The organism is Castellaniella caeni NBRC 101664 (assembly GCF_001592225.1).
Taxonomy (GTDB): domain Bacteria; phylum Pseudomonadota; class Gammaproteobacteria; order Burkholderiales; family Burkholderiaceae_B; genus Castellaniella; species Castellaniella caeni.
The window spans coordinates 1-56660 of sequence record NZ_BCWN01000019.1 but is presented as its reverse complement, the minus strand read 5'-3'; the positions used below and the strand labels follow the sequence as shown (position 1 = coordinate 56660).

The following is a 56660-nucleotide window of genomic DNA, read 5'->3' as shown; positions in this document are numbered from 1 at the left end:
TTACACCCATCCCACCCCCATCCAGGCGCAGGCCATCCCGCGTGTGATGGAAGGCGGCGACCTGCTGGCGGCGGCGCAGACCGGCACCGGCAAGACGGCGGGCTTCACCCTGCCGATTCTGCACTACCTGCTGCAACACCCGGCGACGGCGCGCCGCGCGGGGCGTCCGCGCGTGCTGGTGCTCACCCCCACGCGCGAGCTCACGGCGCAGGTGGAAGAATCCGTGCGCCTGTACAGCCAGCACACCAACATCCGCTCGATGGTGATGTTCGGCGGCGTCAACATCAACCCGCAGATCTCCGCGCTGAAAAAGCCGCTGGACATTCTCGTGGCCACGCCGGGTCGCCTGCTCGATCACGCGCAGCAAAAGACGCTCGATCTCTCGGGTGTCGAAATCCTGGTGTTGGACGAAGCCGACCGCATGCTGGACATGGGTTTCATCCACGACATCCGCCGCGTGCTCAAGCTCTTGCCCGCCAAGCGCCAGAACCTGCTGTTCTCGGCCACCTTCTCGGATGAAATCCGCAGCCTTGCCCAGGGCATCCTCAACCACCCGGGCGAAGTCTCCGTGGCGCGGCGCAACACCACCTCCGAGCTGGTGAGCCAAAGCGTGGTCATGACCGAACAGTCGCACAAGCGCGACCTGCTCAGTCACATCATCCGCGAAAGCGGCTGGCACCAGGTGCTGGTCTTCACGCGCACCAAGCATGGCGCCAACCGCCTGGCCGAAAAACTCGTGAAGGACGGCCTCACCGCCGCCGCCATCCACGGCAACAAGAGCCAGGCGGCGCGCACCAAGGCCCTGTCCGGCTTCAAGGACGGCAAGGTCGCCGTGCTGGTGGCCACCGACATCGCCGCGCGCGGCTTGGACATCGACCAGCTGCCGCAGGTGGTCAACTTCGAACTGCCCAACGTGCCCGAAGACTACGTGCACCGCATCGGCCGTACGGGCCGCGCGGGCAGCACCGGTTCGGCGCTCTCGCTGGTGGATCAGTCCGAGATCAAGCTGCTGCGCGCCATCGAGCGCCTGACCAAGCAGACCATCGAACCCATCCAGGTTGAAGGCTGGAACCCCGGCGCCATGGTGACGGCGGATTCCGCCCCCGATGCGCGTGAGAAGCGCGCCCTGGCCCGTCTGCAGGGCGACGTGCGCGGCGCCCCGCGCTCGGGCGAGCGGCGCGACGGCGCGGGTCGGCGCGAAGGTGGCCGGGATGGTCGCCGTCCGGCATCCACCGGCCCGCGCCACAGCACGGATGGCCGCCGTGCCGCTGCGGCAGACCCGCGCCGTGGCACCGACGCCCGGCGTGGCGAGGGTGCCCAGGCCCGCCAGGCGTCCGACGCGCGCCGCACCGAGAACCGCGCGCAGGTCGGCCGCGCGAACACGGGCCGTCCGGCAGGGGCCGCCGCGCCGCGCCGCGATGCCCGCCCGCAAGGCGGCCGCCCGGCGGCGCTGCTCAACCACAAGGCGGATTAAACTGCATCTTGTGCTTCGTGCCGCCCATCCCCGTGCCCCGGGGCGCGGGGGTGCGAAGGCGCCTGCGGCACGGACGCCGCCAATCCCCCAGCGGGGGGCGGATCGGACGGGCAGGCTATTGACACTCTTGCGGAGCCCTTCATGGCATTTTCCACCTGGCTGGCATTCTTTGCCGCGGCTTGGGCCATCTCGTTTGCGCCCGGCCCAGGCGCCCTCTGTTCCATGGCCTCAGGCCTGAAATACGGCTATCGCCAGGGGTTCTGGACGATTTTCGGCCTGCAGGCCGGCATCATCTGCCAGCTCATCATCGTCGCCGTGGGCGTGGGCGCCTTGCTGGCCACGTCCGAGATCGCCTTCGCCGTCGTCAAATGGACGGGGGCGGCCTACCTGGTCTACCTGGGCGTGCGCCAGTTTCGCACCGACGCCGCGCCAGTGGCGGTGGCGGCCAAGCCACGCGAACAGGCGCACCCCATCCGCGAGCAGCTGCTGCACGGCTACCTGGTCAACATCACCAACCCCAAGGGCACCATGTTCCTGCTGGCCGTAGTGCCGCAGTTCCTGGACGTCGGGCGCCCTCTGGCGCTGCAGTACACGCTCATCGGCGCCACGCTGTGCTTCACCGACCTGGTGGCCATGAGTTGCTATACTTCGCTCGCCTCGCGCATTCTGGGCCTGTTGCGCAGCCCGGGCCACATCCGCTGGCTCAACCGCTGTTTTGGTTCCGTATTCATTCTGGCCGGCACCGCGCTGGCCGCCTTCAGCCGCACCAGCGACTGAACCCACCGCATCATTACTCATGAGCCTCACTGACGAAGTCGCCCGTCGGCGCACGTTTGCCATCATTTCCCACCCCGACGCGGGCAAGACCACGCTGACCGAAAAGCTGCTGCTGTTCGCCGGCGCCATCCAGATCGCGGGCAGCGTCAAAGCGCGCAAGGCCAGCCGCCATGCCGCGTCCGACTGGATGGAGATCGAAAAGCAGCGCGGCATCTCGGTGGCCTCGTCGGTCATGCAGATGGAATACCGCGACTGCGTCATCAATCTGCTCGACACCCCGGGCCACCAGGATTTTTCCGAAGACACCTACCGCGTGCTGACCGCCGTGGACGCCGCCCTGATGGTGATCGACGCCGCCAACGGCGTCGAGCCGCAGACCATCCGCCTGCTGCAGGTGTGCCGCGCGCGCAATACGCCCATCATCACCTTCATCAACAAGCTCGACCGCGAGGTGCAAGAGCCGCTCGACCTGCTCTCCGAGATCGAAGACCACTTGGGCATGGATGCCGTCCCGTTCTCGTGGCCGGTGGGCATGGGGCGTCACTTTGGCGGCGTGTTCGACATCCGCCACGACCACATGCGCGTCTTCCGGCCGGGGGCCGAGCGCGACCGGCACGACGAGGAAACCATCGAGGGGCTGGAAAACCCCGTGCTGCGGCAGCGCTTTGGCGATGCCTACGACAAGGCGCACGAGGAAATCGAACTCATTTCGGGTGCTTCGCCCGAGTTCGATCACGCCGCCTTCCTGGCCGGGCGCCAGACGCCCGTGTTCTTCGGTTCGGCCATCAATAATTTCGGCGTGCGCGAAGTGCTGGACGCTCTGGTCGAGCTGGCGCCGCCGCCCGGCCCGCGGGCGGCCATCGAGCGCACGGTGCTGCCCGACGAGACCAAGTTCACCGGGGTGGTGTTCAAGGTGCAGGCCAATATGGACCCGGCCCACCGCGATCGCGTGGCCTTCGTGCGCGTCAGTTCGGGCCATTTTCAGCGCGGCATGCGCCTGAAAGTGGCGCGCAACAATAAGGAAATCCGCCCCAACAACGTGGTCTCGTTTCTCTCGCAGCGCCGCGAAATCGTCGAAGAAGCCTATGCGGGCGACATCATCGGCATCCCCAATCATGGCATTTTGCAACTGGGCGACGTGCTCACCGAAGGCGAGGCGCTCACCTTCACGGGCCTGCCGTTCTTCGCCCCCGAACTCTTCCAGGCTGTCGAGGTGAAGGATCCCCTGCGCACCAAGCAGTTGCGCACGGGGCTGACGCAGCTGGGCGAAGAAGGGGCCATCCAGGTGTTCCGTCCCGAAGCGGCGGGCGGCGCGCTGCTGCTCGGGGCCGTGGGCCAGCTACAGTTCGAGGTGGTTGCCCACCGGCTGAAGACGGAATATGGCGTGGATGCGCGCCTCATGCCCTCGCGCTACAGCCTGGCGCGCTGGATCACCAGCACCGACCCCAAGGCCCTGAAGAAGTTCATGGATTCAAACGCCGCCAACATTGCCCACGATGTGGTCGATGCCGTGGCATTCCTGGCCAGTTCGCCAGCCCAGCTGCGCGTGGCCGAAGAACGCTATCCAGACGTGCAGTTCCATACCATGCGCGAACACGCGGGGCGGGTGTTTGGTTCGGGCGTGTGATGCGGCGACCCGCCGCGCGCCCCCTCTGTCAGCCTCTGTCACATCCGCGCGGTGCTTGCCGCGGGATGCGCAGGCCGCATTCGATACAATGGCACGATTGACAGCACTGACTGACGAGGGAAGTCGCCCATGTCCTGGCGTCTGATTATTGCCATTTTGCTACTTGCCGCCGGGGCTTCGGCCTGGGGCGGCCTGCAGCTGGGCGACTGGCTCATCGTCCATAGCCCGGCCCAGATCGAATCCCGCGAACCCACCGAAGTACCCGTCAGCAAGACGCCCGTGCTCGATGCCAATGGCCAGCCCTTCATCGCGGCGGCGCCCCAGCCGCTGTCCGACGGGCGCCAGGGCGTGCCCAGCCTGCCGCCGCCCGTCGATTGGCAGCTGCAGACCACGCCGCTCATCGACGAACACCGCCCCATTGCGCTGGCCACCACCACCATCAGCATGGACGAAGCCATTGCCTTGGCGCAGCAAAATCAGGGGGGTGATGGCAGCGGCCTGCAGGGCATTGCCAACGTGGGGTCGCTGGTGGCGCCACAAACCGTGCAGCCCGTGGATGTGCCGCCCCCGCCGCCCGCGCCGGGCAACGAGCCCGACCTCAATAGCGGCAATTGGCAGGCGGCTTTTCAGGCTGAGCTGAAAACCTGTGAATCGTTGGGGTTCTTCTCGCGACCGTCGTGCGCCTGGGCCGCGCGCAACAAATATTGCGAGGCCCACGACGCCTGGGGCCGCGTGCAAGACTGTCCGGCCAAGAAATCCAGCTATTGATCGATCCGTTCGTGTCCAGGGCGATCGATCCGGAGCCGAAGACGCGTATCGATCGTCCCGGGCGCGGGATCAGACCTGCGACTGCAGATAGTTTTGCAGGCCGACGTGCTCGATCACGCCCAGCTGGGTTTCCAGCCAGTCGATGTGTTCTTCGGTGTCGTTCAGGATGGTGAGAAAGATGTCGCGCGAGGCGAAGTCTTGCACCGACTCACAGTACTGCATGGCCTCTTTCACGGTGGCCTGCGCGGCGGTTTCCAGCTTCAGGTCGCATGACAGGATCTCGGGCACCGATTCGCCGATGAGCAGCTTGTGCAGGTCTTGCAGGTTGGGCAGGCCATCCAGCATGAAAATGCGCTGAATCAGCATGTCGGCGTGTTTCATCTCGCCGATGGATTCATCGTATTCGTGCTGCCCCATTTTCTCGAAGCCCCAGTGGCGCATCATGCGCGCGTGCAGAAAATACTGGTTGATGGCGGACAGCTCGTTCTTGAGCTGCTGATTGAGGTATTTGATGACGGTCTTGTCGCCCTTCATGGCCTGTGCTCCTGTAGACAGCCCGCATCCGGCGCCCCGCCCGGCTTGCCCGGACACCCGGGCAGGACAGGCAAGACGGCACGAAGCAGGCCTGAAGCGTTCAGGCTACCACGATGGCAGGAGATTTGCGTGATTCGTTTGGGCGATCCGGGATCAGGCGACGCGGCGCACTTCGACGCTGGAGAGCAGCGTGGCTTCGACCGTGCGCTGGGGCTGCGCGGCGTTGGTCGCAGCGACCTCGGCAGCGTAGCGCCCCCCGGGCAGGTACTCGGTGGCGGTCTCGGCACATTGGCCGCAGCAGGTGGCGACGCCTAGCTGAGCCTGCAGGTCGCTCAAGTCGCCAGCCCCCTGGGCAATGGCTTCTTGTACCTGGCGCTCGCTGATCGCATTGCAGACACAAATATACATGCGAATCATTATCATCCATCGTTCTGCCGGTGGCAAGCGCTTTTGGCGCTCTGTTGCAATTTGATCCGCCGGGGGCTGCCCGCTTTTGCCATCGGCTCTTTGTAAAATGGCGGTCTGCGCCTCGCGACAGGGGCTGCCCATGCTTGATTCGACGAGGTCTGGACGATGTTTCGACGTTATTTCAATTTTGCCGCCTTGGCGGCGCTGGTGCTGCTGCTGTCGGGCTGCGGCTACAACGACATCCAGCGCCAGGACGAGCAGGTGAAAGCGGCCTGGTCGCAGGTGCTCAACCAGTACGAGCGGCGCGCCGATCTGGTGCCCAAGCTCGTGTCTTCGGTCAATGCCTACATGGTCAACGAGCGCACCGTGCTGCAGCAGGTGACCGACGCCCGCGCCAAGGTGGGGCAGGTGCGCATCAGCGCCGACGACCTGTCCGATCCGGCGCTGGTGGCGCGCTTTGAACAGGCTCAGGGGGCGCTCAGTTCCAGCCTGTCGCGTTTGCTGGCGGTGTCGGAAAACTACCCGCAGCTCAAGAGCGACGGGCTGTTCCGCGACCTCATGACGCAGCTCGAAGGCACTGAAAACCGCATCACCGTGGCGCGCGAGCGCTACGTGACCGCGGTACAAGCCTACAACCTGACGATCCGCCAGTTTCCCACGCTGCTCACCGCCCGCGTCTTCGGCTATCAGCCCAAGGCGCAGTACGGCCTGGACAAGGCCGATGACGTGATGCGCGACCCCGAGGTCAAGTTCGATCTGCCCCAGGGGCAGGGCAGCTGATGCGCGGTCGGCTGCGTGAGACAGCAGGCGCATCAGGGCTGCGCCTGCGCGTTGGCGTCATCCTGTTGGCGGTTCTCGTGCTGCTGTGTCTGGCAGGGCCCGGGCCTGCCCGGGCGGTCGAACGCCCAGTAGCCACGTTGGCCGCGCCACCCGCCCGCGCTGCGCAGGCGGATGTCCAGGTGCCTGTGCCGACCTGGACGGCGCCCGTCATGGATCTCAGCGGCACGCTCGATGCCGCGCAGATACGCACCCTGGCCAACCAGGTGCGGCTGTTGCAGCACGACCGGGGCGCGCAGCTGTTCGTGCTGCTGGTGCCTACCACCGGGCCGGATACCATCGAGCAGTACGCCCGGCGGGTGTTCGATCAGTGGGGCGTGGGGCGCAAGGGCGTCGATGACGGCGTGCTGCTGCTGGTGGCCAAGCAAGATCGCCGGGTGCGCATCGAAGTCGGCTACGGGCTGGAAGGCGCCGTCACCGACATTGCCGCAGGCCGCATCATTCGCGAGCAGATCACACCGCGCTTTGCCCAGGGCGATTTCTTTGGCGGCGTGCAGGCGGGCGTGTCTGCCCTGGCGCTGCTGGTGCGCGGCGAAGACCTGCCGCCCCCGCCCAAAGCGGCGGACGACGAGGACGTCGAGCCCTACGTGATGCTGCTGCCGCTCGGGCTCATGGCGCTGGTGGCGCCCTGGTGGATCGGCATCGGGCTCATGGGCGGCTTTGCCTTTCTGGTGACCAACAGCCTGTTGTGGGCCTTGCTGGGCGCGTTGGGCGGCGTGCTGCTGGTCGTGGGTGGCCGTGTCACCGGCATCACGCAGCGCCTGCGCCGCAGTGGCCTGTCCAGCCGAAGAGGTCGCTCGGGCGGCGGTTCCGGCCCCTGGGGAGGTGGCTTTGGCGGTGGTTCAGGCGGAGGCGGCGCAGGCGGTGGTTCCGGGGGCGGCAGCGGCGGGGGCGGCGGCAGTGGCGGGGGTGGCGGCGCCTCGGGCGGCTGGTAGTACACCTCTTGCGCGTCCGATGGACGCTCCGGATGTCTGCCCGATGCGACCTCCACGGCTGGCAACACAGCGCAGACTGTGCGTGAAACCGAATTTGAGGGTGCATATTCGCCGAGTGAGCAAGCCTTCACCAGCCCCGGCCCCGGGTTACCCATCTACCCAATCGTCGAAGCCCCCAAGCCGCCAGGCAGTGAATTGGCGGGACGCGGGAGCATCACAGCGCCAGGAACAGCGCTTGCGCCATTTGCGCGATCAACTGTTCGCGGCGCGGGTCGGTGGCGGGTTCTTCGCCGATGGCCGACCAGGAAGGGTGTGTGCGGGCCTCGTCCAGAACGGCCTGTACGGCGGCAGGCAGGCGGTGCGGGGGCTCTGCCGCGCCATCCGCTGCCGGGCCGCTGGATGCCGGGCCGCTGGAGGCCGGGCCGCTTGCCGTCATGTCGGAACCGGCCGCGCCGCCGGGCTGGCGGGCCAGCCCCTGATCGTGCTCCGCCCCATCGGTGCCCGGGCCGGGCGCCTGCTTGTCGGCGGCAAGCGCGGCATCCGGCCCCGCAGCCGCGCCTGTGCCCGCGGCGCCCGGCGCCGCGGATGCCTGCGCCGTGTCGACCACCTGGGCCATCAGGTCGTCTTCGATGGGCCGCATTGCCGCGTGACCGCGGCATTCCAGGGCGCGCACCAGGGCCAGCTGGCGCAGGCCCAGCAGGTGCAGCACGGCGTCGTCCACCGTCATCTCCATATTGCCCGCCAGGCGCCCCATGAGGCGCTTGCCCCACTGGTTGGCGCCTTGCCAGACCCCGCCGATGGCGGCCCCCAGCAAGGTGGCGGCCCCCAGGCTCAGGCCGCCGGTGAGCATGTCCAGCGTGGCCCCGGCCATGGCGCCCGTGGCCAGGCCCTTGCCCACCTGGATGCCGAAGCTGCGCAGGGCCTGGGGACTGAAGAGATCCATGCCCCAGCGTTCGCCCTCCAGCGGCAGCGGGTGGTGCGGAAACGTGGCCTTGCTGAAGCGGTAGCGCTTGAGCAGGGCATACACGCAGTCCTGTTCGCGCTCGCGCGTGCGCCGACGCAGGCCCAGCGTGATGGCGGCCATGTCGGCGGGTTCAGGCGAGCAGGGCAGGCGCAGGGCGGCGGCGTCCATCAGCAGCTCGGCGATCAGCCGGGTGGCGTCTTGCAGGCGCTTCAGGCGCTGCTGACCGAGGTCGGTGCGCAGCGTCATGAGGGCGGCGGCGTGCTGGTCGAGCATCAACGCCAGGCGGTCGAGCAGCTGGCTTTCGCCGTCCAGCGCCGGGGCCACGGTGTCGAAGTCCACCGTCGCGTGCAGGCCCAGGCGGGCCAGCGCCTCGCGCCAGGCGCCGATGTCGGCGTCGCGGCTGCGCGTGAAATTGAGCACCGGCAAAATGGGACGGCCACAGGCGGCCAGCAGCGTCAGTTCGTCGCGGTGCTTGGGCAGCACGGGGTCGCGCGCGTCGATCACGTACAGCGCGGCGTCCACCGCGAGCACCGTGGCGAGCACCCGGCACTCCTGCTCGAAGCGGCCCATGGCCTCGGGGCTCTTGAGCAGCCGGTCGATGCGTTCAGGGCCATCGGGGCGTTCGTTGGGGGCGATCAGCTGATCCAGGTAGTCCAGCACCCCCATGGCGTCTTCCAGGCCGGGCGTGTCGCGCAGGACGAGCATCGGCTTGCCGCTTTCCGAGAGCAGCTGCGCGCTTTCCACGTGCCGCGTGGTGCCCGGCTGGTTGGCGACTTCGCCAAACGACTCGTCGCGCAGCAGCGTGCGCAGCAAGGACGTCTTGCCGGTGTTGGTATGGCCCACGACCGCGAGATCGATGGGGCTGAGAGCATCACTCATGAGGCGAGGTTCCGAGATGGGCAAGCCAGTCTTGCACGCTGGAGACTTGCGCCAGCGCTTGTTGGCCGAGGGCATGCCGCCAGAGGGCCTGGTGTTCGGGCGAGCCGCCCAGGCACAGGACACGCAGCTGCGGACAGGCATGTCGCAATTCGTCGAGCCAGTGGGCGGTGCCCCGATCCGGGGTGAGGCGGGCATCGCACACCAGCAGCAGGTGGTGCGCGTCGAGCGTCTGGCGGATGCGCGCGCGGTCGACGCGGCTGTCGCAGCGCCCCAGATCGATGACCTCGGGCGGCAGGCCGGGCGGCGGCCAGGCCAGGTCGGGCCCCAGCTCGCAGGCCAGTACGGCGGCGTGCGCGCCGCGCGCCGGGGCCGCGTGGGCCGGGGCAAGGCCTGCCCGCGCGGTGGGCGCGGGGCGGTCGATGCCCAGGTGCTGGTGGGTGGGCAGCAGGCGTTCGCGCAGTTCGAGCCAGCCGGGCAGCGCCGGGTCGATGCGCAGCTGCCGCAGGCGCGCGTGCAGCCAGGCCAGGCACACCGCCAGGCTGATGAGCCGGGGCAGCAGCCCCCAGGCCACGACGCAGCCGATCAGCCAGAGTGACCAGTCGGCCTGGATGGCGGCGGAGGCGGGCAGCAGCCCCGTGCTGCCGGCGATGTCGATGCCCGCCGGGGTGGGAAACCCCAGCCACTGCGGCACGCTGCCCAGCAGGCGGCTGAGGGCCACGAAGGCATCCGGGCTGAGCAGCGTGGTTTCCCAGTGGAAGGTGTAGCGGCGCGTGCTCAGCAGCACGAGCAGCGTGGGCAGAGCCGTCAGATAGGCGATGCTCCAGGCGCCGTGGCTGAGCAGTCCCAGCGCGGGTTTCCAGGCCCGGGCGCGGTTGAGCAGCGAGACGAAGGCCTGGGCCGCCAGGGCGCTGTCGGGGCCGTGCGCAAGCTTGCGGGTGAGCCACAGCCAAAGCCGCGAGAGCGTGGTGCTGGGGTGCAGGCCGGGCAGGCAGCCCGCCAGCCAGATGAGGAAGGTGAGGGCGTGCAGCCCCAGCAGGCCGATGATGGCGGCCGCCAGGTTGACCGAGCCCTGGGCGTGGTCGAGGGCCGCCGAGGCCGCCCCGATGCCCGCCAGGCCCGCTGCCAGCCACAGGCCGATCAGGGCCCAGCGGGCGCTGGCGGCCCATTGCCGCAGGCGCTGCTGCAAGGTGCCGTGGGCCGCCAGCCAGGCAGCCCGCGCGAGGATGCGGTCTTGCAGCCCGGCGGGCACGCGCAGCGCGGCCTGGCAGGCGGCCTGGTCTTCCAGTGGCCCCCAGTGCGCTTCGCGCAGGCGCACGGCCTCGGCCCGCCAGTGCTGGAACAGCGGGCTGGCAGGCGCGTCGGGCAGGGAAGAAGAGGCGTTCCGCATGAGCGCATCGAGGCTGAAAACAGGATGATACCGAGTTTCCCCGATCCGCAATGCCCGGAAGTGGCCGCCGGAGAGGGTATACAGATTTGATCGGCATGGCCAGCAACCCCGTGCTGCAGGCCATGGCCCGCCAGGACGTCACGGTCATCACCGACGCGGGCAAGCCCTCAATGGAGATGATTGTGAAAAAAGGCGAGCAGATCGAGCACTTCAAATCGAACGGGCAGACCGGCCAGGGCGAAGGCACCAAGGCCGGCGTGGCCTATCGCATGAAGGACGGCAGCGTGGTCTACGTGCCCGAGTCAGGGGGCGGCGCACGGCCGCAATAGTGTCACGTCGCCGTCCGTGGGCATCACCGCGCGCAGCGGCTGGCAGCGCCCCCGCACGCACCAGTCATAGTCGGCGGTGTAGGGCGAGCGGGTGAGCCGCAGCTCGGGCAGTGGCCCGGTGTGCGGCTGGTATTCGTACCAGCCGTCGGCGTGGTGCACGGCATCGGGGGGCGGGTCCATGCCCGCGCCCGATCCCAGGATGCGCGCCTTTCCCGGGATGAGCACGGGGTGCCCCTGGGCATCGCGCGCCACCCGGTAGTCTTCTTCCCAGCGGATTTTCTCGATGGAATGCGTCCAGGCCAGGGTGAAGGTCTGTACCGGCACGAAGCGCGGCGGCACCTGAAGCGCCGCCGCCAGGGTAAAACAGACGCCCAGCATCAGACCCCCTGCGCCTGTGGCGGCAGCCGTCGGCTGCGCGCCAGGTGCCAGATCAGGAACAGCGCCGTGGCGGCAAAGCCCAGTTCGTCGCTCATGGGCACCGCGGCCACCAGCAGCGCCGCGGCCAGCACCACGTACACACGCTCGAAGAGGTTCATGCGCGTCTTCAGGAAGCCTGTGATGCCCGCACCCCACAGCGTGATGGCCAGCAGCGCCTTGAAGACCACGTAGACGACGTCCCAGGTGGTGCCGCCTTGCAGCATCAGCGCTGGGGAATACACCGCCATATAGGGGACGACGAAGCCCGCCGCCGCCACCCGCAGGGCCTGGATGCTGATCTTGAGCCCGTTTTCACGCGCGATCGGGGCCGCCGCGAAGGCCGCCAGCGCCACCGGCGGGGTGAGATCGGCCATGATGCCGAAATAGAACACGAACATGTGCGAGACGATGAGCGGCACGCCCAATTTGAGCAAAATGGGCGCCGCCAGCGAGCTGGTGATGATGTAGTTGGGGATGGTGGGGATGCCCATGCCCAGCACCAGGCAGGTAATCATGGTGAGAAACAGCGCCAGGAACAGACTGTTTTCACCGACGGCGATGACTTGGCCGCCAAACTCGGCGGCAACCCCCGTGAGGTTGATGATGCCGATGATGACGCCCACCAGCGCGCAGGCTGCCGCCACCGACAACGCGTTGCGCGCACCCTCGGCCAGTGAGTTGAGCGCCAGGCGCAGCGCGTCGCGCCCGTGCTGGCGAAACAGCAGCGCCACGGCCAGCAGGGCGATGAGGACGAAGAAATCAGTAACGCCGAACTGCACGAAACCCGCGCAGGCCACGCCCAGCAGCAGCCAGAACACGTAGCGCAGCACGGGCGGGCGCGCGCCCTGGATCGCAGCGGCGCCAAAGATGAGGATGACCGTCAGCCCCAGGCCGATGGTGCCTGAGAACAGTGGCGTATAGCCCGAGAACAGCAGCACCACCAGGCCGATGAGCGGCAGCAGCAGATACCAGCGCTTGCGCACGGCGGCCCAGGGGTCGGGGCAGTCTTTCTTGGCCAGGCCGTGCAGGCCGCGCCGCCCGGCTTCGAGGTGCACCGTGAGAAAGGCCGTGGCGAAATACAGCAGGGCCGGGATGATGGCCGCCTTGACCACCTCGACGTAGGCGATGTTGAGGGTTTCGGCCATGATGAAGGCCACCGCCCCCATGACCGGCGGCATGATCTGCCCGCCCATGCTGGACGTGGCCTCGACCCCGCCCGCGAAGGCCGACGAATAGCCGAAGCGCTTCATGAGCGGGATGGTGAACTGGCCCGTGGTGACCACGTTGGCCACGCCCGAGCCATTGATGGTGCCCATGAGCCCGGAGCTGACCACCGACACCTTGGCCGGGCCGCCGCGCGTGTGGCCCACCATGCCCATGGAAAAATCGCTGAACAGCTGGATCATGCCGGCCTGTTCGAGAAAGGCGCCGAACAGGATGAAGAGGTAGATGTAAGAGGATGACACGTAGGTCGGCGTGCCGTAGATGCCTTCCACCCCGAAGCCCAGCGTGCTGACGATCTGGTCGAGCCCGTAGCCCCGATGCATGAAGGGGCCGGGAATGTACTGACCGAACAGGCCATAGGCCAGAAACAGCCCGCAGATGATGGGCAGGGCCCAGCCCATCATGCGCCGGGTGGCCTCGAAGACCAGCGCGACGGTGAGAATGCCCACCACCATGTCTTCAGACGTCATCTGCCCGGCGCGCGCGGTAAGGTCGGCTTCGTAGACCCAGTGATACAGGCTCAGGACAAAGCCCAGGACGCCCAGCAGCCAGCCGAGCTTCACCCCCAGGCTGCCGCGCGGCCCCGAATACAGGGTGAAGACCATCAACAGCACGAACCCCACGTGGACGGCGCGGATCACCTGGCTGGAGATCGGGCTGTAGGCGGCCGTCCAGATCTGGAAGGCGGAAAAGACCACCGCGATCCAGAAAACGGCGCGGGGCATGGGCTGGTCGGCAATATCGTGGGCTGAACTCATGTTTTGGGTTCCGGAGCATTGAAAAGGCGGCCCTTGCATCGCATGCCGTGTGGGCGTGTCGATGTCGGAGCCGCCGGGCGGGAGGGTGTCCCGGGCGCGGATCTTATTTGATCAGGCCGACTTCTTTGTAGTAGCGCTCGGCGCCCGGATGCACCGGCAGCGGCATGCCCTTGATGGCATTGGCCAGCTCGATGGTCTTGGCGGCGTTGTGCGCGGATTTCAGGGTGTCGAGCTGTTCGTAGAAGGTCTTGGTCATTTGGTAGACCAGGTCGTCGGGCACGGACTCGGCGGTGATGAGGAAGTTGGGCACAGCCACGGTGGGCGTGTCTTCGGTCACCCCTTCATAGGTGTTGGCCGGGATGAACGACGCCTGATAGGCCGGGTTGTTGATCTTGGCGATCACGTCTTCGGGGATGGGCACGACCACGATCTTCACCGAGGTGGCCAGGTCGCGGATGGAGGACACGCCCAGGCCGGCGGATTGCAGCGTGACGTCGAGCTGGCGGTTTTTCATCAGCTCGACCGATTCGCCGAAGGGCAGGTATTCCACCTTCTTGAAGTCGGCGTACGTCAGGCCGGCGGCCTTGAGCACGGCGCGGGCGTTGAGTTCGGTGCCCGAGCGCGCGGCGCCCACCGAGATGCGCTTGCCCTTGAGGTCGGCCAGGGTCTTGATGCCCGAGTCGGCGTTGGCGACGATCTGGATGTAGTTGTTGTAGGTGGCCGTCATGCCGCGCAGCTTGGTCAGCGGCGCCTTGAAGCCGGCTTCGGCGTTGCCCGTGTAGGCGTCCGACACCGTGTCGGCCAGCGCAAAGGCCAGTTCGCCCCGGCCCGCCTGCAGCAGGTTCATGTTTTCGGCGGATGCCTTGGTGACCTGGGCGGTGGATTTGGCATCGGGGATATTCTTGTTATAAATCTGCGACAGCGCGACCCCCATGGGGTAGTACACGCCGCTCTGGCCACCCGTCAGGATGTTGATGAATTTGGTCTCGGCGTGCGCCGGACCCGCCGCGATGGCGGCGGCTGCCATGGTGAAGGTCACCAGCCATTTTGTAATATTCATGATGTGTTCGCCTCTTCTGATACAACAATCAACCCTGAATGGTATCAGGCCAGGCACATGCCAAAACTTGGGAATCACCCTAGGCTTAATGTGGAAAATAATGAATAGCAGCATGAAATTGCCACAAATCTCCCGAATATGAGTCAGACACAGAGATACACATGAGATTTCGTTTGTTGAACGTGTTTCGCGCATGAGGCGGCCAGACCTCCTGGAGCCCGCAGTCATGCTGGCGACCGTCGTGCAATGGCTGGTGCTCGCCTCGCTGGTGGGGTTGGTGGTGGGGGTCGGGGTCAGCGTCTTCCTGCACGCCTTGTTTGCTTCCATCGACCAGGCCCTGGCCGTGCCGCGCTGGGCCTATTGGCTGATGCTGCCCGCCGCGGGCCTGGCCAACGGCTTGCTGATGGTCTATGGCTATCAGAAGCTGGGTACGTCGGGGCTCAAAGATTCCATCTTCGCGGCGGTGCACGAACAAAAGGGTCGCATGCCCTGGCGCACGCTGGCCATCAAGCCCGTGGCCGCCATCATCACCCTGGCCTGCGGCGGCTCGGCGGGCAAGGAAGGGCCCTGTTCGCACCTGGGGGCTTCTTTGGCGGCGGTCATCGGCAACGTCTTCCGGCTCAATGCCGAACTGCGCCAGCGCATCGTCGCCTGCGGGGTGAGCGCGGGCTTTGCCAGCGTCTTTGGCACGCCCATTGCCGGGGCCATCTACGGCGTGGAAATGCTCATCATTGGCCGCATCCGCCACGATTTCCTGTTTCCCGCGCTGATTGCCGGCATGACCTCGTTTCAGGTCAGCAAGGCGCTGGGCATCCCGTACGAGTATTACCGGATTCCGGCGCTGCCCGAGTTCTCCGAATCCATTTTCCTGCGCACGGTGCTCATCGGCATGCTGTGCGGCGTGGTGGCGCGCATTTTCGTCGATCTCATCTATGCCCTGCGCGGCGCCTGCCAGCGCCTGCAGGTGCGCTTCGGCCTCTGGAAGCCGCTCATGCCCATGCTGGGCGGGGTGGTGCTCGCCGCGCTCGTCACCGTCATCCCCACCGACTACCTGGGCCTGAGCCTGCCGCTCATGGATCGTGCGCTGCAGGGCGAAGCCATGCCCTATCTGGGGTTCTTGTGGAAATCGCTGCTGGTGGCCGTCACGCTGGGTTCGGGCTTTTATGGTGGTATCGTCACGCCGCAGTTCGTCATCGGCGCGGTGGCGGGCAACGCCTTTGCCCACCTGTTTGGCATCAGCCCCATGCTGGGTGCCGCCGTGGGCCTGGTGTCGGTGGTGGCGGCAGCCTCCAATACGCCGCTGGCGGCCATCCTGATGGGGGTCGAGCTTTTCGGTGGCGTGGTGGGCACGGTCTACGTCTCGGGCGCGGCGATTGCCGCCTATCTCATCATCGGCCACCGCAGCGTCTACCCCGATCAGCGCCTGGGCCATGCCAAGTCGTCCTGGCTGCGGGCGCGCACGGAAATCCCCGTGGGCCAGGAAAAAACCCATCTCTCTTATGGCCTGCTGAAAAGCTGGCGGCAGATGCGCGCCCAAGGCTGGCGCGCCTGGCTGCACGGCTGGGGCAAGGCTTTGCGACAAGGAAACCCTCATGACAAACAGCCCTGAAATCCTGCTGGCGGGCATCGGCATCGTGGCCATGGCGGCGCAGTGGCTGGCCTGGCGCCTGCGGGTGCCGGCCATTCTGTTCCTGCTGCTGGCGGGTATTGCCGTCGGCCCCGTGGCGGGTTGGCTCGACCCCGATGGCCTCTTTGGCCACCTGCTGTTTCCCATCGTGTCCCTGTCGGTGGCGGTCATCTTGTTCGAGGGCAGCCTGACGCTCGAATTCCACCAGACGCGCGGGCTCGAACGGGTGGTGCGTCGGCTGGTGTCGGGCGGTCTGCTCATCACCTGGGGGGTGTCGGCTACGGCGGTGCACTTCCTGCTCGATTTCCCCTGGGATCTGGCCGTGCTCTTTGGCGCCATCACCGCCGTCACCGGCCCCACCGTGATCGCTCCCTTGCTGAAGACCGTCAAGCCGGTGGCACCCGTGGCCCATGCCCTGCGCTGGGAGGGCATCCTCATCGACCCGATCGGGGCCATTCTGGCGGTGCTGTCCTACGACCTGATGGTGGCCTTGCGCACCTCGCACGCCTGGGGCCATGCTCTGTGGTCGCTCGGGGCCACCGCCATCACTGGCCTCGTGTTCGGCCTGGTTGCGGGCTGGCTGCTGGGCATGGCCCTGCGCAAGGGCTGGATTCCGGATTCCTTGCTCAACCTGTCCACGCTCGCCACGGTCTTTGCCGCCTTTGCCTTGTCCAATACCGTGCAGTCCGAATCCGGCCTGTTGGCCGTCACGATCATGGGCATCTGGCTGGCCAACCGGCCCGGCATCCCGGTGCACGACATTCTCGAATTCAAGGAAACCCTCAGCCAGATCCTGCTTTCGTCGCTGTTCATCCTGTTGGCGGCCCGGGTGGCGCCCGCTCAGCTGTTCGACCTGGGGTGGCCGGCCCTGGCGGTGCTGGTGCTGATGCTGTGGGTGGGGCGCCCACTCAAGGTGCTGTTTTCCACCTGGGGATCCAAACTCAACTGGCGCGAGCGCGCCTTGCTCACCTGGATTGCGCCGCGCGGTATCGTGGCCGCCGCCGTGTCGGCCCTGTTTGCGCTGCGGCTCGAATCCTTGCAGGTGCCGCAGGCCGAAAAGCTGCTGCCGCTCACCTTCCTGGTCATCATCGGCACGGTGATCTGGCAAAGCATCACGGCGCGCCCGATGGCCAAGCTGCTGAAGGCTGCCGAGCCCGACCGGGTGGGTTTCCTGATTTCAGGCGCCAACCCCGTGGCGCGCGCCATCGGCCAGGCATTGTATGAGCAGGGCGTGCCGGTGCGCCTGTGCGACAGCGACTGGTACAGCCTGTCGAAGGCCCGCATGTTGGGCCTGCCCACCTACCACGGCAGCCCGATTTCCGAACACGCCCAGCACAATCTGGACACCAGCGGGCTGGGGCGCCTGCTGGCGCTGGGCACGCGCGATCACGTCAATCAACTGATCATGGTGCGCGGGCGCGACGAGTTCGGCAAGAACAAGGTGTTCAGCCTGCCGCGCTCGCGCGATGGCGACGCGGCGGAAAAGCACGCGGTCGACCCCGAATATCGCGGGCGCACGCTGTTTGCCGTGGGGCTGGGCTATTGGGCCCTGTCTTCCCTGCTGATGGCGGGGGCGCAGGTGAAGACCACCAAGCTGTCGGAAACCTTCACCTTTGCCCAGTACCAGCAGGCGCAGCCAGGGCATGCGGTGTATCCGCTGTTTGCCATCAACCCCAAAGGGTATGCCATGCCGTTCACGCTGGATCAGGATCTGCAGCCCCAGCCGGGCTGGACGGTGATCGGCCTGCACGTGGAATCCGCGCAGGCGCAGCCCGCCGAACCGCTGGCTGCCTGAGGCCCGCCCGCCGTTCAGCGGCGTTCTTCGCCCCGATGTGCGGGGCGATGGGCGCCGGATCGATCTTCGCGTGCCGGGGCCTCGGCGCGTTGCCTGAATGGCTGTTCGGCCGGACGCGTCTCGGGCTGTCGGGCGCTTTGCTGCCGGAACTGCGGCTGGGGCGCGGCTTGCCGGGGCTCCGGGCGGGATTCTTGCCGCGGTGCCTGTGGCCGCGCTTCGGGTTGCCGATTGAACGTCGGCGGTCGCATTTCGGACGGTCGATTGGCCGTCGGCTGACGTGTCTCGGGTTGCTGAGCGGCCATCGGCTGCCTGTGTTCGGACGGCGCGCGTTCTGTGGGCGCGCGCTGTGCTGCCTGGGCCCCGGCGCGATGCATGTCCGGCTGCCGCGCGCTGCCGCCTGGCCCGCGTGCTTCGGCGGGCCGCGTGGCGGGGGTGTTGTCGCGTCGTCCCGCCTGCATGGGCGGCAGGTTCTGGTGCCGCTGTTCGGCGTAGCGGCGCTGCTCGGCGCTGGGCATGGCCGTCAGGCCGCCGCGCCCGCCGTTGTAGCTGACCCGGTCGTGCGACACGTGGTTGATCACGGTCTTATCGACGTACACATTGTGGATGTTGGTGACGTTGACGTTGTTGACGGCCCGGTTGTAGTAGAAATTGCGGTCGCGCCAGTAGCCGCCCACGTAGCCCACGCCAAAGTAGCCAAAACCGTAATTGACGCCGCCGTAGAAGCCCACTTGCGGCCCCCAGTATCCAGCGTGCCACAGATAGGCGCCATCCGACCAGCCCCACCAGCCCGGCGTCCAGAGCAGCCCGACGGCGGGCGGCATCAGCCAGACGCCGTCCACCCAGTCATAGCCGCCGCCATTCCAGGCCCAGTAGCCCGGCGTCCAGATGTAGCCGGGCGCCGGCGCCACGGGCTGCACGACCACCGGCAAGGCCGGCGGCGCGAGCGTGATGCCGATCCCGATGCTCACCGCCGCCTGCGCGGCGGCAGGCAACAGCAAGGCGGGCGCGCCCGCCAAAGCGCAGACCAGCGCCAGGGGCGCCAAGCGCGGGAATTGCCGTGTGGTGTCGCGCGGTGCCACGTCGTGCATGGCCAAATCAACTGTCTTGCCGTTCATGAGCTTCCCCGCTTGATGCGGATGCAGCTATGACCAGCCTGGCGTGCTTTGGTTCCATCCAACGATGCGTCTGGTTACTTGTTCCGGCATCGGGCGCCGACCATGCAAAACGCCAGCCCCGCAAGGCTGGCGCAAGTGCTTGAAAGCTGGTGCCGGTTAACGGAATCGAACTGTTGACCTTCTCATTACAAGTGAGCTGCTCTACCAACTGAGCTAAACCGGCGCAAGATCGCCATTCTACTCGAAATGGCGCTGATCAACGGGTCACTTGACGATCTTCAGGTGGGATGGTTTGGGGGGTTCCGGCGTGTCGTCCGTCGTGGATGCCACCGAGGCGGGTGGGGCGCCGGTCTCGGCATCGTCGCCGCCCGGGTAGGGCTGCGAGGCCACCACTTCGAAGCCCATGCCGGCCCCGGTTTCGCGTGCGTAGACCGCCGAGACCGCCGCCACGGGCACGAACAGGTGTTCGACCACGCCGTTGAAGCGCGACTCGAACTCGATGTATTCGTTGCCCAGCGTCAGCCGGTTGGTGGCCAGGTGGCTGATGTTCAGCGTGATCTGGCCGTCGTGCACGTGCGCCGCCGGCACCACCGTGTTGCTGTCCACGGTGACCACCAGATACGGTGTATAGCCGTTGTCCGTGCACCACTCGTGCAGCGCGCGGATCAGATACGGTTTGGTCGAGGTTTCCTGCATGATCAGCGGCGCATGACCTTTTCGGACGGCGTCAGCGCCTCGATGTAGGCCGGGCGCGAAAAGAGGCGTTCGGCGTATTTCTGGATGGGGGCCGCGCTCTTGGGCAGCTCGATGCCGTAGTGTTCGAGGCGCCACAGCAGCGGGGCGATGGCCACGTCGAGCATGGAGAAGTCTTCGCCCAACATGAACTTGTTCTTTACCAGCAGCGGGGCCAGCTGCGCGAGGCGGTCGCGGATGCTGGTGCGTGCCGCGTCGCGCTGCTTTTCGTCGCTGATGCCGCGATTTTCGAGCGTCGAGACGTGCACGAACAGTTCTTTCTCGAAGTTGTACAGAAACAGGCGCGTGCGGGCCCGCATGATGGGGTCGGCCGGCATCAGCTGGGGGTGCGGGAAGCGCTCGTCGATGTACTCGTTGATGATGTTCGACTCGTACAGGATGAGGTCGCGCTCGACCAGGATGGGCACCTGGCCGTAGGGATTCATGACCGCGATGTCTTCCGGTTTGTTGTACAGATCGATATCGCGGATTTCGAAATCCATGCCTTTTTCGAACAGCACAAAGCGGCAGCGTTGCGAAAAGGGGCAGGTCGTCCCGGAGTAGAGCACCATCATGTCGTGGATTCCAATACAGAAAAAGCAGGGGATGCGCCCCGAAGGGCGCACGAATTACCGGACGTGCTTCCAGTAGGCCTTGTTCATGCGGGTGGCCACGAACAGGAACAGGAACAGGAACAGCATGACCCAGACGCCGATCTGCTTGCGCAGAAGCTGCCCGGGTTCGGCCATCCAGCCCAGGAAGTTGCTGAGGTCGGCCACGTTGCTTTCGAATTCGCTGTAGGTTTTCTGGTCAGCGGAGTCAAAGCGCCCGGTGTGGGTGGCATCGCCGTGGTAGTCGGCCAGCTTCTCGCTCTTGGCGGAAGGAAAGCCTGCTTCATCGTACACCGTGGTGGTGCGTTCCCAGTGCTCGTTGCCCTGGGCGTCGGCCACCTGATGCACGTCGATGCTGGTGTAGGTGCGCGGGCCTTCGAGTTCCCAGAGCACGTTGGGCATCGCCACGCTGGGGAACACGGTGTTGTCCCAGCCGGTTTTCTTGGTGGTGTTGCGATAGAAGCCGCGCAGGTAGGTGTAGATGTAGTCCACGCCCGAGGGGCCGAAGTTGGCGCTCTTGGCGCGGGCGATCACCGAGAGGTCGGGGGGCGCCGCGCCAAACCATTTTTTCGCGTCTTCGGGCGTCATGGAGATCGTCATCAGATCGCCCACCTTGTCGCGCGAGAACAGCAGGTTCTTCTTGATCTCGTTTTCCGTCAGGCCGAGATCCATGAGCTTGTTGTAGCGCATGGAGTTGGCGCTGTGGCAGTTGAGACAGTAGTTGACGAACAGCTTGGCCCCGTTTTGCAAGGCCGCGAGGTCGGTGATGCGGTCGGGCGCGCGGTCGATGTGCGCGCCGCCTTCGGCGAAGGCCAGTGTGCAGGTCAGAGACAGGGCCAGTGCACCGAGCAGTTTCTTGATCATGGTCGTTTCCGTAACTTATCAGTGATTAGGCCATCAGTGGGCGCGGAAGGTGACGCGATCCGGCACCGGCTTGAACGTGCCCAGGCGGCTCCAGACGGGCATCAGCAAGAAGAACGCCAGGTAGATGGTTGTAAAGATTTGGCCCATCAAAGTGGAGGAAGGGGTCACGGGTTGCGTACCCAACCAGCCCAGGATCAGGAAATCGACGATGAAGATGGCGTACAGCACCTTGTGCCACGACGGACGGTAGCGGATGGACTTGACCGGCGAACGGTCGAGCCAGGGCAGGAAGGCCAGGATGACCACGGCGCCGCCCATGGAGACCACGCCCCAGAACTTGGCGTCGAGCGTCTTCATGAGGATGGCGACCACGATGAGGATGGCTGGCACGGCCAGGCGCCAGAGGCCCGAGAGCTTGCCCTTGGCAAACAGCGCCAGCGCAGCCACGACGGCACCGGCGGAGAGCACCCAGGTGAAGTCGCTGGTGGTGGCGCGCAGCATCGTGTAGAACGGCGTGAAATACCACACCGGCGCGATGTGCGGCGGCGTCTTCAGGGGGTCGGCCGGAATGAAGTTGTTGTATTCCAGGAAATAGCCGCCCATTTCGGGGCCAAAGAAGATGATGGCGGCAAAGACGATGAGAAAGCCTGCCACGCCCACCACGTCGTGCACCGAGTAGTAGGGGTGGAAGGGGATGCCATCGACCGGGCGGCCATATTTGTCTTTGGGGCCTTGCTTGATTTCGACGCCATCGGGGTTGTTGGAACCCACTTCGTGCAGCGCGATGATGTGCGCCACCACCAGGCCGATGAGCACCAGGGGGATGGCGATCACGTGGAAGGAGAAGAAGCGGTTGAGCGTGGCGTCGGACACCACGTAGTCGCCGCGGATCCACAGGGACAGGTCAGGGCCGATGAAGGGGATGGCCGAGAACAGGTTGACGATCACCTGGGCGCCCCAGTACGACATCTGGCCCCAGGGCAGCAGGTAGCCGAAGAAGGCTTCGGCCATGAGCGACAGGAAGATGCCCACGCCGAAGATCCAGACCAGTTCGCGCGGTTTGCGGTACGAACCGTAGAACAGGCCGCGCAGCATGTGCAGGTAGACCACGACGAAGAACATCGAGGCGCCCGTGGAGTGCATGTAGCGGATGAACCAGCCGCCGGGCACTTCGCGCATGATGTATTCGACCGACTCGAACGCGAAGCGCGCGTCGGGCTTGTAGTTCATGACGAGGAAGATGCCGGTGACCACCTGGATGACCAGCACCAGCAGGGCCAGCGACCCAAAGAAATACCAGAAGTTGAAGTTTTTCGGAGCATAGTATTCAGACATATGCTCTTTGAACATTTTGGTGAGCGGGAAGCGGCGGTCTACCCAGCCCAGCAACCCGGTCGTCTCGACGATTTTTTCGGCCATGATGGCTCCTTCAGTATCGGGGAATGATGAACGATGGGCTCATCAGGCCTTGTTGGGGTATTCATCCACCCCGATCATGACGTGCGTGCCGTCGGGAGAGAACGCGTAAGGCGGAACCTCGAGGTTGTCGGGCGCCGGCTTGTTCTTGAAGACACGGCCGGCCAGGTCGAAGGTGGAGCCATGGCAGGGGCACAGCCAGCCGCCCGGCCAGTCGTTGGGCAGGCCCGGCTGGGCGCCCGTCTGGAAGTGGGCCGTGGGCGAGCAGCCCAAGTGCGTGCAGATGCCGATGCAGATGAAGATTTCGGGCTTGCGCGAGCGCCATTCGTTTTCGGCGAAGGGCGGCGTGAAACCGGGACGCTTGGATTCGGGGTCGGCGAGTTCGTCGTCGTGTTTGGGCAGGTCTTCGAGTTCGACTTTGCTGCGGTGCACGATCCAGATGGGCTTGCCGCGCCATTCGACCACCATCATCTGGCCCACGGGCAGGCCGGAGATGTCGGCCTCGACGGGCGCGCCAGCGGCCTTGGCCTTTTCGGAAGGGGCAAACGACCCGACCAGGGGAACGGCGGTAGCGACGCCGGCCACACCACCCAGGGTACAGGCCGAGGCCACCCAGAAGCGACGGGAAGGATCGGGGGGCAGGTTGGGGTCGACTGCGCCCTGCTCATCGGACTGTGTCGGGTTTTGACTCATGGGTTATCCCTGGTAGCCGCCCTGGCGGGCGAAAGCGTTTATCAAATCAGCTTGTGCAAGGGGGTGCTCTTACCACATGGGCGAAATTCGCGCACCCCACGAGGGTCTTCAACCGCGTATTATAGCGTTACGACCAGTGGGGTAAATGTGCAGAGGAGGGTTCATATGGCCAGCGCACGGGGTTTCATCAAAGAATTTCAAGAATTCGCCGTCAAGGGCAACATGATGGATCTGGCCATCGGCGTCATCATCGGTGGCGCCTTTGGCAAGATCATCGATTCCATCGTCAACGACCTGGTCATGCCGATCATCAACTTCATCGTCGGCGGCAAGGTCAACTTCGACAACCTCTTCTGGGTACTGCGCCTGCCCGCCGACTACGCCGGGCCCATGACGGCGGCCGACCTCACCAAGGCCGGGGCCGTGGTGTTCTCGTGGGGGCATTTCCTCACCGTGTTCGTCAACTTCTTCCTGCTGGCCCTGGTGGTGTTCGTCATGGTCAAGATGGTCAACAATGCCCGGCGCCGCTTTGAAACCCCCGTCGCCGAAGAAGCGCCGCCCACGCCCGAAGACGTGCTGCTGCTGCGCGAAATCCGCGATTCCCTGAAGAAAAACTAAGCTGCGCGGCTGGGCTGGGGCTCATACCGGGTTGTCGATATCTACAAACGTGCAGGGCACGCCAAATTGCGCCTCGATGGCCGCGCCCAGCGCCTGCACGCCGTAGCGTTCGGTGGCGTGGTGCCCCGCGCTGAGGTAGGCGCAGCCGGTTTCGCGCGCCAGGTGCACCGTGGGTTCTGAAATCTCGCCGCTCACATAGCAGTCGGCCCCGGCGGCCAGGGCCGCATCCATCATGCCCTGGGCCGCGCCCGTACACCAGGCCAGATGGCGTACTGGCTGGTCGAGTTCGCCGATCACCAGGGGCTTGCGGTTCAGGCGCTGGGCCAGGTCGGTGGCCAGCTCGCCCACCGTGCAGTCCCAGGCGGGCGTGCCCAGCCAGATCAGGTTGTCAGGCCCGCAGCGGTGCGGCGTGCCGTCAGCCTGGATGTCGGGCGTCCAGTCCATCACGCGCGCCAGCTGCGCGTTATTGCCCCATTCGGGGTGCGCGTCCAGCGGCAGATGGTAGGCAAACAGGTTGATCTCGTGTTCGAGCACGGCGGCCAGCCGCCGGTGCTTGGGGCCGCGGATGCAGGGGTTTTCGTTCTTCCAGAACCAGCCGTGGTGTACCAGGATGGCGTCGGCCTTGCGCGCGATGGCGGCCTCGATCAGGGCCTGCGAAGCCGTCACTCCGGTGATGATGTGGCGGATTGCGTCGCGGCCCTGCACCTGCAGGCCATTGGGGCAATAGTCTCTGAAGCGTTCGGGCTGCAAGGTGATGTTGAGCCAGTGTTCGAGTTCGGCGCGGGATATCTGTGCGGGCATAATGAGGAAATCTGGATTTTGGGAAACGTGCTGATGCAACGATTGTGGCTGATTTTCGCCCAGACCGTCACGGTCTGCCTGGGCGTGCTGTTTCTGGTGTCCACCTTGCGCCCGCAGTGGCTGCCGGGCGGCACCGCCTGGATGACGGGCGCGGGGCAGGTGGCGGACGGCGGTCAGCCGGCGGGGGCACCAGCCCAGGGGCCGGGTGCCGCGGCAGGCGGGGGTGGCGCGCCTGCCCAGGGCGGGGCTGCTGGCGCGCCCGCAACCGGGCTGCCCGGTGCGGCGTCCGCACGCGGCCTCGGGGTGCTCAGCTACGCCCCGGCGGTGCAGCGCGCCGCCCCCTCGGTGGTCAACGTCTACACCCGCAAGCACATCGACGTGCCGCTGGTGCCCATGCCCCCCGATCCCCACCTGCAGCAGCTGCTGCGCAGCGTGCCGGGCTTCACCCAGCGGCAGAACTCCACCAGCCTGGGCTCGGGCGTCATCGTGCGCGCCGACGGCTACATCCTCACCAACAATCACGTCATCGAATCGGCGGACGCCATCGAAGTCAGCCTGCAGGATGGCCGCCAGGCCAGCGCGCGGCTGGTGGGCGCCGATCCCGAAAGCGATCTGGCGGTGCTCAAGATCGAGCTCGACAAGCTGCCCACCATCGTCTTCGACCCCGACCGCAGCGTGCGCGTGGGCGACGTCGTGCTGGCCATCGGCAACCCGTTTGGCGTGGGGCAGACCACTACCCAGGGGATCGTCTCCGCCCTGGGGCGCAACCGCCTGGGCATCAATACCTACGAAGACTTCATCCAGACCGACGCGGCCATCAATCCGGGCAATTCGGGCGGGGCGCTCATCGACACCGAGGGGCGCCTGGTGGGCATCAACACCGCCATCTATTCGGAAAGCGGCGGCTCGCTGGGCATCGGCTTTGCCATCCCCTCGGGGCCCGCGCACCAGATTCTCGACCAGATCATCGAACATGGCCGCGTGCAGCGTGGCTGGCTGGGGCTCGAACCGCAAGACATCACGCCCGACCTGGCCCAGGCCTTCCATCTGCGGCATGCCCAGGGCGCCATCGTGGCGCGCGTGTTGCCGCGCGGCCCGGCGGCCCGCGCCGGTGTGCAGGTGGGCGACATCATCACCGCGCTGGACGGCCAGCCGGTGCGCGATTCATTCGATCTGCTCAATCGCCTGGCGCCGATGAAGTCAGGCGATACCGCGCGCCTGCAGGTGCTGCGTGGCGGCAAGACGGTTTCCATGGACGTTACCGTGGGCGTGCGCCCGGCAGCGCAGTCGGCCCGCCGGTGATGGGCGCCGACAAGCGCCGGGGCGGGCCGAGTGCAGGCTGTTCACAGGGCCTTCCGGCGTGAGGGCAGCCCGTGCGTCAGTGCCCCGGGTGGCGCAGCAGCTTGGCCGCCGCGATGGCGAAGTACGTCAGGATGCCGTCGCCGCCCGCGCGCTTGAAGGCCAGCAGGGATTCCATCATCACCTTGTCGTGATCCAGCCAGCCGTTGGCGGCGGCCGCCTTGATCATGGCGTATTCGCCGCTGACCTGATAGGCATAGGTGGGCATGCCGAAAGCGTCTTTCACCTCGCGCAGCACGTCCAGATAGGGCAGGCCGGGCTTGACCATCACCATGTCGGCGCCCTCGCGGATGTCGGCGGCCACTTCACGCAGGGCTTCGAGACGGTTGGCGGGGTCCATCTGGTAGGTGGCCTTGTTGGATGTGCCCAGATTGGCCGCCGAGCCCACCGCGTCGCGGAAAGGCCCGTAGAAGGCGCTGGCATACTTGGCTGAATACGCCATGATGCGCGTGTGGATGCGTCCGCGCCCGTCCAGCGCCTGGCGCACCGCGCCGATGCGCCCGTCCATCATGTCGCTGGGGGCGACGATGTCCACGCCTGCTTCGGCGTGGGTGAGCGCCTGGCGCACCAGCATGGCCACGGTGGCTTCGTTGATGAGCTGCCCGTCGGCGTCGAGGATGCCGTCCTGGCCGTGGCTGGTGTAGGGGTCGAGCGCCACGTCGGTGAGCACGCCCAGCTGCGGGAAATGCTGCTTGAGCAGCGCCACGGTGCGCGGGATGAGGCCGTCGGGGTTGGCGGCCTCGATGCCGTCCGGCGTTTTCAGGGCCGGGTCGATGTGCGGAAACAGCGCCAGCACCGGGATGCCCAGCTGCACGCATTCTTCCGCCGTGCGCAGCAGCGTGTCGGGCGAGTGACGCACCACGTCGGGCATGGACGGCACGGGGTCGTGCACCCCCTTGCCTTCTTGCACGAACACCGGGTAGATGAGGTCGTCGGCGGACAGCCGGTTTTCGCGCACCAGGCGGCGCGAGAAGTCGTCGCGCCGGTTGCGGCGCAGGCGGGCCGTGGGGAAATCGACGGGGGGGAGGAACTGAGTCATGGTGATCTCCTGTGTGTCAAGGGTGCGCCGTCGTCAGGGCACCACCTGCGGTGAAATCCAGTTTTCGATGTGCGCGGCGGCGTCTTCCAGGCCGATGCGGTGCGTGGCCGAAAACGGCAGCGCCGCCAGGGTGCCGATCTCGGCCAGGTCTTTGCGCACCTGGGCCACGGCGCGCACGCGCTGGCCATAGGGCAGCTTGTCGGCCTTGGTGAGCAGCGCCAGGGTGGGCAGGCCGCGCAGGCCGATCCAGTGGGCCAGGCGCCGGTCGAGGTCGGTGACGCCGCGACGGATGTCGATGAGCAGCACCACCCCCGCCAGGCTGCTGCGTTCGTGCAGATAGCCGCCCAGCACGTCGGCCCATTCCTCGCGCGATTTCTGGTCGACCGCCGCGTAGCCGTAGCCGGGCAGATCGACCAGAAACCCCAGCCAGGCATCGGGCGTCATGGGGTCGGGGATGCCAAACAGGTTGATGAGGCGTGTGCGCCCCGGCGTTTTGCTGGAAAACGCCAGGCGCCGCTGATTGGTGAGCACGTTGATGGCCGATGATTTGCCCGAATTGGAGCGCCCCACGAAGCAGACTTCCGCCGTGGTGGGGGCGGGCAGCTGGTCGAGGCGGGCGGCCGAGACCGTGAAGCGAGCGCGATGTAGGAGAGACACGTCAGATGAATGAAAAGGATGGGGGATGGGCCACGGCGGTGGCGTGCATGTAACCAGGGGGCCAGGCCTTGCCCGGGCTGGCGGGCGGCGGCTGGATGAAGACAGCGTGCAGGCGTGGAAGCCCCGATGGCCTATTGTATAATCCCTGCTTGTCTTTGTTACGCCATACACCCTGAACTCGTCCAGGTTGTGCGGCCCATGATCGATCGCGCCCCTGGCGCCCGTACCCGTACTTAGTACCGACCCACAAGAGGACCTCATGAAGCGTGCGCTTTCCAGTATGTTCATGGTCGGCAGCCTGATGCTTGCCGGCGCCCTGCCTGGTCTGGCTCACGCTCAAGACGCCGCCACGGCGCCCGACGCCAAGGCTGGCGAACAGTTGTTCGTCAAGGGCGACATGTCGCGTGGCGTGCTCGCCTGTGTCACCTGTCACGGCGCGGGCGGCAACAGCACCATTCCGGCCAACCCCAACCTGGCCGCCATGCCGCACGAATACATCGCCAAGCAGCTGCGCGATTTCGTCCCGCAGGGCGACAAGCGCGCCGTGCGCACCGGCCCCGATGGCGCACCGTCCATCATGGCCACCATCGCGCCTGCGCTTACGCCCCAAGACGTGCAAAACGTGGCGCTTTACCTGTCGCAGCAAAAGCTCGACTGGAAAACCGCCGGGACGGCCCAGCACGAAAAAACGCTCGAACGCGGCCAGCACATCTGGCGCGCGGGCATCGCCGACCGTCGCGTGCCGGCCTGTGCCGCCTGCCACTCGGCCAATGGCGCCGGCCTGCCGGGCGAATTCCCGCGCCTGGCCGGGCAGCACCCCGAATACATTCTCGAACAACTCAAGCTGTTCGCCTCGGGCGACCGTGCCAACGACATCATGCACGACATCGCCGACCGCATGACGCTGCCCGACCTCCAGGCCGTGGCGGATTACGCGGCGGGCCTGCGCTAAGTCAGGCGCGGCGCGCCGGGGGGCGCCCGCGGCGGGCGGTGCGGTTCACAGTTCGCGCCGCCGGGCATCCGGCAATTCCTGGTTGTTTCTGGGGTCTTGGGAGGGGCGGCAGAGACAGCTGGTGTAAGGTTGAACTTTAAAATTTTTACCAAGGGGAGACGCGCGTATGCGCCTCCCCTTTTTCTTGAATCGGGTCGCCGTGGCATTCTCTTCCAGTTCCCGCATACGAGGCACAGACATCATCGAGCTGCTGGGCTCGATGCGCTTTGCCATCAGCCTGCTGATGTTCATCTGCGTGGCCAGCCTCATCGGCACGGTCTTGCCGCAGAATCAGGCAGCCAACAGCTACATCGATCAGTTCGGGCCGTTCTGGTTCAGCGTCTTCGATCAGTTCTCCATCTGGCACATCTACAACAGCCCGTGGTTTCTGCTGATCATGGCGTTTCTGGTGGTGTCCACCACGCTGTGCGTGATGCGCAACGCGCCCAAGATGATCCGCGACATGCGCACCTTCCGCGAATATGTGCGCGGCTCCAGCCTGCGGGCCTTTCACCACAAGGTCGAGGTGGACAGCACGCTGTCGGTGGCGCAGGCGCAGCAACAGGTGGGGGCGCTGCTGCGCACCCAGGGCTACCGCTACCGCGTGCGCCAGGATGGCGAGGCCGTCATGGTGGCCGCCAAGAAAGGGGCGGCCAACCGCCTGGGCTACATCTTTGCGCACGTCGCCATCGTCGTCATCTGCCTGGGCGGGCTGCTCGACAGCGAACTGCCCGTGCGCCTGCAGACCTGGCTCTTCGACAAGCAGCCCATCATGGGCAACATGCTGATTTCCGACGTGCCCGAGTCCGGGCGCCTGTCGGCGCGCAACCCCAGCTTCCGTGCCAATATGCTGGTGCCCGACGGCAAGCAAAGCAGCATGGGCATCGTCACGGCGGGCCAGGGCGTGCTCTTGCAGCCCCTGCCGTTTGCCATCCGCCTGAAAAAATTCTACGTGTCGTATTACGACACCGGCATGCCCAGCGACTTCCGCAGCGACGTCACCGTCACCGACCTGGCGACCGGCAAGTCGTTCGACCGCACCATCCAGGTCAACGAACCCCTGCACTACAAGGGGGTCACGGTGTATCAGTCCAGCTTCGATGACGGCGGCAGCGGCCTGCACCTGAAAGCCTGGCCGCTCACCGGCGAATCGGCCCAGCCCCTGACGCTCACCGGCACCGTGGGGCGCGAGGGCCGCCTGCCCGCCAGCCTGGGCGGGCAAACCGTCGATTACACCGGCCTGCGCGTCATCAACGTCGAAAACCTGGGGGGTGACAGCCCGCAGCCCAAGAACCTGGTGGCCAACGTCGCCGCCGTCACCGGCAGCGCGGCGCGCCCGCGCAACGACAGCCTGCACAACGTCGGCCCCAGCATGCAGTACCGCCTGGTGGGTGCCGACGGCCAGGCGCGCGAATTCACGCAGTACATGCTGCCCGTGAAGATCGACGATTTCCCCATGTTCCTGCTGGGCACCCGCGACACGCCGGCCGATGCCTACCGCTATCTGCGCATTCCCGCCGACGACCAGGGCACGGTTGACGAATTCATGCAGCTGCGCGCGGCCCTGGCCGACCCCGCCTTGCGCGATCAGGCCGCGCAGCGTTTCGCTGAGCACAACGCTCCCGCGGGCGAACAGCGTACGCTCATGTTCCAGGCGGCCAGCGGGGCGCTGCGCACCTTCTCCGAAAAGGGCTTCAACGGCATCATCGATGCCGCGCCCGCCGATCAGCGCGAGAAAATCCTCAACTTCGCCGTGCCCATGATCCAGCTCAGCCTGCAAGAATTGCGCGCGATCGCGCGCGCGCAAAATCATCTGCCGCCGCTGGCCACCGAAGGCGCCGCCGCCGAGAAGCAGGCCCAATGGCTGCGCCTCTCGGTGCTGGCCCTGGCCTCGCTGCCCGACTACGGCGCGCCCGTGGCGCTGCAGCTCGCCAGCTTCGATCAGGTGCAGGCCAGCGTCTTCCAGGTGGCCCGCAGCCCAGGCAAAATCACGGTTTATATCGGTTGCCTGCTGCTCGTGCTTGGCGTATTTTCGATGTTCTACATCCGTGAACGTCGGGTCTGGGTCTGGGTGCGCCCCACCGACCAAGGCAGTACCTGGCTGGCCGCCATGACCACCCAGCGCCGCAACCTCGATTTCACCCACGAATTTGAACGACTGCGCGATGCCCTGCGCCGTCTAGGAGCCCGCCATGACAACTGATACCCTGACGCACGAGTCCTTGGGCCTGTGGTCCGAAGACATGAACACCAGCGGCGACCGCCGAGGCCGACGCGGGCGCCCCAACTGGACCGACTTCGGTTTCTTCCTGCTGCTGGCCGTGGGCGCGGGCCACGTGCTCACCGATTACGGCCAGTTCATGGACTACTACGAAAAGCTCATCTTGCTGGGGGCGGTGGCGCTGTTCAGCTGGATGGGCTGGCTGTGGCGGCCCCTGCGCGTGCTGATGATCGCCAGCGGCCTGACGGCCCTGCTGGCCGTCTGGCTCTACAGCCCCACCGGCGCCCTGCTGCAGGGCGATCTCTCCCGCTCGGAAACCAATTTCCTGCTCAAGTACCTGCTCTCGTCGCAGTCGGCCATTCTGTGGATGTGCGCCCTGTTCGTGCTGGCCACGGTCTGCTACTGGATCGGCTTTGCCAGCAAGACGGCGGCCTGGGTGGGCACCTTCCTCACCTGGGGCGCAGTCTACGCCGGGCTCACCGGCCTGCTGGTGCGCTGGCGTGAAGGCCACCTGATGGGGCCTGACATCGGCCACATCCCCGTCAGCAACCTGTACGAAGTGTTCGTGCTGATGTCGCTCATCACGGCGCTGTTCTACCTGTACTACGAACGCCGCTACGCCACCCGCGCGCTGGGCGGCTTCGTGCTGCTGGTCATCAGCTCGCTGGTGGTGTTCCTGCTGTGGTATTCGTTCACGCGCGACGCCTACCAAATCCAGCCCCTGGTGCCGGCCCTCAAGAGCTGGTGGATGAAGCTGCACGTGCCGGCCAACTTCATCGGCTACGGCACCTTCAGCCTGGCGGCCATGGTGGGCTTTGCCTACCTGGTGAAATCGCACGGCGAGACGCGCAGCTGGAAGCCGCTCATCCCGGTGTTCGCGCTGGGGGCCGTGCTGTGCGCCGAACCCTTCGTCTTCGGCTCGCGCGAACTCTCCGCCACCTGGATGCTGTATTTTGGCGTCGGCGCCCTCATCGTGGGCAGCATTCTGGCGTTTCGCGCGCCCATTGCGGCCCGCCTGCCCTCGCTCGAACTGCTCGACGACATCATGTACCGCGCCATTGCCGTGGGCTTTGCCTTCTTCACGGTGGCCACCATTCTGGGCGCCCTGTGGGCGGCCGACGCCTGGGGCACCTACTGGCAGTGGGATCCCAAAGAAACCTGGGCGCTCATCGTCTGGCTCAATTACGCCGCCTGGCTGCACATGCGCCTCATGAAGGGCCTGCGCGGCGCCATGGCCGCCTATTGGGCGCTCAGCGGCCTACTGGTCACCAGCTTCGCCTTCCTGGGGGTGAACATGTTCCTCTCGGGCCTGCATTCGTACGGCGAGCTGTAAACCCGTCAACCAACCAATGCGCCGGATAACGATTCGGGGTGGACAGGCCAGCGGCCCGCCCACCCCGAATCGTTTCCTGCCGCCGAATCAGGGCCGCGTCTCGTTCAGTCGATTTGTTTGCTGTGCGTCAGGGGCCGATGCCCCGTTCAGCGGGCTGCGTGGCCTTGCACCAGGGGCCCCGTTCAACCCGCCGTGTTGAACGTCCGGCCGCTGAGTTCTTCCACGTACGCCTGCGCCGCCGGGTTGGCGATCAGGGGCAGGATGTTGTCGTAGGCCAGCATGTCGCTGGGTGCCCGCGCGGCTGAAATCACGTACCCCTGCACGTAATCCACCCCCATTTCAGCCAGGGTGCGCAGCGTGGCGGCGTCTTCCACCCATTCGGCGATGCACTCCATGCCCAGGTTGTGGGCCAGATCGACGATGCTGTTGACGATGGCGATGTTGGCCTCGCTGGTGAGCATGTCGCGGATCAGCGTGCCGTCGATCTTGATGGTGTCGGCGGGCAGCTCTTTCAGGTACGAGAACGAGGTGTAGCCCGCGCCGAAGTCGTCCAGCGCCACGCGCGCGCCCATGCGCTGCAGGCGGCGCATCAGCTGGCGCGTACGTTCGAGATCCTGCAAGGCCACGCCTTCGGTGATTTCAACGCACAGGCGGCGGGCGAACTGCGGCTGCTGGCTCAGCAGGCCGAACAAGGTGTCGATGAAGCGGTCATCATTGAGCGACACGCCACTGAGGTTGATGTTGATCTGTTGCGTGTTGGACAGCTTCAGGTGGTGCTTGGACATCCATTCGAGCGTGGTGGCGAACACCCACTTGTCGATCATCGTGATCATGCCGCTTTCTTCGGCGGCCTGGATGATCTTCTGTGTCTGGGCGGGGCGGCCATCGGTGCCGCGCACGCGCAGCAGCACCTCGAAGTTGAGCGTCTGCAGCGGGTGGCGCAGGGACATGATGGGCTGCATTTCGAGGTAGACGTCCTCGGGGGGCGTGCCTTGTTCCAGTTGCTCGAAGACGCGCAGCTCGTTGGCGTGGTCGAAGAGTTCGTGCGTGTTTTCTTCGTAGAGAATGATGTCCTGGTGCTGCTTGCGCGCCTCTTTGCAGGCGCGGCTGGCCGCGGCGATGGCGTCTTTGGGGCCCATGCGGGCATCGAGATCGATGAGGCCCATGGCGCTCTTGATCTGGAAGGCCCGGTTGCCGATCACGAAGGGCGCCGAGTTCAGGGTCTCGACGATGTCTTGCCCGATGCGGCGCGCCTCGCGGGCGCGCACGTTGGGAAACAGCACGATGAATTCGTCGCTGCCGATGCGCCCCAGCTGCTGCTGTTCGGTCAGGGCGTATTTCAGGCGGTCGCAGGCCAGCTGCAGCAGCAGGTCGCCCGACGAGTGGCCGAACAGGTCGTTGACGCGCTTGAGGTGATCCAGGCTGAGATAGGCCAGGGCGCAGGGCGTGCCCGACTGCTGCAGCGCGTCGATCGAGACCTGCATGGCCTCTTCGATGCCGCGCCGGTTGAGTGTATTGGTGAGCGCGTCGTGGTCGGTCATGAGCCGCAGGTTGCGGATGGTCTCGCTGCGCGCGCTGATGTCTTGCAGCGAACCCTCGATGCGGCTGCCCACCAGGGTGGCGCGCAGTAGAAAATTGCGCACGCCCACCTTGGCGTCCGTCCTGGGATGCTGCTGGATTTCGGTGTCCCGGCCCTGTTCGGTGGCCAGGGATACGCTCACCCAGTCGATGTCGGGGAAGAAGTCGTGCCAGCTCAGGGCCAGCGCCTCGGCCTGCGGGGCGACTTGCAGCATGTCGCGGGCGTTGGGGTTCAGGTGCTCGAAGTGGCGTGTGGCCCCCAGGGTGAACAGGCCCAGGGGCGAGAGCGAATCGTGGGCGATGAGTTCGTTGCGGTGGCGCAGGCGCTGCTGCCGGTCTTCGCGGATGCGGTTAGCCGTGGCCAGCGCGATGATCAGGCTGGCGCTCAGCCACAGGTAGACGCTCAGCTCGTCGGCCATCAGGTGGCGCTGGTCGAGCGCCACGGCGATCAGCGTGATCACCACCAGGACGACCACCAGGCTGACGGCGATGGTGTGCCAGAACAGGGGCCGGGTTGCATAGCGAAAGAGGGCGTGGATCAGGGTGGTGGCCACCAGCGCCGTGCCCAGCCAGGCGGCCAGGAAGCACGCCGTCTGGAAGCCCTCGTAGGCGGGCGCGAGCAGGGGCAGGGCCAGCAGCACCGACCCCAGCGCCCCCGCCTGGCGGATTCTGCGAAAGACCTGGCGCCCGAGGCTGGCCCGGTACAGGTGGGCAAAGAGCAGCCAGGTGCAGGTAAACGACATCAGCAAGGTCAGCTTGCGCGACCAGAGCAGCGCGTCGGGGGACAGCAGGTGGCCGAGCCACAGGTGGTCGAGCTTGAGCAGCCAGGCGCTCAGCCGCACGTTGCAGACCAGCCAGGCCGCGAGCAGCACGTACAGCTGATCGCGCGTGGTGAGAGCGATGATGGCGACGAACAGGGCCAGCGTCAGCAGCCCGCCCTCGAGCAGGCCCATCTGGCGGGCGGTGTGTACTTCGGCCGCCGTCAGCGTGGCGGTGGGCCACAGCGCGATGCTGACGGTGCCGGCCATGGCGGCGTCGAGTTCGCACAGCACCTGGCCCGTGGCGAAGTTGGGCACCTGCGCCTTGTGGCCCAGCACGCCGCGGCGAAAGACCAGAGTGCGCAGCCGCTGCGGCTGCCCCGGCTGCAGCAGCCAGCACTGCGGCGCGAGCAGTTCGTTGCCGCGCAGCAGCAGCGTCTGGTCGTCCGCCGGGCTGTCCAGCTCGGTCAGCAGCCAGGCGGGGCCTGTGTCAAAGGGGGCCGACAGACGCAGGGGCTGGCCGCGCAAGGCCGCCAGCGCGTGCGCCGGGCCGTTGAAGCTGCCCGCCTGGAACTGCGCGGGCAGCGTCTGCCCGCTGAGTTCGCCCACGGAGGGAAACCAGTGGGCGGAAGCCAGCACGGCGACCAGCATCAGGATGGGGGCCAGGAAGTACAGCAGGAAGGGCCCCCCGGTGCGAAGAGGGGCGGGTGTTGCGGGAAGTGCTGCGGAATCCTGGGTGGGTGGCATGAAACAGTCAAGCAAGGACGGCCTCTGGGGCCGCTGGCGACAAGTAGGGCTTTACGTTGTCAGGTAACGGCAATCCGTGGCGAAATTTTAGCCCGCGTCCGGGGCTTCCCGGCGGCGGCGTCCCTGCTCGTCTTTGCGGATTGACGGGCGCCGATGCGCCGTGCTGCGCGTCAGGACGAGACTTTGTCGCGGTGCGGCACGCGCTCTTGGGCAAAGAGGTCGTGGATCGATTCGCGCGGCCGGATGAGCCAGGCGTCCTGGCCATCGACCAGCACCTCGGCGGCCCGGGGGCGCGAATTGTATTGGCTGGCCATGGAAAACCCATAGGCGCCCGCCGACTGGATCGCCAGCAGGTCGCCCTGCTCGATGGCCAGCGCGCGCTCGCGCGCCAGCCAGTCGCCGCTTTCGCAGATAGGGCCCACCACGTCGTAGGTCTCGGGCGCCACCTGGGCGCGCGTCTCGACAGGGACGACGCCGTGCCAGGCCTCGTACAGGGCCGGGCGCATCAAGTCGTTCATGGCGGCGTCCACGATGGCGAAGTTGCGCACTTCCGTGCGTTTCAGGTATTCGACCCGGGTGAGCAGGATGCCGGCGTTGCCCACCAGCGAGCGGCCCGGTTCGAGGATCACTTGCAGGTGATGCAGGCCGCGCTGGTGCAGGGCGGCAAACACGGGGTTGAGCAGGTCGGCCGGGTGCGGCGGGGTTTCGTCGGTGTAGCGGATGCCCAGGCCGCCGCCCAGGTCGAGGTGGCGCAGCGTGATGCCTTCGTCGGCCAGGCCCTCGATGAGGGTCAGCAGCTTGTCCAGGGCATCCAGGTACGGACTGATCTCGGTGATCTGCGAACCGATGTGGCAATCCACCCCCACGATTTCCAGCGCGGGGTGCTGCCGCGCCTGGCGGTACAGGGCCGGTGCCTTGTGGATATCGACGCCGAACTTGTTTTCTTTCAGGCCGGTCGAAATGTACGGGTGCGTGTGGGCATCGACGTCGGGGTTGACGCGCAGGGACACGGGCGCGCGCACGCCCATTTCCTGGGCGATGTCGGCCAGGCGTTCGAGTTCGGCGGCCGATTCGACGTTGAAGCACTTGATGCCCGCGGCCAGGGCCTGGCGGATTTCCCAGGCCTGCTTGCCCACGCCCGAGAACACCACGCGCTTGGGCGAGGCGCCCGCCGCCAGCACGCGGGCCAGCTCGCCGCCCGAAACGATGTCAAAACCCGCCCCCAGCCGCTGGAATTCGTGCAGCACGGCCAGGTTGGAATTGGCCTTGACGCCGTAGCACACCAACGCGTCGCGGCCCGCGATGGCGTCGGCGTAGGCCTGCCAGGCCGCCCGCAGGGCGGCGCGGGAATACACGTAGAGCGGGGTGCCGTGGCGTTCGGCCAGCTCGGGCAGCGGGATGTCTTCGGCATGCAGGATACCGTCTCGCGCGGAGAAGTAGGAGGCAGTCGTCATAGGGGCAGTTTATTGTGGCGCGACGGGGTGTGCCGAGGGCACGTCGCGGGGGGCGGAGTCAGGCGCGGCGTCCGGGGACAGTGTCGGCGGCGCGGCCAGCGTGGCGTCGGCTGGCGGGGGCGGGAGCGTCAGCGGCCCCTTCATGCCGCAGCCCCCCAGCAGGGCTGTGGCGCACAGCAGGCCAAGGGCCGGGAAGGCGGAACGCAGGGGGGCGGGCAGGGTCATCAGAAGGGTACGCGGACAGGTTGTGGCACCGCGGCTTCGTGGCCTGATTGCGGCGGCGGTGGCGGAGGCGGCACGGGCTGGCCGTGCAGCTGGTTGAGCAGGGCGCCGATGCCGTCGTCGGACGGCTGGCCGGTCGTGCCGCTCTGCAGGTCGTCGCCCGGGGCGGGCAGGCCCACGCGGGCGACCGCCACGCCGGGCGGAAACTCGGCGAAGTAGAAGTCGTCATCGGTGCGCGTCAGGCCGCTGGGCATGGGGCCGGGCGGAATCTGCGGCTGCCCGGCCAGCGCGATCCGCATGTAGCCCACCCACATGGGCAGCGCGGCGCCCCCGCCGGTCTCGCCCTGGCCCATGGACTTGGGCTGGTCGAAGCCCATCCAGGCCACGGCCACCAGCTTGGGGGTGAAGCCCGCGAACCAGGCGTCTTGCGAATCGTTGGTGGTGCCGGTCTTGCCGCCGATGTCGTCGCGCTTGAGTTCGCGGTGCACCCGCGCGCCCGTGCCGAAGGTGGCCACGCCGCGCAGCATGTCGTCCATCACGTAGGCCGTGCGCGGGTCGATGACGCGCGCCAGCGTGTCGCCCGCGATCGTGGGCCGGGCGCGCATGATGATCTTGCCCGCGCTGTCGGTGACGTGGTCGATGAGGTAGGGCGGCACGCGGTAGCCGCCGTTGGCAAAGACGGCGTAGCCGCCCGCCAGCTGCAGCGGCGTGACGCTGCCCGCGCCCAGCGCCAGGGGCAGCACGGCGGGCTGGCGCGCGCGGTCAAAGCCAAAGCGCGTGATGTAGTCTTGCACGTACTGCGGGCCCACGGCCTGCATGATACGGATGGACACCATGTTCTTGGACTTGTACAGGCCCTGGCGCATGGTGAGCATGGGCTCGTACGAGCGGCCGTAGTTTTTCGGGTTCCAGGCTTTCGAGCCGGTTTGCTCGGCGGTCAGCGAGAACGGCTCGTCGGAAATCTGCGTGGCCGGGGTCAGGCCGCGTTCGAGCGCCGAGGCGTAGATGAAGGGCTTGAATGACGAACCCGGCTGGCGCCAGGCTTGCGTCACGCGGTTGAACTTGCCCTCGTCGAAGTCGAAGCCGCCCACCATGGCCATGATGCCGCCGTCCTGGGCGCGCAGCGACACCAGGGCCGCCTGGATGCTGGGCTTGTTCAGCAGTTCCCAGTAGTCGCCGTATTTGTGGATGTAGACCACCGAACCGCGGCGGATGCGCAGGGAATCCTTGGCCTTGGGCGTCAGGCCCCGGGCCACCACCCGCAGCGCGCGCTTGTCGTTGATGTCGACGATGTCGGTAGGGCTGCGCGCCACCTTGATGTCGGTGGGGCTGGCCGAGAGCACCACCGCCGTCATCAGGTCGCCGTTGTCGGGGTATTTTTCCTGGATGTCGTCGAGGATGTCGTTGAAGGCCTCCGGCTGGTTTTCGATGCCCGCGGGCAGCTCGATGGTTTCTTCGGGGCCGGGGTAGGGCGCGCGGCGGGTGTAGTCCAGCACGCCGGCGCGCAGCGACTCGTAGGCCGCCTCCTGGTCTTTGGAATCGATCGTGGTGTAGATGTTGAAACCGCGCGAATAGATGTCGTCCTGGTAGACGCCGTAGAGCAGCTGGCGGGCGAGTTCCGCCGGGTATTCGCCGTGCACGGCGTAGCGCCCCGAGGGCGTGCCCGCCGCCGACTTCACCACGATGGGCTGCGCCAGCGCCTGCTGGTATTCGGCATCGGTCAGGTAGCCCAGCGCGCGCATGCGCCCCAGCACGTAACCCTGGCGCGACTTGGCCCGCTGAAAGTTGGAGATCGGGTTGAAGCGCGACGGCGCCTTGGGGATGCCCGCCAGCATGGCGGCCTCGGCCGGGGTGATGTCGGCCAGCTGCTTGCCGAAGTAGGTGCGACTGGCGGCGGCAAAGCCGTAGGCGCGGTGCCCCAGGAAGATCTGGTTCATGTACAGATCGAGAATCTGATCTTTGCTGAGCGTGGCCTCGATCTTGAAGGTGAGCAGCAGTTCGTAGAACTTGCGCGTGTAGGTTTTTTCGGACGACAGGTAGAAGTTGCGCGCCACCTGCATGGTGATGGTGCTGGCGCCCTGCGTCTTGGACATGTGCACCACGTTGGCGATGGCCGCGCGCAGCACCCCTGTCCAGTCGATGCCGCCGTGCTGGTAGAAGCGGTCGTCTTCGGCGGCCAGGATGGCCGACTTCATGATGTCGGGGATTTCGTCGAAGCGCAGCACGTTGCGCCGTTCTTCGCCGAATTCGCCGATCAGGACGTTGTCCGCCGTGTAGATGCGCAGCGGTACGCGTGGCCGGTAGTCGGTCATCGCGTGCAGGTCGGGCAGGTTGGGCCAGGCCAGCGCCAGTGCCAGTGTCAGCAGCAGGGCGCCACAGGCGCCCAGACCGGCCAGCAGGACAAAGGCCTTCAGCACCAGGCGCGCAAGCCATGAACGGGCAGGGGCCTTGGGCTGGGAGGTGGTGGAGGTGGTTCTCATCACGGGCGATTGTAAGCCCTGCCCGATTCAGGCCACGGGGCAAAGGCTGAGTGTATGTAACTGGATGCAGCGAATTGAGGGGTGAGGGGCGCCGGAAGCCGCCTGGCGCCGCATGTGGCGATTCTTGGATAGCGCGTGATCGACGCCCGATCCAACGGCGTCTGTTGCGCCAATGCGATAATACACGCAAACCTACCTTTTCCACCCAGTGATATCGATGGAATCCCCCCCTGACACCGCCGCCGTCCCGATCTTTCTCGTTGGCATGATGGGGGTGGGCAAGACCACCATCGGCCGCCAGCTGGCCACCGAGCTCGGGCGCCCCTTTGTCGATCTCGACCACGCCATCGAGGCGCGCTGCGGGGTGCGCGTGGCCACCATTTTCGACATCGAGGGCGAGCCCGGCTTTCGCCGCCGCGAAACCACCTTGCTGGACGAATACACCCAGGTGCCCGGCCTGGTGCTGGCTACCGGCGGCGGCGCCGTGCTGGCCGAAGAAAACCGCCGCATGCTGCAGACGCGCGGCTGCGTGGTCTATCTGCAGGCCGGGGCCGACGAACTCTACCGGCGCGTGGCGCGCGACCGCAGCCGCCCCCTGCTGCGCACCGACGACCCGCGCCAGCGCATCGCCGATCTGCTCGCGGCGCGCGCGCCGCTGTACGAGGGCGTGGCGCGGGTTACGTTCCAGACGGCGGATCAGCCGGTGTCCCACATCCTGCGCAAGCTGGTGCCGCTGGTGCAGGATGCGTTGACCGCCTGCGCGGGTTAAGGCAGCCCTGCCTCGATCGATTCCGTCTCAGCTATGATGGAACCATCCTTTATGGAACAATCCTTTCATTGTCGGTTTCACGCGTGAGGTCGGCACATCCCCTTTCAGCGCACCTTTTGCATGCACACGGTTCAAGTCGATACCCCGGGCGGGCACTATCCCATTCACATCGGTCGCGGCAGGCTGGCCGCGCTGGCCGACAGCATCCCCGCGGATGCCACGGCCATCGCCGTGGTCACCAACACCACGGTGGCGGCGCTCTACGGCGCACCCGTCAAGGCCGCGCTGGCGGCCACCGGCAAGCCGCTCACCTGGCTCGAACTGGCCGACGGCGAGCAGCACAAGACCTTTGAATCACTGAACCAGATTTTCGACGCCCTGCTGGCGGACGCGCGCGACCGCAAGGTAGTGCTGGTCGCCCTGGGCGGCGGCGTGGTGGGCGACATGGCCGGTTTTGCCGCCGCCTGCTACATGCGCGGCGTGCGCTTCGTGCAGGTGCCCACCACCTTGCTCGCGCAGGTCGATTCATCCGTGGGCGGCAAGACGGCTATCAACCACCCGCGGGGCAAGAACATGATCGGCGCCTTCTACCAGCCGCAGGCCGTCGAGATCGACCCCGCCGTGCTGGCTACGCTGCCCGCGCGCGAAGTCTCGGCCGGCCTGGCCGAAGTCATCAAGTACGGCATGATCGCCGATGCGCCGTTTTTCGACTGGTGCGAGGCGCACGTCGCGGCCCTGCGTGCCCTTGACGACGATGCTGTAGCCTATGCCATCCGCCGCTCGTGCGAACTCAAGGCCCAGGTGGTGTCGCAAGACGAACGCGAATCTGGCCTGCGCGCCATCCTCAACTTTGGCCACACCTTCGGCCACGCCATCGAATCCGGCCTGGGCTATGGCGCCTGGCTGCACGGCGAGGCCGTGGGCTGCGGCATGGTGCTCGCCGCGCGGCTTTCCGTGCGCGAGTGCGGGCTTGATCCCGCCGTGGCCGAGCGCATCCAGGCGCTGGTGGCTGCCATCGGCTGCCCCGTACAGGCGCCCGATCTGGGGCCGGATCGCTGGTTCGAGCTCATGCGGGTGGACAAAAAGAACGAAGGCCACCACATCCGTTACGTGCTGCTGCCCGCGCTGGGGCGCGCCACCGTGCAGGCGGTGGACGATGCCCGGGTGCGCCCGCTGTTGCCTGCCGGAAACCTCGGCGCATGAGCACCAGGCGCCGGGCGTCGTTTGTCGCATTTCTGTCCCTGTCGATTGTCGGAGGCATTTGATCATGAGCACCCTGGCGCCGTACGCCTGCCATCCCGAAACCTCGCGCGGCCGCCAGCATCCCGAGCCGCCGCCGCAGGGGCGCAGCGCCTTCCAGCGCGACCGCGACCGCATCATTCATTGCTCGGCCTTCCGGCGGCTGGAATACAAGACGCAGGTGTTTCTCAACCACGAGGGCGACCTGTTTCGCACCCGGCTCACCCACAGCATCGAGGTGGCGCAGATCGCCCGCACGCTGGCGCGCAACCTGGGGGTGCACGAAGACCTCATCGAAGCCATGGCGCTGGCGCACGACCTGGGGCATACGCCGTTTGGCCACGCCGGGCAGGACGAGCTCAATGCCTGCCTGCGCGAACTGGCTCCCGAGGCCGGCGGCTTCGAGCACAATCTGCAAAGCCTGCGCGTGGTGGACGAACTCGAAGAACGCTACGCCGCCTTCAATGGGCTGAACCTGTGCTTCGAGACCCGCGAGGGCATCCTCAAGCACTGCTCGCGCAGTCATGCGCGCACGCTGGGGCCGGTGGCCGCCCGTTTTCTGGACGGCACCCAGCCCTCGCTCGAAGCCCAGCTCACCAACCTGGCCGACGAGATCGCCTACAACAACCACGACGTGGACGATGGCTTGCGCTCGGGCCTCATCACGGTCGAGCAGCTGCTGCACCTGGAAATCTTCGCCATGCACCATGAGCAGGTGCGCCGCCGCTATCCGGATCTCGATCCGGTTCGCGACGGCAAGCGCCTGGTGTCCGAGGTCATCCGCGCCATGATCAACACCCTGGTGCTGGATCTCACCCAGACCACGGCGGCCAACCTGGCGCGCGTCAAGCCGCAATCGGTGGACGAACTGCGCGCCGCGCCGCTGCTGGCGGCCTTCTCTGAACCAGTCCGCACGCAGTCGCGGGCGCTCAAGCAGTTTTTGCTCAACAACCTGTACCGCCACCACCAGGTGATGCGCATGACGCGCAAGGCCAAGCGCGTGGTGCGCGAACTCTTCGTCGCCTTTCTGGACGACCCGCGCCTGCTGGCCGACGAATACCGGCGCGAAGACCCCGCCGCCCAGGCCCGCGCCATCGCCGACTACATCGCGGGCATGACCGACCGCTACGCCATCCGCGAGCACCGCACCATTTATCGGATGGATTGACCCAGCGCACCCTCCAGCCAGTGGCCGGTGTGGCTGTTTGCGCACGCGGCGATGGCTTCAGGCGTGCCCTGGGCGACGATGTTGCCGCCGCCCGCGCCGCCTTCGGGGCCCAGGTCGATCACCCAGTCGGCGGTCTTGATGACGTCCAGGTTGTGTTCGATCACCAGCACCGTGCTGCCCGCGTCCACCAGCTGCTGCAGCACGTCCAGCAGCACGGCGATGTCGTGGAAATGCAGGCCGGTGGTCGGTTCGTCCAGCACGTACAGGGTGCGCTCCGAGCCGCGGCGCGACAGCTCTTGCGAGAGCTTGACGCGCTGCGCCTCGCCGCCCGAGAGCGTGGTGGCGCTTTGCCCCAGGCGGATGTACGACAGGCCCACGTCCATCAGGGTCTGCAGCTTGCGGGCCACGGTGGGCACGGCGGCAAAGAGTTCCAGTGCCTGGGCGACGGTCAGGTCGAGGATGTCGCTGATCGTGTGCCCGCGATAGCGGATGTCCAGCGTTTCGCGGTTGTAGCGCTTGCCCTCGCAGACCTCGCAGGGCACGTACATGTCGGGCAGAAAATGCATTTCCACGCGCACCACGCCGTCGCCCTGGCAGGCCTCGCAGCGCCCGCCCTTGACGTTGAACGAGAAGCGCCCGGCGTCGTAGCCGCGCAGGCGCGCCTCGGGCACCCCGGCAAACAGCTCGCGGATCGGCGTGAACAGCCCCGTGTAGGTGGCCGGGTTGCTGCGCGGCGTGCGGCCAATGGGGTTCTGGTCGATGCTGATGATCTTGTCGAAGTGCTCGACGCCTTCCAGCCGCTCGAAGGGCGCCGGGGCCGTCTGCGCGCGGTGCAGTTTTTGCGCCAGCGCCGCCACCAGCGTGTCGTTGATGAGGGTGGACTTGCCCGAGCCCGAGACGCCCGTGACACAGGTGAAGCGCCCCACGGGGATGGCCAGATCGACACCGTGCAGGTTGTGGCCGGTGCAGCCCAGGGCCTTGAGCCAGGCCTGGATGTTGCTGCTATCGTCGCTGCCCGTGGATGTGCCCGTGCCCGTGCGGGCGGTTTTGCCGGTATCGCTGGCTGTGGATGTGTCAGCTTGAGTGCTGGTGCCCGTGCCTGCGGTTGCGCTGGCGGGGGGCGGCACGGGCCGTCGTGGCGGCACGGCGATCTTCTGCGCCCCCGACAGATATTGGCCCGTGAGCGACTGCGGCGCGGCCTCGATCTCGGCGGGTGTGCCCTGGGCCACCACGCAGCCGCCGTGCTCGCCCGCGCCCGGCCCCATGTCCAGCACATGGTCGGCGGCGCGGATCATGTCCTCGTCGTGCTCCACCACGATCACGCTGTTGCCCAGGTCGCGCAGCTGCTGCAACGTGTGGATGAGGCGCTGGTTGTCGCGCTGGTGCAGGCCGATCGAGGGCTCGTCCAGCACGTACATCACGCCCGTGAGCCCCGAGCCGATCTGGCTGGCCAGGCGGATGCGCTGCGATTCGCCGCCCGAGAGCGTGTCGGCGCTGCGATCCAGCGACAGATAGCCCAGGCCCACGTTGTCCAGGAAGTCCAGCCGCGCGCGGATCTCGTGCACGATGCGCTCGGCCACCTCGCGCCGCGCGCCGCCGATGGCTGTTTCCTGAAACCAGCGGCGGCAGTCGGCCAGCGACAGCGCCTCGACTTCGTAGATGGCCAGGCCCCGTCGCGCGTGACCTGCGGTCGCCTGCTCCGCCTCCGATGGCGCCGGTGTATTGCTTTGCTGCCGATCCGTCGAATCCGCAGTCCGCCCAGGGGCCGTGCCCTCGTCCCCAATAAAAACGTTGCGCGCCTCGACGCCCAGGCGTGCGCCCTGGCATTCAGGACAGGTGATGGTGTGGCGCAGGCGCCCCAGCTCGTCGCGCACGGCGTTGGAGTGCGTCTCGCGCCAGCGCCGTTCGAGGTTGGGCACGACCCCTTCGAAGGGGTGGCGGCGGATGGCCGGGATGCCGCCTTCGCCCAGGTATTGAAAAGCGATTTCCTCGTCGCCCGAACCCTGCAGCAGGCACGCGCGCACGGTGGCGGGCAGGTCTTGAAACGGCGTGTCCAGACTGAAGTGATAGTGTTGCGCGAGGCTGGCCATCATCGCGTAGGTGAAGGCGTTGCGCCGATCCCAGCCGTGGATGGCCCCGGCGGCCAGACCGAGTTCGGGGAAAGCCACCACCCGCTCGGGGTCGAAGGCCTCGATCAGGCCCAGGCCGTTGCAGTGGGGGCAGGCGCCCGCCGGATTGTTGAAACTGAACAGGCGTGGTTCCAGCACGCCCATGCTGCGCGCGCACACCGGACAGGCGTAGGCGGCGGACAGCGCCCGCTCGCTGCCCGCGTCCAGATCCAGCACCAGCGCCCGTCCGTGGGCCAGGTCGAGCGCCGTCTCGAAGCTTTCGGCCAGCCGCTGGCGGCTGTCGGGGCGCGCCCGCAGGCGGTCGATGACCACGTCCAGGTTCCAGGGGCCAGCGGGGGCGGGCAGCGGCACGCTGCCGTCGATGGGCGTGATCTCGCCATCGATGCGCGCCCGCACGAAACCCAGCGCCTGCAGGCGGCGGCATTCGGCGGCCAGGTCGTCTTCGCGCGCACGCGCCAGCGGGGCCAGGATCGCCAGCCGCGTGCCTTCAGGGTAGGCCAGCACCTGATCGACCATCTGGCTTACGCTTTGCGCCTGCAGCGGCAGATGGTGCTCGGGGCAATAGGGCGTGCCGATGCGCGCGTACAGCAGGCGCAGGTAGTCGTGGATTTCGGTGATGGTGCCCACGGTGGAGCGCGGATTGTGGCCCGCGGTCTTTTGCTCGATGGCAATCGCGGGCGACAGGCCGGTGATGACGTCCACGTCGGGCTTGTCCATCATCTGCAAGAATTGCCGGGCGTAGGCCGACAGGCTTTCCACATAGCGCCGCTGGCCCTCGGCGTACAGCGTGTCGAAAGCCAGCGACGATTTGCCCGAGCCCGACAGGCCGGTGATCACCACCAGCTTGCGCCGGGGCAGATCGACGGAAATATTCTTCAGATTGTGCGTGCGTGCGCCGCGTATGCAGATGGCGTCCATGCCGGTAGGGGGGTTCAGGTTTTTCAAAGGCCAACTTGCTACTATAACGCGCAGTGTCATCACGACTGCAGGCTTGTCACGCCGTCTTGCCTGGCGGCGAGCCGCGGGGGTGATGCAAGCGCCTTGTCGTCCAACCCTTGCCGGGTAGTTGGCTGAAGGCTTGTCCGACGCAGCGGTTCGCCCGCTGCCGTCCGGCGGGTTTTGAGTCTTCCCCTTCTTTTTATGGCCCGAACCGCACATTCTTCCACCCCCGCCCTCAAGCTCACGCCGCTCGAACGGCGCAGCAGCATCGCCCTGGCCACGCTGTTTGCGGCCCGCATGCTGGGCCTGTTCCTGCTGACCCCCATCTTCGCCGTGGCCGCGCACAGCCTCGTGGGCGGCAACGACCCGGTGCGCGTGGGGCTGGCCCTGGGGGCCTATGGGCTCACGCAGGCCATCATGCAAATCCCGCTGGGCATGGCCTCCGACCGCTACGGACGGCGTCCCATCATCGTCTTCGGCATGTTGCTGTTCGTCGTGGGCGGCATCATCTGCGCGCTCACCGACGACGTCGATTGGGTCACCGTGGGCCGCGTCATTCAGGGGCTGGGCGCCGTGTCGGCGGCCATCACGGCCTGGATCGCCGACGCCACACGCCCCGAGGTGCGCACGCGCGCCATGGCCATGGTGGGCGGCTCGATCGGTATTTCGTTTGCCCTGTCGCTGGTGCTGTCCCCCTTGCTGGTGGGCGAGTTCGGCCTCTCGGGCTTGTTCTGGGCCATCAGCCTGCTGGGCTTCGTCTGCCTGCTGATCGCCATGTTCTTCGTGCCCGACGTCCCCAAGTCCGAAGCCGACATCGTGCAGGCCACGCCGCACGACGTGCTGGCCCACCGCGATCTGCTGCGCCTGAACTTCGGCGTATTCTGCCTGCACTTCATCCTGATGGCCCTGTTCATGGTGGCCCCCGGCCTGCTCGGGCGGCTGGGTGACTTCAATACGGGCACCCTGTGGCAAGTGTATTTGCCCGTCATCCTGGCGTCTTTCGTGCTCATGGTGCCCGCCGTCTTCTACACCGAGACGCGCAAGGCGCACAAGCCCGCGCTCGAATGGGCCGTGCTGGGCCTGGCCGTGGTGCTGGGCGCGCTGCCCTGGCTGATGGGGTCGCTGTGGCTGGTGGTCGCGGCCCTGATCGCGTTCTTTGTCTGCTTCAACGTGCTCGAAGCCCTGCAGCCCTCGCTCGTGTCGCGCGTGGCGCCGCCCGCCTACAAGGGCCTGGCCCTGGGTTTCTACAACACTGCACAGTCGCTGGGGGTGTTTGCCGGCGGCCTGCTGGGCGGCATTCTGGTGCGCGCCAGCGGCCCGTCGATGGTGTTCTGGGTCAGCGCCATGCTGGCGGTGGTGTGGCTGTACACGGCGCGCGGCTTCAAAGAGATCCGGCCCGGGCACTGAGGGTCTGGCGCTATGCGTATAAATACAGGTGGGCGATAATGTCCCTTTAGCTCGTTTTACCGGCGCGCCCAGGGGTCAGATCCCCGATAATGGCGGCCACATTCATCAATAGGATTACCCACCATGGCCTCAGTCAACAAAGTCATTCTCGTCGGCAACCTGGGGCGCGATCCCGAAGTACGCTACAGCCCCGATGGCGCTGCCATCTGCAACGTCTCCATCGCCACCACCAACACCTGGAAAGACAAAGCCTCGGGCGAACGCCGCGAAGAAACCGAATGGCACCGCGTGGTGTTCTACAACCGCCTGGCCGAAATCGCCGGCGAATACCTGCGCAAGGGCCGCTCGGTGTACGTCGAGGGCCGCCTGAAAACCCGCAAGTGGCAAGACAAAGAAACCGGCGCCGACCGCTACAGCACCGAAATCGTGGCCGACCAGATGCAAATGCTGGGCGGCCGCGACAGCACGGGCGACATGGGCGGCGGCGACAGCGGCTTCTCGCAACCCCCCGCCCGCCGTGCCCCGCAGCAACAGCGCCCGGCAGCCCCCGCCGCCGCCCCCGCCGCCAACCTGGCGGACATGGACGACGATATTCCGTTCTGAAACCTGTCAGGTTTCCTGTCCAATTCGTCGGGTTCGTCTGTGTCATGAAGCGTCGCCGCGATCTGTACAACACCAAGCGCAAACTGATTACTTCTGCGCAAGCGCGGGCTCGTGTCGCCGAGCTTGCCGCTCTGGCCACGCGTGTTCGCTATGGCGGCAATCCTGAACATAAGAAGAACCCTGGCGATTTTGGGCTAACCCCGCCAGCCGACCCCAGGCAGGGAAAGTCTTTATGCGACGTTGCCAATATTTTTAAACGTTGCGAGGCAGAGCAGCTACTGCGCAGTGGGATGCTCAAAGGGCTTGTGAGCGACCGGGTTGTTGGCGTGTGGCCTAAGAACGTGTGGGCCGTTACTCGTGACGGTATTGCTGTCGAAGCGCAGCTTGAAAACCCTGATAAGGGGACATACCACGGATATCCAATGCCCGAGACTGATCCCTTCTCGGCCGAAGTCCTGCGCTGCTGGAGATTGATTGATGGCTGAAATGAGCATCGATGTCCAGTGGATGGCGGCGGCATCTGGCGAACCAGAGATTCAGGCTACGGCGGCCTGGTTAGGTATATCAGTCGATGGCGTCAGCTTGACGCGAAATCAGGATATCTGGGCGAAGACCGTCCGTGACAATGTTTTTGTCTCCGCATATCCACTGGCTATGTGGCTGGCAAATTCGTGGTGGCGCCTCAATCACGAGCCCTTGCCTCGGCAGCAGCCCGGTCATGGTTGGCGCATGGCTCACGAACTCGGTGCGGCTAACCATGGGTTTGTATGGCCGCGTATCATGTTCATTCCGGATGGAGAGTTCATCGACGTATGGGCACGCGCATCAATGACGCCCAATCAGTCGGTGCAGTATCTGCAAACTCTGGATGCGCCCAAGCAGCTTGGCCTGGCTGGTTTTCACAAGAGTGTTGAGCAGTTCATGGGTAGCGTTCTGGCACGTTTGGATGCCAGGGAGGCCTCCGGATCTGATCTGGCCCATGTATGGGCTATCTTGCAAGAAGAGCTGGCCGATCCAGAGATGGCACGTCGCCGGAAGCTTGAAGCCCAGCTCGGGTTTGACGCCGAAGCCTGCCCTGAAGAGGCACTGAGCGCTGCGCTTCAGTGGAGCCCCCTCGTTGGAGACGAAGCCTTGTCAGAATTGGCGCCAGCCATTGCATCGTTTGAGGCATCTCCTGATCTGGCATTGATTGGGCGGCTGGCCGATGCTGACGGTATGGTCGGCGCTCCCGAATTCTCATTTGGCGATATTGATCACTTGCGCCACGGGGCTCCTTGGGAACGCGCTGTACACGATGCGCGGGCACTTCGACAAAAACTGGGGAACACCAGCGATCCAATCCCCAGTCAGGAGCTACAGGGGTTGTTGGGCTTGGGGCGTGATGCGGTCGCTGCGTGGCCTGCTCCGCAAGGCCGGTCACCGGTCGCCGTGGCCATGCCCACCAACGGTCGCCACTTGAAATTCATTCCACGCAGGCATAATCCCGTTGGCAAACGGTTTGAACTGGCGCGCTTCTTGGGTGAGCATCTGCGTACCGCACCACGAGGCGCGCGCTGGCTGGCGTCAACCGATCTAGGAACCTCCTGCCAAAAATACCAGCGTGCTTTCGCTGCCGAATTCCTATGCCCTATCAACGCGCTATTGTCTTACCTGGATGGTGATTTTTCTTCATATGCCATGGAAGAAGCCGCAGAACGGTTTGACGTCAGCGAGCAGACTGTCACCAGCTTGCTGTACAACAATGGTCATCTTCATCGTCAGTGGTCAGAGGATATGCCCTATCAGGTAGCCGTTGCGTAGACCGATTGCATGATGAACCCTTCGTTGATCGCCGTGCAACGAACCGCCATCGCCTTGTCGCCGCTAGGGGTTTCCCCGCATCCGACGGCAAATTATCCGCATCAGCTGCCAAAACCACAGGGTTGTCCCGGAATTATGCGTGAACCTTAAAGTACCTTATGGTGCTTTTCTTATAGCCGCCTGAATGGCGCCCCGGTACAGTGCTTCATCACAATCATGATGGAGACAAGACAATGAGCAATTCCGTTGCCCCGGTCGATGAAGTCTTGCCGCTTGGCAAGCTTGGCGCGCTGGGCTTGCAGCACGTGCTGGTGATGTACGCGGGCGCCGTGGCCGTGCCGCTGATCATCGGCCGCGCCCTGAATCTCGATGCGCACGAGGTGTCGCTGCTGATCGCCGCCGACCTTTTTGCCTGCGGCCTGGCCACCATCATCCAGTCGTTTGGCGCCACCCAGTGGTTCGGCATCAAGCTGCCCGTCATCATGGGCGTCAGCTTTGCCCCGGTGGGGCCCATGATCCACATTGCCACCAGCAACCCGGGGCACGAGGGCGCGCAGCTGCTCTTTGGCACCATCATCGCGGCGGGGATCATCACCATCATCATCGCGCCGTGGATCAGTCGGCTGCTGCGCTTTTTCCCGCCCGTGGTCACCGGCACCATCATCGCCATCATCGGCATCACGCTCATGCGCGTGGGCATCAACTGGATTTTCGGCAATCCCTTCGGCCCCACCGCGCCCGCGATGGTCGACCCGGCCTATGCCACCTGGTTGAACCACGCCCAGGCGGCGGCCGGGGCGCCAGGCTCGCCGCTGCTGCCTGTGCCGCAGGGCCTGTCCATCGTGCCCACTGTGCCCAACCCCAAGTACGCCAATCTCACCGGCGTGGGCATCGCCGCCATCGTGCTGCTGTCCATTTTGCTGATCGCCAAGTTCAGCAAAGGCTTTCTGGCCAACATCGCCGTGCTGCTGGGCATCGTGGTAGGCGCCATCATCACCTCGGCCATGGGCATCATGACCTTCGAGAAGGTTGGCAAGGCCCAGTGGGTGGACATCGTGCTGCCGTTTCACTTCGGCATGCCCAAGTTCGACCTGTGGATGATCCTGACCATGACCCTGGTCATGATCGTCATCCTGATCGAATCCACCGGGATGTTCCTGGCGCTGTCAGACATGACGGGCAAGGAAATCAAGCAGAAAGACCTGGCGCGCGGCCTGCGCACCGACGGCCTGGGCACGCTCATCGGCGGCATTTTCAACACCTTCCCGTATTCCAGCTTTTCGCAGAATGTGGGTCTGGTGGCCGTGACCGGCGTGCGCAGCCGCTTCGTCTGCGTGGCCAGCGGCGTGATCCTGCTGGTGCTGGGCCTGCTGCCCAAGCTCGCGGCCCTGGTCGAATCCCTGCCCACCGTGGTGCTGGGCGGCGCGGGCCTGGTGATGTTCGGCATGGTCACGGCCACCGGCATCCGCATCCTCAGCGGCGTCGATTTCCGTGACAACCGTCACAACGCCATGATCGTGGCCATCTCGATCGGCATGGGCATGATCCCGGTGGTGGCCCCGCACTTTTTGCAGTGGACGCCCAAGGCCATCCATCCGCTGATTGAATCGGGCATCTTGCTGACATCCTTGTCTGCTGTCCTGTTGAACGTGTTTTTCAACGGCGCGCCCCACGACACCAAGGCCGCTGTCGAAGCCGCCAAGCAGGCCGAAGCGGCATAAGACCAACAGCCGCGTTCATTGTGTATTACATTTGAGGCGTTATCCATGCCAAGGTGAGACGAGCCGAATGGGGGCTTCGCATTTCGACGTTGTAGCCGCAGATCCAGCACCGACGCTGGCCACGGTCTGGTATGTGGCCCATACCAAGCCGCGCCAAGAAGCCGTGGCGCTGCAGCAGCTGCAGCGGCAAGACTTCGAGGTCTATCTGCCGCTGTTCAAAATCTATAAAAAGCCGCGCAAAGCGGCGGCGGCGCGTGTTGCATCAGCCCCTGGGCGCACGGCTGCGCGCTCAGGCCCATCCCCCGCAACGGCTGTCCTGGCCGTCCACGAACCCATGTTTCCCCGCTATCTGTTTGTCCGGCCCACGCGCCCCACGCAGTCCCTGTCGGTGGTGCGATCCACCTTGGGGGTCAGCCGCCTGGTCATGTTTGGCCAGCAGCCCGCCACCCTGGCCGATGCCGCCGTACAGCGCATCCGGCAAGCCGAGACCTTGCGCGAGACCGCGCCGCTGGATGCAATCAGCCCCTTTCAGCCTGGCATGACCGTCCAGATCCAGAATTCTCCCCTGGCCGGCGTGCAGGCCCTGGTACACGCCGTCTCGAAAGACCGCGTCACTTTGCTGCTCAACATCCTGGGTCGCCCACAGACCGTGCAGGTCGATTTCGACCAGATCACCTTGCTGTGATGGGTTGATCACCTGCTAGAAGTGCATCTGGTGCCTGGAGGCCAGACCATTGCACAGTAGGGCCTCAATGTTGAAATGTTAGCAACTAAATATTAGTTGCTAACATGGCGAAATTAAGGCACTATCCATGACAAAACGGCAAAAGCGGTTGAATCGGTTCTTCCGTGCACCAGTCCCCGTTGATTTTCGCTTCGACGAGCTTGTCGTTCTATTGGCAGGGTTCGGATTTCGGCTGATCGAGAACGAACGCGGGTCGTCGCACAAGTTGTTTTTGTATGTTCGTCGGGATGGCTACGAGCATCGGATCCTGTGCAGCAGGCCTCATCCCGATGGGGTCTTGAAGGCCTATCAGGTGCGTGAAATTCGCATACGGCTGAAAGAATGGGGGTTTCTATGAGCAATGCGCTCGAGTACAAAGGTTATCTGGGCGCCGTCGAGTTCAGCGTTGAAGACCAGTGCCTGTGTGGCAAGGTCGAATTCATCAACGATCTTGTCTTGTTTGACGGTCAGTCTGTGACAGAAGTCAGGCAGGCGTTCGAGATAGCGGTCGATCATTACCTGCGCTCCTGCCAACAGCGGGGTGTGCTGCCCGACCAGCCTTTCAAAGGCAGCTTCAATGTCCGGGTGGGGGGGGATTTGCATCAAAAAGCGGCTTATGAAGCCCGCCGCCGTGGGGTCGCCTTGAATGAATTCGTCATCCAGGCCCTTAAAAACGAGCTACGGTCGGGGCAGGCCGCCTAGGATTCAGCCAAGAAGGGGTGCTTAAGATGACGCCGCTTCTTCCTGCCGCATCATCGCCCACCACACGGCGAGCGACACCACGAAGAACATCACCCCGTTGTTGCGGCCCAGAATCACCTGGGTCAGTCCGAAGGCGGCAAAGCCCGCGGGCAGGCTCGCGCCGCAACAGGCCAGCACGCGCACGGTGATGTCGGCGTGGCGCAGGCGCAGCGCAAAATACCAGAAGCTGGCCAGCAGCAGCGCCAAAAACGCCACCAGACCCAGCGTGCCCTGGTGCAGCCAAAGTTCGATGAACTGATTGTGCGTGTTCGCCAAGGTGGCCACGAAGGGGTTGGCGCGCCCCTGGGCGATCAGGGAATCCAGATGTCGGGTGTATTCCGGGTGGCCCCAGCCCAGCAGCGGGCGTTCGGGGATGCTCTTGAGCGCGGCTTTCCAGGCTTCCAGACGTGGCCCCACCGTGTTGCTGGATACTCGTCCCTGCTGTGTGTAGCTTTGCCACTCGGTGACTGCCCCGCTGTAGCGGCTTTCGGCCATTTGCCCGCCCGGCAGCGCGGCCAGAATCACCCCCACACCCACCACCAGCACCGCCAGCCCCGCGAGCACGGGCTTGATCGTCTCGCGGCGCAGCAGCGCGGCCCCCGCCAGCACCACCAGCAAGGGGATAGCCACCAGCCCACCGCGTGTGGCCGAGGCAATAAAGGCATAGCAGCCCGCCAGCGCCCCCAGCAACAGAAACCCCGCCCAGGCAAAGCGTCGCTGCAGCGCCCCCAGCACCGCGCCCAGCAGGCACCAGAAACCCATCAGCAAAGCCATGTCGCCAAACGGAATGGCGCTGGTCACAAAGCCTTCGGCACGGCCGATCAGCTGCACGTGTACCTGCCACCACGCCACGCCAGCTGCCCCCAGGCAGCCCAGCACCAGCCCGGCCCATAGCCAGTCCAGGCGCAGCGACACCCGCCGCAGGCCCCACAACACCGGAATCACCAGCAAGTAGCGGATGCCCTGATCCAGGTATTTGCCCGAATCCCCGTGCCACGCCACGGCCAAGGCGTTGGCCAGAAACATCGCCGCCAATGCGTACACCAGGGTCTTGTCCTGAATCGTCCAGGCCGGAGCTGTCCCCGCATGGGCAGCATCCGCGCGCCGCACCCACGCCGCCAGCCCACCCGCCAGCAGCAACACCGCCCCCCACGAATACCCGTTGGGCACCGACAGAGCCAGCAAAAAGAAAACAGCAGCACTGGCAGACATCCAGAGCGACAGCCGCGCGGCCGAGGTGGGAGACATAGGGCAGGGGCAAGAAAAAGGAGAGAGCCGCTATTTTACCGACTTGGGGGTGGAACCTTCGTCGCGTAGACAAAGGCAGCTAGTCGTCAGTCCTTTTATGCAAAGGCGCATCCTGGCGGCCTTGCCGCCTGAAGCTCATCGCGAATGATCTTTGCCGTGCCTGGCAGCACACTTTTATAGAGCGCCAGTTGGCTGGGTGAGAGAATGCACCCGGCCCTGTGACTTGTGACGGGATGTGGCCACATGCGATGTGGCCTGAGGTACTATCGCGCTGGAAATCCTTTCCTATGAGCCAAACAAAATTGCCGAACTGGACATACGATCCTGGCGAGCACCGGGTCAAGCATTGCGCCAATGGGCCAGAGGCTCATTTTGTTCGGATAGGCAGTGCCGTTGTTGGAAAGTGTGCGGGTACACTGACCAAGGTGCAGGCAGAGGTCTTGCTTAACTCAGGCTGCCCGTGTCCCGAGCCTTCGATTGGTTACCCATCGAAAATCTACAACGTCCATCAGGGGGTTGTATATGAAGCTGTTCCGACAGAGCCAGGCAAGTCTTATCATGGCTACCCATGGAGGAAAATGCCAGGACGCAAGCTGATTCCTCGGCAGATTCTTAAGAAATTGGAGGAATTGGCGGAGGTACAAGGCTGTCTGCGCGCCTATAAAGACTGGATGAAACGCTATGGCTAGTGACACTTTGCAGTTCCTGTTTGATCCAGCCCCTGCTAAGGATGCGGTGAACGGTTGGGGCAGGGGGTGCCTGCTGCTGGCTGGTGAGCCCTATTGGTACGGCGAGGATCAGGGCACGCGGGGCGCCATGTACTTCAACTGGACTTGGGTCGATTTACTGGCGTTTTTGGGCAAGCACTGGCAGGCGTTGTGCCTGGAACAAGCCTATCCACTCCCCTGGATCGTCGATACCGTCACCCATCCCGGCGAGGTTTGGGATGCGGCAGAGCGTCGTTGGGCGCTCATGTGTGAGGACGAAGGGGTTGTTGAGGCCGAGGAATCGGCCCTGTTGCCTTTCATGTCTCGTCACAATCTGGCTGAGGCCTGGCAAGGGGTGTCTTTGCCACAATTGCTCTGGCTGCGTGTCGGGCAGAAAGTATGGCTCGTTCCAGAGAGCGGCAAGCCCCTGTTGGCTGACTTCAAGTCTTCTTTACTGTGTTTGCAACAGCTGGGTGATCGTCTGGCAAATAGCATGGCGGGCGGTACGAATCCGCGCGTTCAGCAGGCGCTCATGGCCTGGTCGCAGCGTGCAGAGGGCCAAGTAGAAGAACGTGTGTCACTTGCAACCGGGTGGCCAAGTGATGTGGTCAGGCAAATTCAGGGGAATCGGGATGCCCGCCATTTTTGGCTGGATCGAGGTGCGGCAGCCAACGATCTATCCGAGACCGAAGTCTTGGCCGCTGCTCGGATGCTGAGATTCACCCTGGCGCCAGGGGAACTTTCTGTTTTGCTTGGAATCATTGCAACTCTTCCAAAGAACGATACATCTGGTTTGGATCAGGCGACTGCCGCTTACGCCCCGATTTCCTTAGAGACCGAGGCGCCTCACGCCTGGGAGCAAGGCTATCGAGCAGCGACATGGCTGCGAATGCACTTGGGTTTTGGTGTTGCCCAGGTAATCGACCCCGAAGACATTCTGCAAAGGTGGGGCGTGCCTGTTCAACCGACTGATTTGCGGGCAGATGCGCTCGAGGCCTTAAGTTGTTGGGGGCGGTGTGGCCCTGTCATTTTGCTCAACGATCGTCCTGGGTCAAAAACCAGTACCGCCAACCGCAGGCGCACCACGCTAGCGCATGAAATTGCACATCTTCTGCTGGATCGTCATGGCGGCTTGCCTGTTGCCGAAGTGCTTGGGGGGCAGATCGACCCCTTTATCGAACAGCGCGCCAGGGCCTTTGCCGCCGAGTTTCTTTTGCCACGCCAAGTGGCACGAAATGAGTACCGTCAGTCTCCCGACTTGCCCACCGCGCTCAATCGTTTGGCGAAGCGTTACCGCGTCAGCCGCCGAGTAGCCGAGTATCAGCTGCACAATAGCGGCTGCGCCCTGACGGCCAGTGATGAAATTGCACTGTCCGAGCGTGTGAACAGCTATTAGGCATAATGAGGTGTCAGGCGACATGACAAACTGACCCCTCCGTGATCACATCAGGAGGGATCATCCATGCAAGAAGCCATGTACAACCAACCCCTTGTTCAGTCACAAGGGGAACCGATGCAAAGCCCAGAGTGGGCGGCTCAAGGCCTGTGGCTGGGGAGCCAAGCGCATTGCCGTCGAGTTGGGGGTCAGCAAGAACACCGTCAAGCGCTACCTGAGCCAGGGGGGATGGGCACCCTACGCGAGCCCGCAGCGCACCCGGACACTGGATTGACAGCGATTTAGGTGTCGCTTGACATCGCGTAGACTGAAGTGGCCCCCCCAGGCGCTGCGGGCGTTTGGTTGGCGCATGCTGGACATTGGGCACGCTACTGAACTGAAAGGCACCCCCGCGATTGATCAGGCTTCAACCCTTGAACACATCGTCCAGAGTCGTGGCATCGAGGATGTTCAGCGACCAAGTCTCCAGGTCTTTTGCCTGGGCGCGACGAACGCGTTGGGTAACGGCCTTAGCCACCGGGCCAAAACGGCGCTCAATTTGGCGCAAGAGCAGCTCCGCTTGGCCCTTGGCCCGGCCCTT

49 protein-coding genes and 1 tRNA gene (1 of these 50 running past the window's edge) are annotated in these 56660 nt (G+C 65.6%); 27 read left to right on the top strand and 23 right to left on the bottom strand.

The features are described 5' to 3' along the window. The 4 genes from CCA01S_RS11850 to CCA01S_RS11835 form a co-directional block, all read left to right on the top strand. A protein-coding gene (locus CCA01S_RS11850; RefSeq protein WP_373278627.1) for a DEAD/DEAH box helicase crosses the window boundary here: on the top strand, positions 1-1474 show its 3' portion. 23 nt of this gene lie to the left of the window's left edge; only the last 1474 of its 1497 coding nucleotides appear in the window; its start codon lies off the left edge, out of view; its stop codon occupies positions 1472-1474. A 141-nt stretch (positions 1475-1615) separates the two neighbouring features. Continuing rightward, the gene (locus CCA01S_RS11845; RefSeq protein WP_066458767.1) at positions 1616-2251 is read left to right on the top strand and encodes a LysE family transporter; all 636 of its coding nucleotides are present in this window, start codon (positions 1616-1618) and stop codon (positions 2249-2251) included. Between the two features lie 19 nt (positions 2252-2270). Further along, on the top strand, positions 2271-3878 hold the full coding sequence (locus tag CCA01S_RS11840) for a peptide chain release factor 3 (protein ID WP_066458765.1): 1608 nt from the start codon (positions 2271-2273) through the stop codon (positions 3876-3878). A gap of 129 nt (positions 3879-4007) precedes the next feature. Further along, positions 4008-4646, top strand: coding sequence for a hypothetical protein (locus tag CCA01S_RS11835; RefSeq protein WP_066458763.1), 639 nt, complete (start codon positions 4008-4010; stop codon positions 4644-4646). Positions 4647-4715: 69 nt separating this feature from the next. Here CCA01S_RS11835 and bfr read toward each other — a convergent pair whose 3' ends face one another. After that, positions 4716-5180 (bottom strand): bacterioferritin, encoded by a 465-nt coding sequence (gene bfr, locus CCA01S_RS11830; protein ID WP_066458762.1) that lies wholly within the window; start codon positions 5178-5180, stop codon positions 4716-4718. 153 nt (positions 5181-5333) lie between these two features. Next, entirely contained in the window at positions 5334-5588 is a 255-nt protein-coding gene (locus CCA01S_RS11825) for a (2Fe-2S)-binding protein (RefSeq protein WP_066458761.1), read from the bottom strand. Between the two features lie 165 nt (positions 5589-5753). Between CCA01S_RS11825 and CCA01S_RS11820 the strand changes: the two genes are divergently transcribed. Next, positions 5754-6368: a LemA family protein gene (locus CCA01S_RS11820; RefSeq protein ID WP_066458759.1), complete on the top strand. Its 615-nt coding sequence runs from the start codon at positions 5754-5756 to the stop codon at positions 6366-6368. Continuing rightward, positions 6368-7360: a TPM domain-containing protein gene (locus CCA01S_RS11815; protein ID WP_084386722.1), complete on the top strand. Its 993-nt coding sequence runs from the start codon at positions 6368-6370 to the stop codon at positions 7358-7360. The genes CCA01S_RS11820 and CCA01S_RS11815 overlap by 1 nt, the downstream gene beginning before the upstream one ends. 214 nt (positions 7361-7574) lie before the next feature. Here CCA01S_RS11815 and CCA01S_RS11810 read toward each other — a convergent pair whose 3' ends face one another. After that, a complete protein-coding gene (locus CCA01S_RS11810) occupies positions 7575-9203 on the bottom strand; it encodes a DUF3482 domain-containing protein (protein ID WP_066458758.1) in 1629 nt (542 codons plus the stop codon). Further along, positions 9196-10590 carry a DUF2868 domain-containing protein gene (locus CCA01S_RS11805; protein WP_066458756.1) on the bottom strand — a complete coding sequence of 465 codons (1395 nt, stop codon included), beginning with the start codon at positions 10588-10590 and terminating at the stop codon, positions 9196-9198. The genes CCA01S_RS11810 and CCA01S_RS11805 overlap by 8 nt, the downstream gene beginning before the upstream one ends. Before the next feature lie 95 nt (positions 10591-10685). Between CCA01S_RS11805 and CCA01S_RS11800 the strand changes: the two genes are divergently transcribed. Beyond that, positions 10686-10919, top strand: a complete 234-nt coding sequence (locus tag CCA01S_RS11800) for a DUF2149 domain-containing protein (RefSeq protein WP_232305096.1) — start codon at positions 10686-10688, stop codon at positions 10917-10919. On the opposite strand, the gene CCA01S_RS11795 is transcribed toward CCA01S_RS11800, so the two are convergent. The 3 genes from CCA01S_RS11795 to CCA01S_RS11785 form a co-directional block, all read right to left on the bottom strand. After that, entirely contained in the window at positions 10893-11297 is a 405-nt protein-coding gene (locus CCA01S_RS11795; RefSeq protein WP_084386720.1) for a DUF1850 domain-containing protein, read from the bottom strand. The two genes, CCA01S_RS11800 and CCA01S_RS11795, sit on opposite strands and share 27 nt — an antisense overlap. Further along, on the bottom strand, positions 11297-13318 hold the full coding sequence (locus tag CCA01S_RS11790; protein WP_066458752.1) for a TRAP transporter permease: 2022 nt from the start codon (positions 13316-13318) through the stop codon (positions 11297-11299). The genes CCA01S_RS11795 and CCA01S_RS11790 overlap by 1 nt, the downstream gene beginning before the upstream one ends. A gap of 103 nt (positions 13319-13421) precedes the next feature. Beyond that, a complete protein-coding gene (locus CCA01S_RS11785; RefSeq protein WP_066458749.1) occupies positions 13422-14378 on the bottom strand; it encodes a TAXI family TRAP transporter solute-binding subunit in 957 nt (318 codons plus the stop codon). A 226-nt stretch (positions 14379-14604) separates the two neighbouring features. On the opposite strand from CCA01S_RS11785, the gene CCA01S_RS11780 reads away from it, so the two are divergent. Beyond that, a complete protein-coding gene (locus CCA01S_RS11780) occupies positions 14605-15987 on the top strand; it encodes a chloride channel protein (RefSeq protein WP_084386719.1) in 1383 nt (460 codons plus the stop codon). Continuing rightward, entirely contained in the window at positions 15971-17800 is a 1830-nt protein-coding gene (locus CCA01S_RS11775; RefSeq protein ID WP_066458745.1) for a cation:proton antiporter, read from the top strand. The genes CCA01S_RS11780 and CCA01S_RS11775 overlap by 17 nt, the downstream gene beginning before the upstream one ends. 14 nt (positions 17801-17814) lie before the next feature. Here the strand turns inward: CCA01S_RS11775 and CCA01S_RS11770 are convergent, their stop codons facing one another. The 7 genes from CCA01S_RS11770 to petA form a co-directional block, all read right to left on the bottom strand. Continuing rightward, positions 17815-18915, bottom strand: coding sequence for a YXWGXW repeat-containing protein (locus CCA01S_RS11770; RefSeq protein ID WP_066458743.1), 1101 nt, complete (start codon positions 18913-18915; stop codon positions 17815-17817). 147 nt (positions 18916-19062) lie between these two features. Then, positions 19063-19138: transfer RNA gene (locus tag CCA01S_RS11765), tRNA-Thr, on the bottom strand. Between the two features lie 41 nt (positions 19139-19179). Continuing rightward, positions 19180-19611, bottom strand: coding sequence for a ClpXP protease specificity-enhancing factor (locus CCA01S_RS11760; RefSeq protein ID WP_066458741.1), 432 nt, complete (start codon positions 19609-19611; stop codon positions 19180-19182). 2 nt (positions 19612-19613) lie between these two features. Further along, on the bottom strand, positions 19614-20222 hold the full coding sequence (locus CCA01S_RS11755; RefSeq protein ID WP_066458737.1) for a glutathione S-transferase N-terminal domain-containing protein: 609 nt from the start codon (positions 20220-20222) through the stop codon (positions 19614-19616). 54 nt (positions 20223-20276) lie between these two features. Next, entirely contained in the window at positions 20277-21122 is an 846-nt protein-coding gene (locus CCA01S_RS11750) for a cytochrome c1 (RefSeq protein WP_066458735.1), read from the bottom strand. Between the two features lie 33 nt (positions 21123-21155). Further along, entirely contained in the window at positions 21156-22544 is a 1389-nt protein-coding gene (locus CCA01S_RS11745; protein ID WP_103035368.1) for a cytochrome b, read from the bottom strand. 39 nt (positions 22545-22583) lie between these two features. After that, a complete protein-coding gene (gene petA / locus CCA01S_RS11740; RefSeq protein ID WP_066458731.1) occupies positions 22584-23231 on the bottom strand; it encodes a ubiquinol-cytochrome c reductase iron-sulfur subunit in 648 nt (215 codons plus the stop codon). 165 nt (positions 23232-23396) lie between these two features. Here petA and mscL point away from each other — a divergent pair, with 165 nt between their 5' ends. Further along, positions 23397-23849, top strand: a complete 453-nt coding sequence (gene mscL, locus CCA01S_RS11735) for a large conductance mechanosensitive channel protein MscL (protein ID WP_066458729.1) — start codon at positions 23397-23399, stop codon at positions 23847-23849. Positions 23850-23870: 21 nt separating this feature from the next. Here mscL and CCA01S_RS11730 read toward each other — a convergent pair whose 3' ends face one another. Next, positions 23871-24650, bottom strand: coding sequence for a Nif3-like dinuclear metal center hexameric protein (locus CCA01S_RS11730; RefSeq protein WP_066458724.1), 780 nt, complete (start codon positions 24648-24650; stop codon positions 23871-23873). Positions 24651-24683: 33 nt separating this feature from the next. Here CCA01S_RS11730 and CCA01S_RS11725 point away from each other — a divergent pair, with 33 nt between their 5' ends. Next, complete coding sequence (locus CCA01S_RS11725) at positions 24684-25952, top strand: trypsin-like peptidase domain-containing protein (protein ID WP_066458723.1); 1269 nt, start codon at positions 24684-24686, stop codon at positions 25950-25952. A gap of 76 nt (positions 25953-26028) precedes the next feature. On the opposite strand, the gene hemB is transcribed toward CCA01S_RS11725, so the two are convergent. Next, positions 26029-27048 (bottom strand): porphobilinogen synthase, encoded by a 1020-nt coding sequence (gene hemB, locus CCA01S_RS11720; protein ID WP_066458722.1) that lies wholly within the window; start codon positions 27046-27048, stop codon positions 26029-26031. Positions 27049-27081: 33 nt separating this feature from the next. After that, positions 27082-27705, bottom strand: a complete 624-nt coding sequence (yihA, locus tag CCA01S_RS11715) for a ribosome biogenesis GTP-binding protein YihA/YsxC (protein ID WP_066458721.1) — start codon at positions 27703-27705, stop codon at positions 27082-27084. A gap of 259 nt (positions 27706-27964) precedes the next feature. Between yihA and CCA01S_RS11710 the strand changes: the two genes are divergently transcribed. The 3 genes from CCA01S_RS11710 (at position 27965) to ccsB (ending at position 32250) form a co-directional block, all read left to right on the top strand. After that, a complete protein-coding gene (locus tag CCA01S_RS11710) occupies positions 27965-28657 on the top strand; it encodes a c-type cytochrome (protein WP_103035372.1) in 693 nt (230 codons plus the stop codon). A 184-nt stretch (positions 28658-28841) separates the two neighbouring features. Then, on the top strand, positions 28842-30899 hold the full coding sequence (locus CCA01S_RS11705) for a cytochrome c biogenesis protein ResB (RefSeq protein WP_439951507.1): 2058 nt from the start codon (positions 28842-28844) through the stop codon (positions 30897-30899). After that, positions 30889-32250: a c-type cytochrome biogenesis protein CcsB gene (gene ccsB, locus CCA01S_RS11700; protein ID WP_066458718.1), complete on the top strand. Its 1362-nt coding sequence runs from the start codon at positions 30889-30891 to the stop codon at positions 32248-32250. Before CCA01S_RS11705 ends, ccsB begins: the two co-directional genes overlap by 11 nt. A gap of 182 nt (positions 32251-32432) precedes the next feature. On the opposite strand, the gene CCA01S_RS11695 is transcribed toward ccsB, so the two are convergent. The 3 genes from CCA01S_RS11695 to CCA01S_RS11680 all read right to left on the bottom strand — a co-directional run bounded on the left by CCA01S_RS11695 (position 32433) and on the right by CCA01S_RS11680 (position 39489). Beyond that, positions 32433-35333: a putative bifunctional diguanylate cyclase/phosphodiesterase gene (locus CCA01S_RS11695; RefSeq protein ID WP_157076538.1), complete on the bottom strand. Its 2901-nt coding sequence runs from the start codon at positions 35331-35333 to the stop codon at positions 32433-32435. Positions 35334-35503: 170 nt separating this feature from the next. After that, positions 35504-36787 carry a diaminopimelate decarboxylase gene (gene lysA, locus CCA01S_RS11690; protein ID WP_066458715.1) on the bottom strand — a complete coding sequence of 428 codons (1284 nt, stop codon included), beginning with the start codon at positions 36785-36787 and terminating at the stop codon, positions 35504-35506. A gap of 224 nt (positions 36788-37011) precedes the next feature. Beyond that, positions 37012-39489, bottom strand: a complete 2478-nt coding sequence (locus CCA01S_RS11680; protein WP_084386718.1) for a penicillin-binding protein 1A — start codon at positions 39487-39489, stop codon at positions 37012-37014. A gap of 217 nt (positions 39490-39706) precedes the next feature. Here CCA01S_RS11680 and CCA01S_RS11675 point away from each other — a divergent pair, with 217 nt between their 5' ends. The 3 genes from CCA01S_RS11675 (at position 39707) to CCA01S_RS11665 (ending at position 42665) form a co-directional block, all read left to right on the top strand. Next, a complete protein-coding gene (locus tag CCA01S_RS11675) occupies positions 39707-40258 on the top strand; it encodes a shikimate kinase (RefSeq protein ID WP_066458711.1) in 552 nt (183 codons plus the stop codon). A gap of 120 nt (positions 40259-40378) precedes the next feature. Next, positions 40379-41461, top strand: a complete 1083-nt coding sequence (gene aroB, locus CCA01S_RS11670) for a 3-dehydroquinate synthase (RefSeq protein ID WP_066458710.1) — start codon at positions 40379-40381, stop codon at positions 41459-41461. A 64-nt stretch (positions 41462-41525) separates the two neighbouring features. Further along, positions 41526-42665 carry a deoxyguanosinetriphosphate triphosphohydrolase gene (locus CCA01S_RS11665; RefSeq protein ID WP_066458709.1) on the top strand — a complete coding sequence of 380 codons (1140 nt, stop codon included), beginning with the start codon at positions 41526-41528 and terminating at the stop codon, positions 42663-42665. Here CCA01S_RS11665 and uvrA read toward each other — a convergent pair. Then, positions 42650-45712: an excinuclease ABC subunit UvrA gene (uvrA, locus tag CCA01S_RS16115; protein WP_066458707.1), complete on the bottom strand. Its 3063-nt coding sequence runs from the start codon at positions 45710-45712 to the stop codon at positions 42650-42652. The two genes, CCA01S_RS11665 and uvrA, sit on opposite strands and share 16 nt — an antisense overlap. Before the next feature lie 222 nt (positions 45713-45934). On the opposite strand from uvrA, the gene CCA01S_RS11655 reads away from it, so the two are divergent. The 8 genes from CCA01S_RS11655 (at position 45935) to CCA01S_RS11625 (ending at position 52690) form a co-directional block, all read left to right on the top strand. Further along, positions 45935-47140 (top strand): MFS transporter, encoded by a 1206-nt coding sequence (locus tag CCA01S_RS11655; RefSeq protein ID WP_066458704.1) that lies wholly within the window; start codon positions 45935-45937, stop codon positions 47138-47140. Positions 47141-47263: 123 nt separating this feature from the next. Continuing rightward, positions 47264-47743, top strand: coding sequence for a single-stranded DNA-binding protein (gene ssb, locus CCA01S_RS11650; protein ID WP_066458702.1), 480 nt, complete (start codon positions 47264-47266; stop codon positions 47741-47743). Positions 47744-47787: 44 nt separating this feature from the next. Continuing rightward, positions 47788-48228 carry a hypothetical protein gene (locus tag CCA01S_RS15345; RefSeq protein ID WP_084386717.1) on the top strand — a complete coding sequence of 147 codons (441 nt, stop codon included), beginning with the start codon at positions 47788-47790 and terminating at the stop codon, positions 48226-48228. Further along, the gene (locus CCA01S_RS11645) at positions 48221-49543 is read left to right on the top strand and encodes an ImmA/IrrE family metallo-endopeptidase (RefSeq protein ID WP_066458699.1); all 1323 of its coding nucleotides are present in this window, start codon (positions 48221-48223) and stop codon (positions 49541-49543) included. Before CCA01S_RS15345 ends, CCA01S_RS11645 begins: the two co-directional genes overlap by 8 nt. A 233-nt stretch (positions 49544-49776) precedes the next feature. Then, positions 49777-51264 carry a nucleobase:cation symporter-2 family protein gene (locus tag CCA01S_RS11640; protein ID WP_066458698.1) on the top strand — a complete coding sequence of 496 codons (1488 nt, stop codon included), beginning with the start codon at positions 49777-49779 and terminating at the stop codon, positions 51262-51264. A 67-nt stretch (positions 51265-51331) separates the two neighbouring features. Then, the gene (nusG, locus tag CCA01S_RS11635) at positions 51332-51949 is read left to right on the top strand and encodes a transcription termination/antitermination protein NusG (RefSeq protein WP_066458696.1); all 618 of its coding nucleotides are present in this window, start codon (positions 51332-51334) and stop codon (positions 51947-51949) included. Positions 51950-52076: 127 nt separating this feature from the next. After that, positions 52077-52346, top strand: a complete 270-nt coding sequence (locus tag CCA01S_RS11630) for a hypothetical protein (RefSeq protein ID WP_066458694.1) — start codon at positions 52077-52079, stop codon at positions 52344-52346. Next, positions 52343-52690: a type II toxin-antitoxin system HicB family antitoxin gene (locus CCA01S_RS11625; RefSeq protein WP_066458693.1), complete on the top strand. Its 348-nt coding sequence runs from the start codon at positions 52343-52345 to the stop codon at positions 52688-52690. The genes CCA01S_RS11630 and CCA01S_RS11625 overlap by 4 nt, the downstream gene beginning before the upstream one ends. A gap of 21 nt (positions 52691-52711) precedes the next feature. Here CCA01S_RS11625 and CCA01S_RS11620 read toward each other — a convergent pair whose 3' ends face one another. Next, positions 52712-53977, bottom strand: a complete 1266-nt coding sequence (locus tag CCA01S_RS11620) for an O-antigen ligase family protein (protein WP_066458688.1) — start codon at positions 53975-53977, stop codon at positions 52712-52714. Positions 53978-54264: 287 nt separating this feature from the next. Between CCA01S_RS11620 and CCA01S_RS15340 the strand changes: the two genes are divergently transcribed. Next, positions 54265-54666: a hypothetical protein gene (locus tag CCA01S_RS15340; RefSeq protein WP_084386716.1), complete on the top strand. Its 402-nt coding sequence runs from the start codon at positions 54265-54267 to the stop codon at positions 54664-54666. Next, complete coding sequence (locus CCA01S_RS11615) at positions 54659-56080, top strand: ImmA/IrrE family metallo-endopeptidase (RefSeq protein ID WP_066458687.1); 1422 nt, start codon at positions 54659-54661, stop codon at positions 56078-56080. Before CCA01S_RS15340 ends, CCA01S_RS11615 begins: the two co-directional genes overlap by 8 nt. 406 nt (positions 56081-56486) lie before the next feature. Here CCA01S_RS11615 and CCA01S_RS16315 read toward each other — a convergent pair. Next, positions 56487-56660: DUF4351 domain-containing protein (locus CCA01S_RS16315; RefSeq protein ID WP_157076536.1), on the bottom strand; the 174-nt coding region annotated here is incomplete at its 5' end.

Coding starts and splice junctions, on each gene's coding strand:
- CCA01S_RS11845 (WP_066458767.1), top strand. CDS start 1,616: ATGGCATTTTCCACCTGGCTGGCATTCTTTGCCGCGGCTTGGGCCATC.
- CCA01S_RS11840 (WP_066458765.1), top strand. CDS start 2,271: ATGAGCCTCACTGACGAAGTCGCCCGTCGGCGCACGTTTGCCATCATT.
- CCA01S_RS11835 (WP_066458763.1), top strand. CDS start 4,008: ATGTCCTGGCGTCTGATTATTGCCATTTTGCTACTTGCCGCCGGGGCT.
- bfr (WP_066458762.1), bottom strand. CDS start 5,180: ATGAAGGGCGACAAGACCGTCATCAAATACCTCAATCAGCAGCTCAAG.
- CCA01S_RS11825 (WP_066458761.1), bottom strand. CDS start 5,588: ATGTATATTTGTGTCTGCAATGCGATCAGCGAGCGCCAGGTACAAGAA.
- CCA01S_RS11820 (WP_066458759.1), top strand. CDS start 5,754: ATGTTTCGACGTTATTTCAATTTTGCCGCCTTGGCGGCGCTGGTGCTG.
- CCA01S_RS11815 (WP_084386722.1), top strand. CDS start 6,368: ATGCGCGGTCGGCTGCGTGAGACAGCAGGCGCATCAGGGCTGCGCCTG.
- CCA01S_RS11810 (WP_066458758.1), bottom strand. CDS start 9,203: ATGAGTGATGCTCTCAGCCCCATCGATCTCGCGGTCGTGGGCCATACC.
- CCA01S_RS11805 (WP_066458756.1), bottom strand. CDS start 10,590: ATGCGGAACGCCTCTTCTTCCCTGCCCGACGCGCCTGCCAGCCCGCTG.
- CCA01S_RS11800 (WP_232305096.1), top strand. CDS start 10,686: ATGGCCAGCAACCCCGTGCTGCAGGCCATGGCCCGCCAGGACGTCACG.
- CCA01S_RS11795 (WP_084386720.1), bottom strand. CDS start 11,297: ATGCTGGGCGTCTGTTTTACCCTGGCGGCGGCGCTTCAGGTGCCGCCG.
- CCA01S_RS11790 (WP_066458752.1), bottom strand. CDS start 13,318: ATGAGTTCAGCCCACGATATTGCCGACCAGCCCATGCCCCGCGCCGTT.
- CCA01S_RS11785 (WP_066458749.1), bottom strand. CDS start 14,378: ATGAATATTACAAAATGGCTGGTGACCTTCACCATGGCAGCCGCCGCC.
- CCA01S_RS11780 (WP_084386719.1), top strand. CDS start 14,605: ATGCTGGCGACCGTCGTGCAATGGCTGGTGCTCGCCTCGCTGGTGGGG.
- CCA01S_RS11775 (WP_066458745.1), top strand. CDS start 15,971: ATGACAAACAGCCCTGAAATCCTGCTGGCGGGCATCGGCATCGTGGCC.
- CCA01S_RS11770 (WP_066458743.1), bottom strand. CDS start 18,915: ATGAACGGCAAGACAGTTGATTTGGCCATGCACGACGTGGCACCGCGC.
- CCA01S_RS11760 (WP_066458741.1), bottom strand. CDS start 19,611: ATGCAGGAAACCTCGACCAAACCGTATCTGATCCGCGCGCTGCACGAG.
- CCA01S_RS11755 (WP_066458737.1), bottom strand. CDS start 20,222: ATGATGGTGCTCTACTCCGGGACGACCTGCCCCTTTTCGCAACGCTGC.
- CCA01S_RS11750 (WP_066458735.1), bottom strand. CDS start 21,122: ATGATCAAGAAACTGCTCGGTGCACTGGCCCTGTCTCTGACCTGCACA.
- petA (WP_066458731.1), bottom strand. CDS start 23,231: ATGAGTCAAAACCCGACACAGTCCGATGAGCAGGGCGCAGTCGACCCC.
- mscL (WP_066458729.1), top strand. CDS start 23,397: ATGGCCAGCGCACGGGGTTTCATCAAAGAATTTCAAGAATTCGCCGTC.
- CCA01S_RS11730 (WP_066458724.1), bottom strand. CDS start 24,650: ATGCCCGCACAGATATCCCGCGCCGAACTCGAACACTGGCTCAACATC.
- CCA01S_RS11725 (WP_066458723.1), top strand. CDS start 24,684: ATGCAACGATTGTGGCTGATTTTCGCCCAGACCGTCACGGTCTGCCTG.
- hemB (WP_066458722.1), bottom strand. CDS start 27,048: ATGACTCAGTTCCTCCCCCCCGTCGATTTCCCCACGGCCCGCCTGCGC.
- CCA01S_RS11710 (WP_103035372.1), top strand. CDS start 27,965: ATGAAGCGTGCGCTTTCCAGTATGTTCATGGTCGGCAGCCTGATGCTT.
- ccsB (WP_066458718.1), top strand. CDS start 30,889: ATGACAACTGATACCCTGACGCACGAGTCCTTGGGCCTGTGGTCCGAA.
- CCA01S_RS11695 (WP_157076538.1), bottom strand. CDS start 35,333: ATGCCACCCACCCAGGATTCCGCAGCACTTCCCGCAACACCCGCCCCT.
- lysA (WP_066458715.1), bottom strand. CDS start 36,787: ATGACGACTGCCTCCTACTTCTCCGCGCGAGACGGTATCCTGCATGCC.
- CCA01S_RS11680 (WP_084386718.1), bottom strand. CDS start 39,489: ATGAGAACCACCTCCACCACCTCCCAGCCCAAGGCCCCTGCCCGTTCA.
- CCA01S_RS11675 (WP_066458711.1), top strand. CDS start 39,707: ATGGAATCCCCCCCTGACACCGCCGCCGTCCCGATCTTTCTCGTTGGC.
- aroB (WP_066458710.1), top strand. CDS start 40,379: ATGCACACGGTTCAAGTCGATACCCCGGGCGGGCACTATCCCATTCAC.
- CCA01S_RS11665 (WP_066458709.1), top strand. CDS start 41,526: ATGAGCACCCTGGCGCCGTACGCCTGCCATCCCGAAACCTCGCGCGGC.
- uvrA (WP_066458707.1), bottom strand. CDS start 45,712: ATGGACGCCATCTGCATACGCGGCGCACGCACGCACAATCTGAAGAAT.
- CCA01S_RS11655 (WP_066458704.1), top strand. CDS start 45,935: ATGGCCCGAACCGCACATTCTTCCACCCCCGCCCTCAAGCTCACGCCG.
- ssb (WP_066458702.1), top strand. CDS start 47,264: ATGGCCTCAGTCAACAAAGTCATTCTCGTCGGCAACCTGGGGCGCGAT.
- CCA01S_RS15345 (WP_084386717.1), top strand. CDS start 47,788: ATGAAGCGTCGCCGCGATCTGTACAACACCAAGCGCAAACTGATTACT.
- CCA01S_RS11645 (WP_066458699.1), top strand. CDS start 48,221: ATGGCTGAAATGAGCATCGATGTCCAGTGGATGGCGGCGGCATCTGGC.
- CCA01S_RS11640 (WP_066458698.1), top strand. CDS start 49,777: ATGAGCAATTCCGTTGCCCCGGTCGATGAAGTCTTGCCGCTTGGCAAG.
- nusG (WP_066458696.1), top strand. CDS start 51,332: ATGGGGGCTTCGCATTTCGACGTTGTAGCCGCAGATCCAGCACCGACG.
- CCA01S_RS11630 (WP_066458694.1), top strand. CDS start 52,077: ATGACAAAACGGCAAAAGCGGTTGAATCGGTTCTTCCGTGCACCAGTC.
- CCA01S_RS11625 (WP_066458693.1), top strand. CDS start 52,343: ATGAGCAATGCGCTCGAGTACAAAGGTTATCTGGGCGCCGTCGAGTTC.
- CCA01S_RS11620 (WP_066458688.1), bottom strand. CDS start 53,977: ATGTCTCCCACCTCGGCCGCGCGGCTGTCGCTCTGGATGTCTGCCAGT.
- CCA01S_RS15340 (WP_084386716.1), top strand. CDS start 54,265: ATGAGCCAAACAAAATTGCCGAACTGGACATACGATCCTGGCGAGCAC.
- CCA01S_RS11615 (WP_066458687.1), top strand. CDS start 54,659: ATGGCTAGTGACACTTTGCAGTTCCTGTTTGATCCAGCCCCTGCTAAG.